Origin of the sequence: Micromonospora alfalfae, from assembly GCF_022230925.1 — a bacterium.
In the GTDB taxonomy this organism is placed as follows: domain Bacteria; phylum Actinomycetota; class Actinomycetes; order Mycobacteriales; family Micromonosporaceae; genus Micromonospora; species Micromonospora alfalfae.
The window spans coordinates 1-55,961 of record NZ_JAKKFH010000005.1; the positions used below are offsets into that span (position 1 = coordinate 1).

General features: G+C 71.9%; 56 protein-coding genes (1 of these 56 running past the window's edge). 17 read left to right on the top strand and 39 right to left on the bottom strand.

From position 1 onward, the window contains the following. Window positions 1–45: 45 nt before the first annotated feature. The 3 genes from MED01_RS03810 to MED01_RS03820 form a co-directional block, all read right to left on the bottom strand. Window positions 46–1,713 carry a fumarate hydratase gene (locus tag MED01_RS03810; RefSeq protein WP_238667174.1) on the bottom strand — a complete coding sequence of 556 codons (1,668 nt, stop codon included), beginning with the start codon at window positions 1,711–1,713 and terminating at the stop codon, window positions 46–48. Window positions 1,714–1,839: 126 nt separating this feature from the next. Next, a complete protein-coding gene (locus MED01_RS03815; protein ID WP_372493570.1) occupies window positions 1,840–3,285 on the bottom strand; it encodes an outer membrane protein assembly factor BamB family protein in 1,446 nt (481 codons plus the stop codon). A 72-nt stretch (window positions 3,286–3,357) separates the two neighbouring features. Beyond that, entirely contained in the window at window positions 3,358–3,861 is a 504-nt protein-coding gene (locus MED01_RS03820; protein WP_238667176.1) for an Lrp/AsnC family transcriptional regulator, read from the bottom strand. A 139-nt stretch (window positions 3,862–4,000) separates the two neighbouring features. Between MED01_RS03820 and hppD the strand changes: the two genes are divergently transcribed. The 3 genes from hppD (at window position 4,001) to hisC (ending at window position 7,494) form a co-directional block, all read left to right on the top strand. Continuing rightward, on the top strand, window positions 4,001–5,206 hold the full coding sequence (gene hppD, locus MED01_RS03825) for a 4-hydroxyphenylpyruvate dioxygenase (protein ID WP_238667177.1): 1,206 nt from the start codon (window positions 4,001–4,003) through the stop codon (window positions 5,204–5,206). 195 nt (window positions 5,207–5,401) lie between these two features. Next, the gene (locus MED01_RS03830; RefSeq protein WP_238667178.1) at window positions 5,402–6,394 is read left to right on the top strand and encodes an RDD family protein; all 993 of its coding nucleotides are present in this window, start codon (window positions 5,402–5,404) and stop codon (window positions 6,392–6,394) included. Beyond that, window positions 6,391–7,494, top strand: a complete 1,104-nt coding sequence (hisC, locus tag MED01_RS03835; protein ID WP_238667179.1) for a histidinol-phosphate transaminase — start codon at window positions 6,391–6,393, stop codon at window positions 7,492–7,494. The genes MED01_RS03830 and hisC overlap by 4 nt, the downstream gene beginning before the upstream one ends. 98 nt (window positions 7,495–7,592) lie before the next feature. Here the strand turns inward: hisC and MED01_RS03840 are convergent, their stop codons facing one another. Continuing rightward, window positions 7,593–8,048 (bottom strand): hypothetical protein, encoded by a 456-nt coding sequence (locus MED01_RS03840; RefSeq protein WP_238667180.1) that lies wholly within the window; start codon window positions 8,046–8,048, stop codon window positions 7,593–7,595. Window positions 8,049–8,355: 307 nt separating this feature from the next. On the opposite strand from MED01_RS03840, the gene MED01_RS03845 reads away from it, so the two are divergent. Together MED01_RS03845 and MED01_RS03850 are read left to right on the top strand one after the other, a co-directional pair. Then, window positions 8,356–8,910 carry a hypothetical protein gene (locus MED01_RS03845; RefSeq protein ID WP_238667181.1) on the top strand — a complete coding sequence of 185 codons (555 nt, stop codon included), beginning with the start codon at window positions 8,356–8,358 and terminating at the stop codon, window positions 8,908–8,910. Window positions 8,911–9,172: 262 nt separating this feature from the next. Next, window positions 9,173–9,967, top strand: coding sequence for a hypothetical protein (locus MED01_RS03850; protein ID WP_238667182.1), 795 nt, complete (start codon window positions 9,173–9,175; stop codon window positions 9,965–9,967). Between the two features lie 67 nt (window positions 9,968–10,034). Here the strand turns inward: MED01_RS03850 and MED01_RS03855 are convergent, their stop codons facing one another. The 6 genes from MED01_RS03855 to MED01_RS03880 all read right to left on the bottom strand — a co-directional run bounded on the left by MED01_RS03855 (window position 10,035) and on the right by MED01_RS03880 (window position 14,985). Continuing rightward, window positions 10,035–10,397, bottom strand: coding sequence for an LPXTG cell wall anchor domain-containing protein (locus MED01_RS03855; protein ID WP_238667183.1), 363 nt, complete (start codon window positions 10,395–10,397; stop codon window positions 10,035–10,037). Between the two features lie 101 nt (window positions 10,398–10,498). Beyond that, on the bottom strand, window positions 10,499–11,758 hold the full coding sequence (locus MED01_RS03860; RefSeq protein ID WP_238667184.1) for an outer membrane protein assembly factor BamB family protein: 1,260 nt from the start codon (window positions 11,756–11,758) through the stop codon (window positions 10,499–10,501). A gap of 81 nt (window positions 11,759–11,839) precedes the next feature. Then, window positions 11,840–12,322, bottom strand: a complete 483-nt coding sequence (locus MED01_RS03865) for an SRPBCC family protein (RefSeq protein WP_091403139.1) — start codon at window positions 12,320–12,322, stop codon at window positions 11,840–11,842. 144 nt (window positions 12,323–12,466) lie between these two features. Further along, window positions 12,467–12,676: a DUF397 domain-containing protein gene (locus MED01_RS03870; protein ID WP_030327888.1), complete on the bottom strand. Its 210-nt coding sequence runs from the start codon at window positions 12,674–12,676 to the stop codon at window positions 12,467–12,469. Between the two features lie 246 nt (window positions 12,677–12,922). Beyond that, window positions 12,923–14,119: a fumarylacetoacetase gene (gene fahA, locus MED01_RS03875; protein WP_238667185.1), complete on the bottom strand. Its 1,197-nt coding sequence runs from the start codon at window positions 14,117–14,119 to the stop codon at window positions 12,923–12,925. Then, the gene (locus MED01_RS03880; protein WP_238667186.1) at window positions 14,116–14,985 is read right to left on the bottom strand and encodes a hypothetical protein; all 870 of its coding nucleotides are present in this window, start codon (window positions 14,983–14,985) and stop codon (window positions 14,116–14,118) included. Before MED01_RS03880 ends, fahA begins: the two co-directional genes overlap by 4 nt. 94 nt (window positions 14,986–15,079) lie before the next feature. Here MED01_RS03880 and MED01_RS03885 point away from each other — a divergent pair, with 94 nt between their 5' ends. Further along, window positions 15,080–16,240 carry a homogentisate 1,2-dioxygenase gene (locus MED01_RS03885; RefSeq protein WP_238667187.1) on the top strand — a complete coding sequence of 387 codons (1,161 nt, stop codon included), beginning with the start codon at window positions 15,080–15,082 and terminating at the stop codon, window positions 16,238–16,240. On the opposite strand, the gene MED01_RS03890 is transcribed toward MED01_RS03885, so the two are convergent. Genes MED01_RS03890 through MED01_RS03905 form a run of 4 tightly spaced genes read right to left on the bottom strand, consistent with a single transcriptional unit; the run spans window position 16,237 to window position 19,012 of the window. Continuing rightward, window positions 16,237–17,265, bottom strand: coding sequence for a tetratricopeptide repeat protein (locus MED01_RS03890; RefSeq protein ID WP_238667188.1), 1,029 nt, complete (start codon window positions 17,263–17,265; stop codon window positions 16,237–16,239). The genes MED01_RS03885 and MED01_RS03890 overlap by 4 nt on opposite strands. Window positions 17,266–17,275: 10 nt before the next feature. After that, window positions 17,276–17,758, bottom strand: coding sequence for a 2-C-methyl-D-erythritol 2,4-cyclodiphosphate synthase (ispF, locus tag MED01_RS03895; protein WP_238667189.1), 483 nt, complete (start codon window positions 17,756–17,758; stop codon window positions 17,276–17,278). Between the two features lie 16 nt (window positions 17,759–17,774). Next, window positions 17,775–18,470, bottom strand: coding sequence for a 2-C-methyl-D-erythritol 4-phosphate cytidylyltransferase (ispD, locus tag MED01_RS03900; protein WP_238667190.1), 696 nt, complete (start codon window positions 18,468–18,470; stop codon window positions 17,775–17,777). 56 nt (window positions 18,471–18,526) lie between these two features. Continuing rightward, window positions 18,527–19,012 (bottom strand): CarD family transcriptional regulator, encoded by a 486-nt coding sequence (locus MED01_RS03905; RefSeq protein ID WP_088950500.1) that lies wholly within the window; start codon window positions 19,010–19,012, stop codon window positions 18,527–18,529. A 328-nt stretch (window positions 19,013–19,340) separates the two neighbouring features. On the opposite strand from MED01_RS03905, the gene MED01_RS03910 reads away from it, so the two are divergent. Then, complete coding sequence (locus MED01_RS03910; RefSeq protein WP_238667191.1) at window positions 19,341–20,033, top strand: hypothetical protein; 693 nt, start codon at window positions 19,341–19,343, stop codon at window positions 20,031–20,033. A gap of 8 nt (window positions 20,034–20,041) precedes the next feature. Here MED01_RS03910 and MED01_RS03915 read toward each other — a convergent pair whose 3' ends face one another. The 4 genes from MED01_RS03915 to MED01_RS03930 all read right to left on the bottom strand — a co-directional run bounded on the left by MED01_RS03915 (window position 20,042) and on the right by MED01_RS03930 (window position 23,842). Continuing rightward, entirely contained in the window at window positions 20,042–20,689 is a 648-nt protein-coding gene (locus MED01_RS03915; protein ID WP_238667192.1) for a hypothetical protein, read from the bottom strand. 31 nt (window positions 20,690–20,720) lie between these two features. Continuing rightward, window positions 20,721–21,779: a type III polyketide synthase gene (locus MED01_RS03920; RefSeq protein WP_372493572.1), complete on the bottom strand. Its 1,059-nt coding sequence runs from the start codon at window positions 21,777–21,779 to the stop codon at window positions 20,721–20,723. Between the two features lie 82 nt (window positions 21,780–21,861). Continuing rightward, a complete protein-coding gene (locus MED01_RS03925; RefSeq protein ID WP_238667194.1) occupies window positions 21,862–23,028 on the bottom strand; it encodes an acyl-CoA dehydrogenase family protein in 1,167 nt (388 codons plus the stop codon). Window positions 23,029–23,068: 40 nt separating this feature from the next. Continuing rightward, window positions 23,069–23,842 carry a class I SAM-dependent methyltransferase gene (locus MED01_RS03930; RefSeq protein ID WP_238667195.1) on the bottom strand — a complete coding sequence of 258 codons (774 nt, stop codon included), beginning with the start codon at window positions 23,840–23,842 and terminating at the stop codon, window positions 23,069–23,071. Between the two features lie 46 nt (window positions 23,843–23,888). Here MED01_RS03930 and MED01_RS03935 point away from each other — a divergent pair, with 46 nt between their 5' ends. The 4 genes from MED01_RS03935 (at window position 23,889) to disA (ending at window position 28,507) form a co-directional block, all read left to right on the top strand. Further along, the gene (locus tag MED01_RS03935) at window positions 23,889–24,728 is read left to right on the top strand and encodes a UbiA family prenyltransferase (protein ID WP_372471359.1); all 840 of its coding nucleotides are present in this window, start codon (window positions 23,889–23,891) and stop codon (window positions 24,726–24,728) included. Between the two features lie 140 nt (window positions 24,729–24,868). Continuing rightward, entirely contained in the window at window positions 24,869–25,648 is a 780-nt protein-coding gene (locus tag MED01_RS03940) for a hypothetical protein (protein ID WP_238667197.1), read from the top strand. Window positions 25,649–25,733: 85 nt separating this feature from the next. Next, window positions 25,734–27,191 (top strand): DNA repair protein RadA, encoded by a 1,458-nt coding sequence (gene radA / locus MED01_RS03945; protein WP_091403173.1) that lies wholly within the window; start codon window positions 25,734–25,736, stop codon window positions 27,189–27,191. A 131-nt stretch (window positions 27,192–27,322) separates the two neighbouring features. Further along, window positions 27,323–28,507: a DNA integrity scanning diadenylate cyclase DisA gene (gene disA / locus MED01_RS03950; protein ID WP_030327921.1), complete on the top strand. Its 1,185-nt coding sequence runs from the start codon at window positions 27,323–27,325 to the stop codon at window positions 28,505–28,507. A gap of 6 nt (window positions 28,508–28,513) precedes the next feature. On the opposite strand, the gene MED01_RS03955 is transcribed toward disA, so the two are convergent. The 3 genes from MED01_RS03955 to MED01_RS03965 all read right to left on the bottom strand — a co-directional run bounded on the left by MED01_RS03955 (window position 28,514) and on the right by MED01_RS03965 (window position 30,418). Next, window positions 28,514–29,230 (bottom strand): hypothetical protein, encoded by a 717-nt coding sequence (locus tag MED01_RS03955; protein ID WP_238667198.1) that lies wholly within the window; start codon window positions 29,228–29,230, stop codon window positions 28,514–28,516. A gap of 106 nt (window positions 29,231–29,336) precedes the next feature. Continuing rightward, window positions 29,337–29,909, bottom strand: coding sequence for a peptide deformylase (locus tag MED01_RS03960; protein ID WP_238667199.1), 573 nt, complete (start codon window positions 29,907–29,909; stop codon window positions 29,337–29,339). Beyond that, entirely contained in the window at window positions 29,906–30,418 is a 513-nt protein-coding gene (locus MED01_RS03965) for a glycine cleavage system transcriptional repressor (RefSeq protein ID WP_238667200.1), read from the bottom strand. Before MED01_RS03965 ends, MED01_RS03960 begins: the two co-directional genes overlap by 4 nt. Window positions 30,419–30,514: 96 nt before the next feature. Here MED01_RS03965 and MED01_RS03970 point away from each other — a divergent pair, with 96 nt between their 5' ends. Further along, complete coding sequence (locus MED01_RS03970) at window positions 30,515–31,426, top strand: iron-sulfur binding domain-containing protein (RefSeq protein ID WP_238667201.1); 912 nt, start codon at window positions 30,515–30,517, stop codon at window positions 31,424–31,426. A gap of 410 nt (window positions 31,427–31,836) precedes the next feature. On the opposite strand, the gene MED01_RS03975 is transcribed toward MED01_RS03970, so the two are convergent. The 3 genes from MED01_RS03975 to lysS all read right to left on the bottom strand — a co-directional run bounded on the left by MED01_RS03975 (window position 31,837) and on the right by lysS (window position 36,859). Further along, entirely contained in the window at window positions 31,837–34,380 is a 2,544-nt protein-coding gene (locus MED01_RS03975) for an ATP-dependent Clp protease ATP-binding subunit (RefSeq protein ID WP_238667202.1), read from the bottom strand. 513 nt (window positions 34,381–34,893) lie between these two features. Continuing rightward, window positions 34,894–35,238 carry a histone-like nucleoid-structuring protein Lsr2 gene (locus MED01_RS03980; RefSeq protein WP_036392792.1) on the bottom strand — a complete coding sequence of 115 codons (345 nt, stop codon included), beginning with the start codon at window positions 35,236–35,238 and terminating at the stop codon, window positions 34,894–34,896. A gap of 112 nt (window positions 35,239–35,350) precedes the next feature. Next, a complete protein-coding gene (gene lysS / locus MED01_RS03985) occupies window positions 35,351–36,859 on the bottom strand; it encodes a lysine--tRNA ligase (RefSeq protein WP_238667203.1) in 1,509 nt (502 codons plus the stop codon). Between the two features lie 88 nt (window positions 36,860–36,947). Here lysS and MED01_RS03990 point away from each other — a divergent pair, with 88 nt between their 5' ends. After that, window positions 36,948–37,688, top strand: coding sequence for a class I SAM-dependent methyltransferase (locus MED01_RS03990; protein WP_238667204.1), 741 nt, complete (start codon window positions 36,948–36,950; stop codon window positions 37,686–37,688). Window positions 37,689–37,724: 36 nt separating this feature from the next. On the opposite strand, the gene MED01_RS03995 is transcribed toward MED01_RS03990, so the two are convergent. From MED01_RS03995 to MED01_RS04030, 8 genes are all read right to left on the bottom strand, one after another. Continuing rightward, window positions 37,725–38,483, bottom strand: coding sequence for a type III pantothenate kinase (locus MED01_RS03995; RefSeq protein ID WP_238667205.1), 759 nt, complete (start codon window positions 38,481–38,483; stop codon window positions 37,725–37,727). Between the two features lie 17 nt (window positions 38,484–38,500). Further along, on the bottom strand, window positions 38,501–39,397 hold the full coding sequence (gene nadC, locus MED01_RS04000; protein WP_238667206.1) for a carboxylating nicotinate-nucleotide diphosphorylase: 897 nt from the start codon (window positions 39,395–39,397) through the stop codon (window positions 38,501–38,503). Further along, on the bottom strand, window positions 39,394–41,088 hold the full coding sequence (locus tag MED01_RS04005) for an L-aspartate oxidase (protein WP_238667207.1): 1,695 nt from the start codon (window positions 41,086–41,088) through the stop codon (window positions 39,394–39,396). Before MED01_RS04005 ends, nadC begins: the two co-directional genes overlap by 4 nt. 108 nt (window positions 41,089–41,196) lie before the next feature. Then, the gene (locus MED01_RS04010) at window positions 41,197–42,093 is read right to left on the bottom strand and encodes a septum formation family protein (protein ID WP_238667208.1); all 897 of its coding nucleotides are present in this window, start codon (window positions 42,091–42,093) and stop codon (window positions 41,197–41,199) included. A 96-nt stretch (window positions 42,094–42,189) separates the two neighbouring features. Continuing rightward, window positions 42,190–42,618, bottom strand: a complete 429-nt coding sequence (gene panD / locus MED01_RS04015) for an aspartate 1-decarboxylase (RefSeq protein ID WP_196920095.1) — start codon at window positions 42,616–42,618, stop codon at window positions 42,190–42,192. Between the two features lie 45 nt (window positions 42,619–42,663). Then, complete coding sequence (gene panC / locus MED01_RS04020) at window positions 42,664–43,512, bottom strand: pantoate--beta-alanine ligase (protein ID WP_238667209.1); 849 nt, start codon at window positions 43,510–43,512, stop codon at window positions 42,664–42,666. A 55-nt stretch (window positions 43,513–43,567) separates the two neighbouring features. Next, entirely contained in the window at window positions 43,568–44,542 is a 975-nt protein-coding gene (locus MED01_RS04025) for a Rossmann-like and DUF2520 domain-containing protein (RefSeq protein ID WP_238667210.1), read from the bottom strand. 111 nt (window positions 44,543–44,653) lie between these two features. Next, a complete protein-coding gene (locus tag MED01_RS04030; protein ID WP_238667211.1) occupies window positions 44,654–45,229 on the bottom strand; it encodes a TetR family transcriptional regulator in 576 nt (191 codons plus the stop codon). Window positions 45,230–45,347: 118 nt separating this feature from the next. Here MED01_RS04030 and MED01_RS04035 point away from each other — a divergent pair, with 118 nt between their 5' ends. The 3 genes from MED01_RS04035 (at window position 45,348) to MED01_RS04045 (ending at window position 48,788) form a co-directional block, all read left to right on the top strand. Continuing rightward, window positions 45,348–46,259, top strand: coding sequence for an SDR family oxidoreductase (locus MED01_RS04035; protein ID WP_238667212.1), 912 nt, complete (start codon window positions 45,348–45,350; stop codon window positions 46,257–46,259). A 67-nt stretch (window positions 46,260–46,326) separates the two neighbouring features. Continuing rightward, window positions 46,327–47,604 carry an SAM-dependent methyltransferase gene (locus MED01_RS04040; protein ID WP_238667213.1) on the top strand — a complete coding sequence of 426 codons (1,278 nt, stop codon included), beginning with the start codon at window positions 46,327–46,329 and terminating at the stop codon, window positions 47,602–47,604. Then, window positions 47,601–48,788, top strand: coding sequence for an NADH-quinone oxidoreductase subunit D (locus tag MED01_RS04045; protein ID WP_181539454.1), 1,188 nt, complete (start codon window positions 47,601–47,603; stop codon window positions 48,786–48,788). Before MED01_RS04040 ends, MED01_RS04045 begins: the two co-directional genes overlap by 4 nt. A gap of 19 nt (window positions 48,789–48,807) precedes the next feature. On the opposite strand, the gene MED01_RS04050 is transcribed toward MED01_RS04045, so the two are convergent. The 4 genes from MED01_RS04050 to MED01_RS04065 all read right to left on the bottom strand — a co-directional run bounded on the left by MED01_RS04050 (window position 48,808) and on the right by MED01_RS04065 (window position 53,229). After that, window positions 48,808–50,490 carry a hypothetical protein gene (locus tag MED01_RS04050; RefSeq protein ID WP_238667214.1) on the bottom strand — a complete coding sequence of 561 codons (1,683 nt, stop codon included), beginning with the start codon at window positions 50,488–50,490 and terminating at the stop codon, window positions 48,808–48,810. A gap of 110 nt (window positions 50,491–50,600) precedes the next feature. Further along, window positions 50,601–51,605 (bottom strand): glycine betaine ABC transporter substrate-binding protein, encoded by a 1,005-nt coding sequence (locus MED01_RS04055; RefSeq protein ID WP_238667215.1) that lies wholly within the window; start codon window positions 51,603–51,605, stop codon window positions 50,601–50,603. Window positions 51,606–51,805: 200 nt separating this feature from the next. Next, a complete protein-coding gene (locus MED01_RS04060) occupies window positions 51,806–52,546 on the bottom strand; it encodes an ABC transporter permease (protein ID WP_210780819.1) in 741 nt (246 codons plus the stop codon). Beyond that, window positions 52,543–53,229: an ABC transporter permease gene (locus MED01_RS04065; RefSeq protein ID WP_091403225.1), complete on the bottom strand. Its 687-nt coding sequence runs from the start codon at window positions 53,227–53,229 to the stop codon at window positions 52,543–52,545. The genes MED01_RS04060 and MED01_RS04065 overlap by 4 nt, the downstream gene beginning before the upstream one ends. Window positions 53,230–53,231: 2 nt before the next feature. On the opposite strand from MED01_RS04065, the gene MED01_RS04070 reads away from it, so the two are divergent. Beyond that, on the top strand, window positions 53,232–54,236 hold the full coding sequence (locus MED01_RS04070) for an ABC transporter ATP-binding protein (RefSeq protein ID WP_372493574.1): 1,005 nt from the start codon (window positions 53,232–53,234) through the stop codon (window positions 54,234–54,236). A gap of 51 nt (window positions 54,237–54,287) precedes the next feature. Here the strand turns inward: MED01_RS04070 and MED01_RS04075 are convergent, their stop codons facing one another. The 3 genes from MED01_RS04075 to MED01_RS04085 form a co-directional block, all read right to left on the bottom strand. Then, window positions 54,288–54,719 carry a hypothetical protein gene (locus MED01_RS04075; protein WP_372493575.1) on the bottom strand — a complete coding sequence of 144 codons (432 nt, stop codon included), beginning with the start codon at window positions 54,717–54,719 and terminating at the stop codon, window positions 54,288–54,290. Window positions 54,720–54,844: 125 nt separating this feature from the next. Further along, entirely contained in the window at window positions 54,845–55,153 is a 309-nt protein-coding gene (locus tag MED01_RS04080) for a hypothetical protein (protein WP_091403607.1), read from the bottom strand. Window positions 55,154–55,206: 53 nt separating this feature from the next. After that, a protein-coding gene (locus MED01_RS04085; RefSeq protein ID WP_238667217.1) for an ABC transporter permease crosses the window boundary here: on the bottom strand, window positions 55,207–55,961 show its 3' portion. It continues 460 nt past the right edge of the window; the window shows 755 of its 1,215 coding nt (coding positions 461–1,215); its start codon lies beyond the right edge, outside the window; it ends in the stop codon at window positions 55,207–55,209.

The window sequence follows — 55,961 nt, forward strand, 5'->3', positions numbered from 1 at the left end:
GGCGCCGGGCGAATTCGCCCGGCGCCCGATCGCGTACCTGTCGAGTCAGCGGCGACCGACGGTGAGCACCGGCTTGGTGACCTCGGCGAAGAAGTCGTTGCCCTTGTCGTCGACCACGATGAAGGCGGGGAAGTCCTCCACCTCGATCTTCCAGACCGCCTCCATGCCCAGCTCCGCGTATTCGAGCACCTCGACGTGCTTGATGCAGTCCTGGGCGAGGCGGGCGGCGGGGCCGCCGATCGAGCCGAGGTAGAAGCCGCCGTGCTGCTGGCAGGAGCGGGTCACCTGACCCGACCGGTTGCCCTTGGCCAGCATCACCTGGGAGCCGCCGGCCGCCTGGAACTTCTCCACGTAGGCGTCCATCCGGCCGGCGGTGGTCGGGCCGAACGAGCCGGACGCGTACCCCTCGGGGGTCTTCGCCGGGCCTGCGTAGTAGACGGCGTGGTCACGCAGGTACTGCGGCATCGGCTCACCGGCGTCCAAACGCTCGGCGATCTTGGCGTGGGCGATGTCCCGGGCGACCACGAGCGGCCCGGAGAGCGAGAGGCGCGTCTTCACCGGGTACTTCGACAGCTCCGCGCGGATCTCGTCCATCGGCCGGTTGAGGTCGACCCGGACCACCAGCTCCGCGTCGAGCGAATCGTCGGTGACGTCGGGCAGGAACCGCGCCGGGTCGGTTTCGAGCCGCTCCAGCCACACGCCCGACGGGGTGATCTTCGCGACGGCCTGGCGGTCCGCCGAGCAGGAGACGGCGATCGCCACCGGGCAGGACGCACCATGCCGGGGCAGCCGGACCACCCGTACGTCGTGGCAGAAGTACCGCCCACCGAACTGCGCGCCGATGCCGAAGTTGCGGGTCAGCTCCAGCACCTCCGCCTCCAGCTCCAGGTCGCGGAAGCCGTGCGCGCTCATCGAACCAGAGGTCGGCAGCGCGTCGAGATACTTGGCGCTGGCGTACTTGGCGGTCTTCAGGGCGTACTCGGCGGAGGTGCCGCCGATGACGATGGCCAGGTGGTACGGCGGGCAGGCCGCGGTGCCGATCAGCCGCAGCTTCTCCTCCAGGAACTGCATCATCCGCGTTGGGTTGAGCAGCGCCTTCGTCTCCTGGTAGAGGTACGACTTGTTGGCCGAGCCACCGCCCTTGGCCATGAACAGGAACTTGTACGCGTCGGGGTGCCCGTCCGGGTCCTCGGCGTACAGGTCCACCTGGGCGGGCAGGTTGCTGCCGGTGTTCCGTTCGTCCCACATGGTCAGCGGGGCGAGCTGGGAGTAGCGCAGATTGAGCTTGGTGTACGCCTGGTAGACGCCTCGGGAGATGGCTTCCGCGTCGGCACCGTCGGTCAGCACGTGCCGACCGCGTTTGCCCATCACGATGGCGGTGCCGGTGTCCTGGCACATGGGCAGGACACCGCCGGCGGCGATGTTGGCGTTGCGCAGCAGGTCCAGCGCGACGAACCGGTCGTTCGGCGAGGCGGCCGGATCGTCGATGATCGCCCGGAGCTGCGCCAGGTGCGCGGGGCGCAGGAAGTGCGCGATGTCGTGCATCGCCTCGGCGGTCAGCGCGGTGAGCGCGGCCGGCTCCACGGTGAGGAACCGACGACCTCCGGGGCCGTGTACGACGTCCACGCCCTCGTCGGTGACCAGGCGATAGTCCGTCTGGTCCGGGCCGGTCGGCAGCAGAGGGGCGTACGAGAATGCGGCGGCACTGCTCATGAGCGGCAAGCCTAGGGCAGACCGGTCGATCACTCCCACCCGCCGGGCGGGTCCTGGGACGCCGCTCTCATCCACCGGGCGTGCCGGGCCCGTCCGCGATCCGGATCATCGGGCGAACCGCCCCGCTCAACCGTCCTTGCCACCGCCCGGGTCGGGGCAGAGTTCCCTCTTCGGCCCGCAGTCGCCGTTGTTCGGCCCGTCGGGGCCAGGGCCGCCCGGCCCGGGATTCCCACCATCGCCGGGCGGTCGGGCGGGCGAGCTTCCGGACGCGCCGCCGAAGCGGACGTACCCGATCTCCCGCCCCTCGCCGATGATCATCCCCTGGGACCCGACGGCGAGGGCGTTCGCCGAGGTGCGCAGGGCGGCCAGCTCCCGGCCGGTGCGCGGGTCAAGTGCCGCCAGCCGGGACGGCTTCTCGTCGGCCACCACCGCCGCGTACGGGGTGAGGGCGGCTGTGGCCTTGCCGCTGGCCTGTCGCGTCCAGAGCACCTTCTCGGTGCCCAGCTCACGGGCGATGACCGAGCGCTTGTCGGCGGCTCGGAACACCGCCGAACGATCGTCCACCGCGATCAACTTGGTGCCCGCCGCACCGACCCAGAGCAGCCTTCCGTCGTACCCGTCGATGACCGCCTCGCGGCCGTCCGGGGCGACGCCGATCAGCACGTTCCGCGCACCCTGCGGGTCCTCGCGTTGCACGCAGCCGGCGGAGTCGGCGGTGCGCAGGTTGATGCCGGCCCGCTGCCAGGCCTCCTGCCCTGTCGCCGAGTCCCGGGCGGAGATGGCGAAGTAACAGGTGCCGTCCTGGGAGCGGGCGGCGATCCGCAGCAGCCGGCCGCCCACCACGGAGAGCCGCTCCTCCCGGTCGGGCTCGACGTTCTGCAGCACCCGGCCGGTGGCGGTGTCGACCACGTGGACCCGACCGTCGACCGGGAAGCCCAGCAGCGGTGGCGCGGCCTCCGCCCCGGCCACGCCGTCGTCGATGCGGGTGGCGGTGAGCCGGCGGGTGCCCCGCAGGCCGGGGTTGTCGGCGAGCAGGCCGCTGTGCACCCCGGGCAGGAAGGCCGTCCAGAGCGGCGCCGTGCCACGCGGGTCCCAGGCGCTCAGGGTGCAGTCGGTGGCGTCCGTGCACCTGGCGTCGAGGAGCAGGTTGCGGTACGTCCAGACGGCCACCGCGTCATCGTCACGCCGCCGGGTCGCCCCGGTCGTCGGGTCGAGCAGCTCGTACCCCTTGACCAGGAGCTTGCCCACGGCCACTACCGGGTCCCGGTCGCCACCGGCGACCGCCGCCCAGTCCGCCTTGCGCTCCCAGAGCTGGGCGCCGGTGGCCAGGCTGCGAGCCTCCACCCGGGTGCGTTGCTCGACCACTACGGCGTCGCCGGCGATGGTCACGCTGCGCGGGGTGCCGCCGACCCGTTGCTGCCAGACCACGTCGGGCTCGGAGATGGGTTCGCTGCGGTCCACCCAGTCCCACAGGCCGGGGAACGGATTCCACACGCCGGTGGCGGCGAGCGCGACGACCACGGCGAGGCCGAGCAGCAGCCCACCGCGCACGCTCCCCTTCGCCACCCGCACACCGTAGCCACGATCACGGATCTTCCGTACGCCCGCGCCGCCGTGTCGCCGCGCTTTCTGCGCTCGGAGGTGTTACAGCGCCCTTCCCTCCGCCCGAACAGCGCTACGCACCAGCGGCAGCGTGCGGTAGGGGATCTGCTCGGCCAGCGCGATGATCGTCGAGGCGCGGGTGATGCCGGCGGACGAGACGATCTGGTCGATGACCCGTTGCAGGTCGGTGTTGGAACGGGCCACGATCCGGCAGAGCAGATCGCTGGAGCCGGTGATGGTGTGCGCCTCCAGCACCTCGGGGATGGCGGCGAGGTGAGCGGTGACCGGGTCGTGACCGTGCCGCTGACTGATCTCCAGGGTGACGAAGCTGGTCACCCCGAACCCGATCGCGGCCGGCGCGATCTCGGGGCCGAAGCCCTCGATGACCCGCCGCTCGACGAGCTTGTCCAGCCTCGCCTGCACTGTGCCCCGGGCCACCCCGAGCCGCCGGGAGCACTCCAGCACCCCGATCCGCGGCTCCTCGGCGAGCAGTTCGATCAAGCGCACATCGAGCACGTCGAGCTGTACATTCTGCTCACCATTCATGAGTGACGACCATACCGAATGCGCAACCTGACCAGCATTTCTGCCAACAGTTGCCCACTCGATGCCGGGGCAGCGATCCTCGCCACAAGAACCGACCACGGCGGCCCACAAGGCCGGCCGGTACGCGAGGGAGCCCACCATGACCCAGGCGATCGACCGACCCCAGTCGACCGAGGACGTCGACGTCGACCGGCTCGTCGGCGCTGTCGACCACGACATCAGCCACGACCCGTTCCCGGTGCGGGGCCTCGACCACGTGCACTTCCTGGTCGGCAACGCCAAGCAGGCCGCGCACTACTACTCCACCGCCTTCGGCATGACCTGCGTGGCGTACCGCGGCCCCGAGCAGGGCTACCGGGACCACGCCCAGTACGTGCTGACCAGCGGCTCGGCCCGGTTCGTGCTGACCGGTGCGGTGCGCCCGGACGCCGAGGGCGCCGAGCACGTGGCCCGACACAGCGACGGGATCAGCGACATCGCGCTGGAGGTCCCGAACGTGGACGCCGCGTACGCGCACGCCATCGCGCAGGGCGCCGCCAGCGTCGTCGAGCCGCACGAGGTGACCGACGAGCACGGCACCGTCCGGATGGCAGCCATCGCCGCGTACGGCGACACCCGGCACACGCTTGTCGACCGGTCCCGCTACACCGGCCCGTTCCTGCCCGGCTTCGTGGCCCGGGGCCCGATCGTGGACCGGCAGCCGATGATCGACGCCGGCATTCAGCCGAAGCGCTTCTTCCAGGCCGTCGACCACGTGGTCGGCAACGTGGAGCTGGGCCGGATGGACGAGTGGGTCGAGTTCTACAAGCGGGTGATGGGCTTCTCCAACATGGCGGAGTTCGTCGGCGACGACATCGCCACCGACTACTCGGCGCTGATGAGCAAGGTCGTGGCGAACGGCACCCGCAAGGTGAAGTTCCCGCTCAACGAGCCGGCGATCGCCCGCAAGAAGTCCCAGATCGACGAGTACCTGGAGTTCTACCAGGGCCCGGGCGCGCAGCACATCGCCGTCGCCACCAACGACATCCTCGCCAGCGTCGACGCGATGCGCGCTGCTGGTCTGGAGTTCCTGGACACCCCGGACTCGTACTACGACGACCCGGAGCTGCGCGAGCGGATCGGCAACGTGCGGGTGCCGATCGAGGAGCTGAAGGCCCGCAAGATCCTGGTCGACCGGGACGAGGACGGCTACCTGCTCCAGATCTTCACCAAGCCGGTCCAGGACCGTCCCACTGTCTTCTTCGAGCTGATCGAGCGGCACGGCTCGCTGGGCTTCGGCAAGGGCAACTTCAAGGCGCTCTTCCAGGCGATCGAGCGGGAGCAGGAAGCCCGCGGCAACCTGTAACACTTGCAAGCGTGACGCAACCTCCGTCGTACCCGACGCCGCCGGCCGGTGGGCCCCGACCCACCGCCGGCGGCTTCGCGCCGCAGCCCGGACCAAACCTCCAGGGGTACGCCCCGCAGTACCGCCATGCCGAGTTCACGCGAGCAGTCGTCGTTAAGGTGTCCCCGTGAGCGAGCAAAGCGGACTGGTGGCGGCGTGAGCGTTCAACCTGGTTGGTACGTCGACCCCTCCGACACCGAGACCCGGCGTTACTGGGACGGCGAGGGCTGGCTCGGTGCGCCCATTCCCGTCGACGCCACCCCACCGGATGGTCCGCCGCCGCCCGAGCCGCCGCCCGCGCCGGTCACCCCGGCCGCGCCCGCGGCGGCGACTACCCCCGAGTCGGCGACCGGCGCGCCGGGTTGGTCACCCCAGCAGGGCCCACCCCCTGGGTACGGCCAGCAGCCGGGGCACGGCCCGGGCTGGGGACCGCAGGCCGGCCCTCCCGGCTGGGGCCCGCAGGGCGGTCCGCCGGGCTGGACCCCGCCGGGTGCCCCTCCCGGCTGGGCGCCTCCGGCCGGTCACCCCGGCTGGCCCGGACGACCGCCGGAGCCCCTACCGCACGGTTTCAGGTTGGCCGGCTACGGCCGTAGGTTGGTCGCCCGGCTGATCGACTTCGGCCTCGTCTTCGCACTGAACGTGGTTGTCAACGGCTGGTTCGTCTGGCGCTGGGCTCAGGAGTGGGCGCCGTACTGGCAGGAGGTCTTCCGGCGCGCGTCGCGCGGCGACACCTCCGCCGACGGCCTGCCGCTCCCCAGTGAGCAGGCGAATTCTCTGCTGGTGGCGATTCTGCTGATCGCCACGGCGCTCTGGCTGGCGTACGAGGTGCCGACGATGGCTTCCGGCGGGCAGACCGTCGGCAAGCGGGTGATGCGGATCCGGGCGGTGCCGATGGCCGCCGACCAGCCGCTGGGCGTCCGCCGCGCGCTGAGCCGGTGGAGCACGCTGGGCCTGCCGACTCTGCTCTGGTACTGCGCCGGGCTGGGCCTGGTGCTGCAACTGGTCGATTCTCTCTCTCCCCTCTTCGACCACCCCCTGCGCCAGGCGCTGCATGACAAGCGCGCGCAGACGGTGGTCGTCGAGGTCCCCCAGCACATCGATACCGCCCCCTCGAACGACCGTAACCAGCCCCCGGGAGACACCCCATGACCGACTCCGGACGTCACCAGCCGGCGCTGCGGCTGACCCGCGTCGACCTGGACGCGCTGCCCAGCTACGTGCCGGGGCGCAGCCCCGCCGACCTGGCCCGGGAGTTGGGCCTGCCGGAGGCCATCAAGCTGGCCAGCAACGAGGTGCCGTACGGGCCGCTGCCCGGCGTGGTGGAGGCGGTCACCGAGGCGATCACCACCTCGCACCGCTACCCGGACATGGGTGTGGTCGCGCTGCGGGACGCGCTGGCCCAGCGGTACGGGGTGGACGCCGATCGGATCGCCACCGGCTGCGGTTCGGTGGCGCTGGCCGAGCACCTGGTGCGGGCCACCTGCCTGCCCGGTGACGAGGTGCTCTACTCGTGGCGGTCCTTCGAGGCGTACCCGATCATCGTGGCGACCAGCGGCGCGACAAGCGTGCGGGTGCCCAACGACGCCGGGCACGGGCACGACCTGGCGGCGATGGCTGCGGCGGTGACCGACCGGACCCGGGTGATTTTCGTCTGCAACCCGAACAACCCCACCGGTACGGCGGTGCGCCGGGCCGAGTTGGACCGGTTCCTCGACGCGGTGCCGGACGACGTTCTGGTGGTCATCGACGAGGCGTACCGGGAGTTCGTCACCGACGCGGAGGTGCCGGACGGTCTCGACTACCTGGACCGGCCGAACGTGGCGGTGCTGCGCACGCTGTCGAAGGCGTGGGGGCTCGCGGGGCTGCGCATGGGTTGGCTGGTTGCCCAGCCGGTGGTGGCCGCAGCCATCCGTAAGGTGGCGACCCCGTTCTCCAGCAGCACGGCAGCCCAGGCCGGGGCGCTCGCCGCGCTGACCCAGGTGGCGGAGATGGAGCGCCGCTGCGCCCTTGTCGTCGCCGAGCGGGACCGGGTCACCGAGGCGCTGCGCAAGTTCGTGCCCGAGGTGCCGGCGAGCCAGGCCAACTTCGTCTGGCTGCCGCTGGGCGAGCGGGCCGTGGCGTTCGGCAAGGCGTGCGAGGCGCGCGGTGTGATCGTGCGGCCGTTCGCCGGGGACGGGGTCCGGGTCACCATCGGCACCCCGGCCGAGAACGACGCGTTCCTGGCTGCGGCCGAGGCCGCGCTGGCCTGAGGGACAGCTCGCCGTCGTGGGCGGTACCGCCCACGGGCAGGGGACGAACGACGGGGCGGGCGGGACAGCACTCAGCTGCTCCGCCCGCCAGTAGCCGACTAGGGCGCTCCGTCGACCACCGCCAGTCGCCACTGCGCGTCACCCTCGACCCCGACGGCAAGATCGGTCGAGACGCCCTTGTCGACGAAGACCTGGGACAGGTTGGGCACTCCGTCGCAGGGATATCGCAGCGGAGCGGCGGTCTTCACGTCCAGTGCGATCCGACCTCCTCCGGTGCAGACGAAATACACAGTGAAGCTGGCCTCACTGGGAACGACATCGGCGATTGTTGCTTCCTTCTGCTCTGCCAGCGGGCCGGCCAGCAGCACCCGACCGGCCGGAAACCACCCCGTCGGCGCTTCCGGAGTGGGGGAAGGCCGGCTCGGCACGGCGGGTGAGGGGGGTTCGGACGGCGGCGCCGATCGTCTCGCCGTGTCACCGGTGCAGCCGCTGACCATCAGCAGGGGGACGACCATGCCGATGGCCAGGCATACGGCGTAACGACCAGCACGCATTTCGCGTCTCCAATCCAGGCCGGACGAGCCTGATGAACCTCACCTCGTTCGTCAAGCCGCCGGGCGGCCACGGCCAGCAGTACAGCCTCCAGGCTTCGCGGTAGGGCGCGTACGCGCTGCCCGAGTTCTCGGAGGCCGTGCTGCAGTTGCTGGAGACGTTGTTCTCCGGCCCGGCCAGGCGGCCATCACCTTCGTCGTGAACTAGGGGACGTTTGTCCGGGTTGATGTATTTTATGCCCTATATTCCGAATCAGCCGGTTGCCGATGAACCGCGCCGGCTCACTTCGAGAAAACGGGGTACCGAACAGTGCGCACTGCCAAGATCTTTCTGGCCGGAGCGGCCGCAGCGGCGATGGTGGGATTCCTCGCCGCGCCGGCTGCCGCCGCGCCCACCGACACCACCGACACCACGTTCGAGGTGCTCGCCGGCACCCTCGACATCACCGCGCCGGCCGCCGCCGACCTCGGTGACGGCGCTCCCGGTGGCACCATCACCGGCCAGCTCGGCGTCGTGACGGTCGACGACTCCCGAGGTGCCGCCGACGCCTCCTGGGTCGCCTCGGTGACCGCGACGGTCTTCCAGACCGGCGGCGGCTCGCCACCCGAGACGGTGCTGCCGTCCGAGATCGACTACTGGTCCGGCCCGGCGACGGCGACCACCGGTGACGGCACCTTCACGCCGGGGCAGGCCACCGCCGGCGACGCCGCAGCGCTGGACAGCGTCACCCCGCTCACCGCCTTCACCCACAGTGGCGGCACCGGCGGCAACACCGCTGCCTGGAACCCCACCCTGGTGGTCAACGTTCCGCTGGACAGCATCGCGGGCGTCTACACCGGCACGGTGACACATTCCGTGGCGTAGCCGTCGGGGGCGGTCGATCATCGCGGTCGCGCTCGCCCTGTTCTGCCTTGCCGGTCCGGGTCTGTCGACCCGGGCCGGCGCGGTCGAACCGGATGCGGGCCCGGACGACGGCACCATCGGGATCCGGCTGCTGGAAGCCCCGACCGAGCGCCGCACCGACCCCCGGGCGCTGCGCTACATCGTCGACCACCTACCGCCGGGCACCACCATCAAGCGGCAACTGCTGATCGTCAACCGCACCGACCAGACCCGTCGGGTCGACGTGTACCCGGCGGCGGCGACCCTGGAGGACGCGGGGTTCCGCTTCGGCGAGGGTCGCGCCGAGAACGAGCTGACCACCTGGGTCACCCTCGACGAGCGCTCGGTCGAGCTGGGACCGTGGGCAGAGACCCGGGTCCGAGCGACCATCACCGTGCCGCCGGCCGCTTCCCGGGGCGAGCGGTACGGGGTGGTCTGGGCGTCCACCGCCTCGACGCCTCGGGCCGGCGGCGAGATCACCCAGGTCCACCGGGTCGGAGTCCGGATGTACCTCGACGTCGGGCCCGGCGGCGAACCCGCCTCCGACTTCTCGATCGGCGAGATGCGCCCGGCTCGCAGCCCCGAGGGCGAACCGTCGCTGACCGTCCAGGTCACCAACACCGGAGGCCGTGCCATCGACCTGACCGGCGCGGTCATCCTGAGCGACGGCCCGGCCGGCAGTCGGGCCGGCCCGTTTCCGGTCGGGCAGGGCGTCACGCTGGCGCCGGGCGCCTCCGGGCAGGTCATCGCCCGACTCCCGACCACGTTGCCGAACGGCCCCTGGAAGGCGGAGGTGAACCTGGAGAGCGGCCTGGTGAAGCGGAGCGTCACCGCGCAGGTCACGTTCCCCGAGGCTGGTCAGGTCGGGAAACGGGGCAGTGTCGTCTCCCGGATCCTCTCCGGGTGGACAGTGGCCGCGGCGGTCGTGGGCCTGCTGCTGGTCGTCGGCCTCGCCATGCTGGCCCGCCGGTCCCGCCGATCCGGGCAGCCTCGGCCTCCCACCATCCGCCCGAGGGAGCGCACCCCGGCCGGCCGATGATCGCGCGGGCAGCCCGAGCGCCTGCTCCGGCCGGCCCGTCAGCTCGGCCTGCTCCGGCCGGGGCCCGTCAGCTCGGCCTGCTCCGGCGGGCGGCGATCCACCCGGCGGCGAGCAGGGCTGCGCCCAGCACGGCGAGGAGCAGCACCGACCCGCCCGACCCGGTGACCGGCAACTCACCGCCGTGACTCGGTGTGGGCTGGGGTGGTGCCGTCGGCGTGGACGTGGGCGGCGGCTGAGTCGGAGGCGGTGTCGGCGACGCCGGCAGGATCTCGAAGGTGACTCCCGTGCCCGCCGACGGCTCGGCCCGTACGACGCCGAAGCCCCGCGCCGAGGCGGGGTCGGCGGCCAGCACCGGCGACGCCGCCAACGCCAGGCCCGCGGTGGCGGCGAGCGCGCCGCCCACGAGGTAGTTGGCTGCTGTCCTGGCCATGCGCCGACCCCTTCCACCGGAAACCTGAACCGTGAAAAACGTACCCTTTCACGACAAAAGGAATGGAATGGTTCGGTGTTCCGAGGCCGAAGACGCCACGATCAGGTGGCGGCCAGAATCACCGTCTCGCCGGTGTAGTAGTAGCGCCGGTCGTCGCCGGTGGGGTCGACCGGCCTTCGGAGCCGCTCGATCGCGACGAACCCGTCCTCGGCCGTCACCGCCCCGGGTGCCCAGCCGGTCCCGTCCGAGCCGACATTGAGCGCGAAGCGGGACAACTGCCTACCGGTCACCGGATCCAGCGTCACCAGATCGTTCGCCTCGGTCAGCAGGTGCACCCGGCCAGGCTGCCCGGCCAGTACCCGAGCCGCACCCAGGCCCGCGGACCGCCACAGCTCGCCGCCCGTACGCGCCGATCGACCCACCACCACGCCGTCGAGCACGGCGACTGACTGCTCACCGACCAGCGCGGCACCGGCCGGATCCAACGCGGGGGCGGCGACCGGCGACCCGGCAGTCAACAGCCAACCCTGACCGCCCTCGTCACCCGGCCCGGCGGTCCGCAACCCCAGACAATCCGATCCACCGGTACGACAGCCGAGTGGCGTCACCACAAACCCGTCCGGGCCGCCCGGCGGACGCCAACGCTCACGTACCTCGCCCGTCGCCGCGTCCCGGAACTCGACAGTGGCCGCTCCGGCGCAGGTGTCCAGACCGATGAGCAGCCCGGTGGCGCTGGTGCCGACATCACTACGGCACCTGCCGCCGGGCAGCTCGACCCGCCACAGCTCCCGGCCGCCGCTCAGCTCGACTCCACGCGCCTGGGCATCCCCGGTCACCACCAGCACGACCCGCCCGTCGGGAAGGTCGGTGAGCTGGAGGCCTGGCGCATCCCAGACGGTCGCCGCCCAGGTACGCCGCACCGGCGCCGTGCTCTCCACGGGCTCCGGTCCATCGGCTCGCCAGAGCACCCCGCCGGTCCGGGCGTCGAGTGCGACGAGCTGCCCGTCGGACCAGCGGCTGACCACAGTGCTGCCGCTCGCCACCACACCGGTCAGCTCGGCCGGCCACCGCCGGTACGACCAGTACGGGCTGGTCCGGTACCGGCCGTCAACCGGCCGGTCGGCGTAGACCTGGCGGTGTGCGGCGTACACCCGCAGTCTCCCGTCGACGATCAACGGGGCGACCGGCAACCGACCGATCACTCCGGCGGCAGGCCGGGCCGGGGCCGGGTAGTCGGCCCGTGCCACGGTGCTCACCTCAGCCGGTGCGAGGACCCGGTGGACGATGACCGCGACGGCTGCCGTCGCGAGCAGCGCCGCGACCACGATCGCGAGCCGTCGCCGGCCTCTCGGGAACCTCATGCCGCACCTCCGCCCGGCACCCTACCCAGCGGAGAGGGCCGGACCCCGTTCAGGTCACGGCGACGGCTGACGGCCTGGCACTCAGGCGGCTTCGACGGAGCCGGTGGCACCGGCCGCCACGGCAAGGTCGGCGAGATCACGCCAGAGCGCCGCCTCGACCGCCCGCGCGGCAAGCCCGCCGAGCAACAGTGCCACCACCCGACCGTACGGTGCGGTCGGCACCGCCTCGTGGGTGACGGTGATCGCGGTGCAGCCCCGACGGCGGCGGCGGACCGGCCGCAGGCTCCAGGTGATGCGGTAGTCGGCGCCGGTGCCAGAGGAGCAGAGCACCAGTCGCTGCGGTGCGAGCGCCTCGACCACCAGGAACTCCTCGGTCAGCGTGCCGCCGCCCGGCTGGACCCGTTCCTCGCGCCAGGAGGTGCCGGGCCCGAACGAACCCGGGGTGAGCACTTCGATCGGGCCGGCTGCGGTCAACCGGGCGGCGCGGCCGGGCAGGTCGGTCAGCAGACGCCAGACGTCGACAGCGTGCGCCTCGATGATTCCGGTAATCGCCACCGTCGACATGCCACCCTCCCGTGTCCCCGACGGTACGCGGAGTGAGGGCCGGACGGGGCCCCCGGAGCGGAATTTCCACCACCCGGGGGCCACGCTGTCCGATTGGGCGGTCGCTCCGGCACCGGTCGTCGTCGACCGGCGCCGAAGCGCCGGTCAGCGCTCGAAGCGACCGGCCCGAATGGCGCCGATGAACGCCGTCCACCCCGGCGGGCTGACCGCGAGTGTGGGACCGGCCTGGTCCTTGGAGTCGCGGACTCCGACCAGACCATGGACGTCGACCAGGTTGTCCGCCACTTCCACGCAGAGCCCCTGGTCGTTTGAGCGGCTGCTGGTACGCCAGACCGCGCCCGCAAGATCGTGCATCGTCGTTACCTCCGTGTGCGTCGGGATTGCCCCACCGCTGTGGCCGGGCGTGGGCCCGGCTCGTGTGGGACGACTTGATCCGCGTGACCAACGGCGCAACGAGGGCTCTTGATCGCACCCGCTGTGCGATCAAGAGTCCCGTGAACGAGACGACTCGAAGACCAGATGGTCAGAGCGCTCCGGAGGGGGCGCAGTAATCCGACTCGGCAGTGGAAGCCGTTGACGTGCTGGGCCGCAGCCCCGGCTTCAACGGGCCGGACGAACAGTGCCGGACACCTCACCGAGGGCGATGGTGGTGCCGTCCGGGCCGGGCGCGGTGGCGGTGATGGTCACCGTGTCGCCGTCGTTGAGGAAGGTACGGCTCTCGCCGCCCACGGTGACCGGCTCGGCCCCACCCCAGGTCAGTTCCAGGAAGGACCCGACCTGTCCCCGGTCCGGGCCGGAGACGGTCCCGGAGGCGTACAGGTCGCCGGTGCGCAGCGAAGCTCCGTTGACGGTGAGGTGCGCCAACTGCTGCGCCGGGGTCCAGTACATCGTGGCGAACGGGGGCTCACTGACCTGGTCGCCGTTCCACTCGACCGCCAGGCGCAGGTCCAGGCCCAGGTGCGGCACGTCCCGCAGGTAGTCGACCACCGGCGGGTCCTGGTCGGGGGCCGGCACAAAGGCGTCGGCGAGGGCGTCCAGTGGCGTCACCCAGGCCGAGACCGAGGTGGCGAACGACTTGCCGAGGAACGGGCCGAGCGGCTGATACTCCCAGGCCTGGATGTCGCGGGCCGACCAGTCGTTGACCAGCACCACCCCGAAGACGTGCTCGGCGAAGTCGTCAACGGAAACCCGGTCGCCCAACGCGCTGGGTACGCCCACCACGAAGCCGACCTCGGCCTCGATGTCGAGGCGTACCGATGGGCCGGTGACCGGGCCCTCGGCGGAGGCCCGCTGCCCGGTCGGCCGGGTCACCGGCGTGCCGGAGACGACCACGGTGCCGGCCCGGCCGTGGTAGCCGATCGGCAGGTGCTTCCAGTTGGGCAGCAGCGGCGGCTGACCGGGGCGGAAGATCTGCCCGACGTTCGACGCGTGGTGAACGGATGAGTAGAAGTCGACGTAGTCGGCCACCTCGATGGGGAGCAGCAACTCCACGTCGTCGAGGGGCACCAGCAGCGGCTCCACCGCCTCCCGGTGCGCCGGGTCGGTCAGCAGCTCGGCGATCCGCTGCCGTGCCGCCGTCCACTGCGGACGCCCCAGGGCCATGAAGTCGTTGAGCACGGGCCGGCACAGCGTGCCGGCGGCCAGCACCAGCTCGGCGGCCTCGGCCGCCGCGAGGTCGAAGACCCACGACCCGATCCGTACGCCGATCCGCGACGGGCCCCCGTTCTGCCGGAACACCCCGTACGGCAGGTTCGTCACCCCGTACGGCGAACCGTCGGCGCCGGTCACCCAGGTCATGCGTCGTAGCCCCCGTTCACCAGCCCAAGCCGGATCAGATCGGTCAGTGGTTCCAGGATGCTGCACGAGCCGAAGCCCACCCACAGGGGGCGAGGCCCGTCCAGTCGTGCCGTCGTGCGCTCCACCAGTGGGCGCGGGTCGACCACTGTGAGCAGTTCGGCGACCGAGCGCACACCGTCACCGTCGGCGGCGGCCAGTGTCGCGGCCAGTACGTTGGCGTAGCCGTGGTGGGTGAACCCGGTCTCCGGGTCCAGGTGTCGGATCGCCTGGTGCAGTCCGGCGGTGAGCTTGAACGGCAGGCCCCGGTCCCGGCAGGCGCAGATCACAGTGGCCAACTCGGTCGGGGTGGGGAAGAGCTCGGCGGCCAGGCCGCCGGTGCGGAACTTGGCAGCGATCGGCACCCCGTCGGCCCGTGCGGCGACGAGCGCATCCAGTGCGCCCATCAGCCCGAAGGTCAGCGGCAGTTCGGCGTAGACGGTTTCCACGCCCGGTAGCGCGTCGGTCAGGCGCAGCAACTCGGCGATGCCGGGCAGCGGGTCCTCGCCGCGCTTGGCGACCGCCACCTCGACCTGACGCGCGGTGACGCCGTCGGGGGCGAGAAACGACAGCGCGAACGGCAGGTTCCCGATCCCGGTGTCACCGATCACCCCGACCACCAGGCCCTCGCCCGGGTCGACGAGACCGCTCAGCGCACCGGCGGCCACGTCCGACGCGGGGATCAGCAGTGGGCCGACCAGGTCGGCGTACCAGGCGGCGCGGTGCTGGCGGTGGGCGACCAGTGCGTCGTGCAGCGCGGCGCTGCCCGGTGGGAAGACGGCGGCGTCGTCCACCAGGCCGTGGAGGAGTGCTGGCACCTGCGTTGACACGGAACAAGAATGTACGGGACGCTACGAGGAACGGACAACAGCGTCCGATTATCGGACGCCCTCGGCCGGTGAACGGGAAATATCGGGAGGCGAGATGCCGTACTACCGCAGCGTCGGCGAGGTGCCGCGCAAGCGCCACACCCAGTTCCGGCAGCCCGACGGCAGCCTCTACGCCGAGGAGCTGATGGGCCAGGAGGGCTTCTCCTCCGACTCGTCCCTGCTCTACCACCGGCACGCGCCCACCGCGATCCTGGCCGCCGACGAGTTCACCCCACCCGCCTTCACCCGGGTGCCGAACCTGCCGCTCAAGCCCCGCCACCTGCGCACCCACAAACTGGACACCGGCGGTTCCGACCCCATTCTCGGCCGGCAGTACCTGCTCGCCAACGACGACGTACGGATCGGTTACGTGGTCGCCGACCGACCCTCACCGCTGTTCCGCGACGCCACCGGGGACCACTGCCTCTACGTCGAGTCGGGCACCCTTCGGGTCGAGTCTCCGTTCGGCGTGCTGGACGCGGTCGCCGGCGACTACGTCGTCATCCCCACCTCGACCATCCACCGGCTGGTGCCCACCGGCGACCAGCCCGTCCGGCTGCTCGCCGTCGAGGCGTCCGGGCACATCGGCCCGCCCAAGCGCTACCTCTCCGTGCGCGGCCAGTTCCTGGAGCACTCGCCGTACTGCGAGCGGGACGTACGCGGCCCCGACGCCCCGCTGCTCGTCGACGGCGATGAGGTCGAGGTGCTGGTCCGGCACCGACGCGGGTGGACCCGCTACGTCTACGCCCACCACCCGTTCGACGTGGTCGGCTGGGACGGGCACCTCTACCCGTGGGCGTTCTCCATCCACGACTTCGAGCCGATCACCGGCCGCATCCACCAGCCCCCGCCGGTGCACCAGACCTTCCAGGGGCCCAACTTCGTCATCTGCTCGTTCGTGCCGCGCAAGGTCGACTATCACCCGCAGTCGATCCCGGTGCCGTACAACCACCATAACGTCGACTCCGACGAGATGCTCTTCTACACCGGCGGCAACTACGAGGCTCGGCGCGGCTCCGGCATCGAGCAGGGCTCGATCTCCCTGCACCCGTCCGGTTTCACCCACGGCCCCCAGCCGGGTGCCGCCGAGCGTTCCATCGGCGCGGACTACTTCGACGAGCTGGCCGTCATGGTCGACACTTTCCGCCCGCTGGATCTCTGCGACGCCGCCAGCTCCTGCGAGGACGAGGGTTACGCCTGGACCTGGGCGCGCTAGCGGATGGCGGTACGCGTGAACACGGCGAACTCGGCCACCGCCGTGGTGGCGATGGCCAGCACCAGGGGCCACGGGGAGCCGACCACGGCGTACACCAGCAGCAGCAGCGGCGCGGCGGCCACGGCGTAGATGGCCAGGGCCATCGCCCGGTCCGAGTGCAGCAGGGCGGGCAGGACGGTCCGGGTCAGCCCGGGCAGCCGAGCCGCGAGCTGCCAGACGATGATCCCGCCGGTGAGGGCGGCGAGCACCGCCAGGACGCGGGAGAACCCGTCGCTCGCCGACGCCGCGAACGCGACCAGCACCGCCGCGACCAGCGACCACCCCGCGCCGTAGAGCACCAGGCGGTGCAGCCCGTACGCGAGGGTCCGTGGCGAGTCGATCCGGCTCGGGCTGACCGTCACCGCCTCGGCGACGTGCTCCAACGCCTCCGACCAGCGGCGCTGCTCCAGCCGCATGACGCCAACGTCGTGGCCGGCCTCGCCGATCCGTGGGTCGAGCCGCAGCGCCTCCCGGTAGGCCCGCTCGGCCAGGTCGAACAGGTTCAGGCGGGCGGCGACCAGGCTGAGCACCAGGTGCGCCTGCGGCTCCTGCGGGGCCAGCTCGACACCGCGCCAGGCCGCGTTCAGCGCCGGCTGGCCGTTGCGGGCGCCGGCCAGGATCGCCGCCGCGCTCCGCTGGGCGTACGCGTCGGCCGGGCCGAGGGTGAGGATCCGATCGGCGGTGGCAGCCGACTCGCTGTAGCGCTCCAGGTCGGCCAGGGCCATCCCCCTGGCGGCCAGCGGCGGCAGGGCCTCCGGTGCGGCGGCCACTGCCGTGTCGGCGGCGGTGAGCGCCTCGGCCGGGCGGTCGGCGGCCAGGTGCACCCGGGCCAGCATGGTGAGCGCGTCGACGTCATCCGGCTGGAGGGCCAACCCGTAGGCCAGCTCCCCGGCCGCCTCGTCGTAGCGGCCGAGTTCGGCGAGGAGTTGGGCCCGCTGGACGTAGCCGTCGGCGGCGGACTGGTCGGGGGTGGGGTCGCTGGACATCGCGGCGAGCTTAGGCGGCCGACGCGTCGTACACCAGGGCCACCGCGACCCCGGCCAACCCTTCCTCGCGGCCGGCGAAGCCGAGCCCGTCGGTGGTCGCCGCCGAGACGGTGACCGGGGCGCCGACGGCGGCGGAGAGAACCTCCTGCGCCTCCGCCCGACGCCGGCCGATCTTGGGGCGGTTGCCGATGACCTGCACGGACACGTTGCCGATCTCCAGGCCGGCGGCGCGCACCCGACGGGCCGTCTCGGTCAGCAGAGCCACCCCGGACGCGCCGGCCCACTCCGGCTGGCCCACCCCGAAGGCGGAACCGAGATCACCGAGACCGGCGGCGGAGAGCAACGCGTTGCAGGCGGCGTGCGCGGCCACGTCGGCGTCCGAGTGCCCGGCGAGGCCGTCCTGGTCGGGCCAGAGCAGCCCAGCCACCCAGCACGGCCGGCCCGGCTCGAACGCGTGCACGTCGGTGCCGATGGCCACCCGGGGAACGATCATGAGCAGAGGGTACGCGTCAATCGGCTGCGGCAAGCAGATGCTCGGCCAGAGCCAGGTCGAACGGTCGAGTGATTTTCAGTGCGTACTCCGAGCCGGGCACGCAGCTCACCGCGACGCCCTGCTTCTCGACCAGCCCGGCGTCGTCGGTGAGGGAGTCACCGGCGGCGGCGTGGGCGGCGCTGAGCACTGCCCGACGGAAACCCTGCGGGGTCTGCACCGCGCGCAGGGCGGAACGGTCGACGGTGCCGAGCACCACCTCGTCGGCACCGACTTCCTTGATCGTGTCGACGACCGGCAGGACCGGAATCACCGCATCACGCCCGCCACGCACCGCCGCCGCGACGGATTCGACCAGCTCAGGTGGGGTGAGCGCCCGGGCGGCATCGTGCACCAGGACGATCGTCGGGCCGGCGGGCACCGCAGCCAGCGCCGCGGCCACCGACGCCTGCCGTTCGGCACCACCGGGCACCACGATCACCGGGGCGACCGGGGCCAACAGCTCGCGGACGGCCTGCACCTCGGCGGCCGGCGCGGCCACCACGATGGTGTGCACCGACGGCGCGGCGGCCAGTCGACGCACGGCGTGCACCAACAGCGGCTCACCGGCGAGCAGGCGCAGCGCCTTGGGTCGGCCGGGGCCGAGCCGTACGCCGGCACCCGCCGCAGGCACGAGGACCGCGACGTCACCGCGCGGATTGAGCTGCGCGGTCACGTCGCGGTCCTCGGTGGTTTGTTCACTACGAAGTGGGTACGACGATGCTGTGCCGACTAGGCCTCGGTGAGGACCTTGTCGAGCAGCGTCTCCGCCTCGTCCTTGGTGCTCTTCTCGGCCAGCGCGACCTCGCCGACGAGAATGTCACGGGCCTTGGCGAGCATCCGCTTCTCGCCCGCAGAGAGGCCCCGCTCCCGCTCCCGGCGCCACAGGTCACGCACGACCTCGGCGACCTTCAGCGGGTTGCCGGAAGCCAGCTTTTCCAGGTTGGCCTTGTAACGCCGCGACCAGTTGGTCGGCTCCTCGGTGTGCGGAGCCCGGAGAACGTCGAAGACCTTCCCGAGGCCCTCTTCGCCGACCACCTCGCGGACGCCCACGATCTCGGCATTTTCGGCCGGCACCCGGACCGTCAGGTCACCCTGCGCGACCCTCAGGACGAGATATTTCTTAGGCTCGCCCTTGATGATCCGAGTCTCGATTGCCTCGATGAGTGCGGCCCCGTGGTGGGGGTAAACAACGGTCTCGCCGACACTGAAAACCATAGGTTCGAAACCCCTTTCGCTGTGTCTAGGGTAACACGCTCAGGCACCGATGTCTCACCGATGTCCTGACCGTTGGCGCAGCTCAGGGGCCCTGTGAGAGGTCTTGCTTCAGCTTGACAGGCGGTCAAACCGATGGTTCGAACACGCTCCGTAACGCGCAAATGACTGCCCGGTACGGGTGAACAGAACGTCGAGATCAAGGGCTATGCGCTCCTCCCATGGTAGCCCGGCCAGCAGGACCGCGCCCAGATGTAGCGGGAGGAGCCCCTGGTGCGCGACCCTGGAGACCGAGCCGCACTCAGCTCTCGAGACGCTTCCAGGAGGTCCGATGGGCAAGCCGGACGCAGAGGGGCACGGGCCAGCCGACGGCCTGCCCGGCCTCCCGCCCGAATGGGGCCGCGTGGTGGTTCCCGACGACGCCTCCGCGCTGGCCGCCGAGGCCACTCAGATCCGCCGTGAGCTGCGCCGGGCCGGCAGCCTCCCGGGCGGTCACCAGGCCCTGGGCCTGCCGCTGGTGGTCCTGCTGGTGGCGGTCCTCACCACGCTGGCCGGCCTGCTGGCGGTCACCTGGCCCCGCGCCAACCGCGGCGCCGACCGGCCGACCCCGGCCCCCTGGTCGCCACCCGCGACCCTCGTCGGTCGGGCGCTGCCCGCACTGGACCTGGTCGACGCGGACGACGCACCCGTGCCACTGCGCGGCCTGCTACCCGCCATGATCATTCTGTTGGACGGCTGTCCCTGCCCGGACCGGGTCGGCGACGCCCTGGCAGCCGCGCCCGGCGGCGTCTCCGTGGTCACCGTCACCGGAGGGCGGACGCCGCCGGCCAGGCCCACCATCGAGAGGCAGGCTCGCGCCCTGGCCGACCCCGCCGGAGGCCTGCGTTCGTTCCTCGGCCAGCCGGCCCGCCCCGGCGCCGCGACCGCCCTCCTCGTCGACCGGGCCGGCCTCGTCACGCGGGTGCTGCCCGAGCTGGGCACCAGCGACACCTACCGGAACGATCTGAGCGTCCTGGCCGGCTGACGCCGCGCCTAGAGCGGCAGCGCGACGAGCTGCGCCTGAATGTCGATGGGCCGGTCGACGGCCGAGAACGACACCCGGAACGGCCCGCCGCCGGGCAGCACCTCGGCATTGGCGATCGTGCCGTCACAGTCGATGCGCGACTGACCGACGATCTCGGCCCCGGTGCTGGTAACCGCCATCGTGCCCGGGCGGGTGCACCGGTACTGGAGCAGGTAACGCCCACCGTCGTTGCCGGCCTGCCGGGTCAGTGCCTGGCCCGGAGCGAGGCCCCGCTGCTCTCGCCAGATCGTCTCGCGGAACGTGGGCAGGTCACCCGCGGGGAAGAGCACCTCGGGATCACCCTCGATGTCGCTGATCGAGCCCGTCGCCGGGTCGATCACCACCCGCGAACCGCTCTCCACCCGGACGACCTCGCCGGTGCTCGGGTTCATCCGCACCGTCACCCGCTCGTCAGGCTCCGCAGCCGCGAGGAGACGTTCCATCCGGGTGCTGACGCTCGGCCCGACCGATGGCACCGCCACCGCCGAAGGGACAGTCGCCCCCGCCGTCGACGCTGGCGCGGCGGCACGCCACCACCAGCCGCCGACGACCAGAACGGCCACCGCAGCACCGAACAGCACCACCGAGCGCAGCCGGTCGTCCGCTGTCGCATCCACCCCCTGAGCGTACCGGCCGGGCCGACGAGGTTCAGTCCTGTCGATCGAGCAGAGCGGCGTACAGGGTGAGGCCGGGGCCGAAGGCCAGCATGACGATGCGCCGAGCCGCCGGTGTCGCCCGACCCAACCGGTCCAGGATCAGCAACACTGTCGGCGACGAGCAGTTGCCGTGCTCGTCCAGTGTCGCCCTGGACGCCGCCAGCCCCAGCGGGGGCAGCGCCAACTCCCGCTCCACCACGTTGAGGATCCGCGGCCCGCCCGGGTGCACCGCCCAACCGTCCACCTCGGAGCTGGTGACGCCGTGCCGGGCCAACAGATCGTCTACCAGCCCCCGTACGTGCCTCGACAGCACCTGCGGGACCTTCGGCGACAAGCCCATCCGGAACCCCGCGTCGGTGACGTCCCAGGTCATGTGGTCGGCGGTCGAGGTGTCGGTGACGGCGGTGACCTCGCGCACCGCGTACCCCGAGCCACCAGGCACGACCACCGCGGCGACCGCGGCGTCCGAGAAGAGCGCGTGGGAGACGATCTGCTGGGTGTCCACCCGGGCGCTGGACGGTTGAATGTGCAGGCTGGTCAGCTCCGCACAGAGCAGCAGCGCCGGTCGCCCCCGGGCGGAGACGAAGTCACTCGCCGCGCCGAGCCCCGGCAACGCCGCGTAACAGCCCATGTGGCCGATGAACATCCGTTGGGTGTCGGCGGCCATGCCCAGGTCCCGGGCGAGCAGGATGTCCAGCCCCGGGGTGGCGTACCCGGTGCAGGAGCAGACGATGAACAGCCCGATGTCGCCGGCGCTCAGCCCGGCCGCCGTCAACGCCCGACCCACCGCCTCCTTGCCCAGCGGCAGCGCCTCCACCTGGTAGCGGCGCATCCGGCGCTCGGTCGGCCAGTCCGAGACGTCCTCCAGCAGCGGATTGACAGCGGCCTGCCGCCGGGTCACCCCCGAGTTGGCGAAGATCCGCTGGGCCAACGACCGGGTGGTGCCGGAGAAGTGCCGGGAGAAGAAGCCCTCCCACAACTCGTCCTGCGAAGCGGACGGCGGCTGCGCTGTCCCGAGCCCCGCGATCACTGGTACGAACACGATCCCCACCTCTCGTCAGATGCTGTCCTCCCCCTGGCCGTCCCACCAGCCACCTCGGCTGGTCGTTCCTCCGCGCGAGCCCGTGGCGGGCTCACCAACGCGGTGCCGATCCGTCACGATCCGGGTCGCCGCCGAGCGCGGCGATGCCGAGCCAGTCGGCGCAGACGTCCGACGTGGCCGGGTGCAGCGAGCCGCAGCGGGCGTCGCGGTAGAGCCGCTCCAGCGGATGTCCACGGCGGGTCGCCGAGGTGCCCGCCGCCTCCAGGACCGACGCCGCCACCTCGGCGGCCGTGGTGCCGGCGAGCAGCTTCGCCCGCCACACCCAACGGTTGGTCTCCTCGTCACCGGGCGCCTCGTCCACCCGGCGGGCCGCCTCGGCCACCACCAAATGAGCGGCGGCCGTCGCCGCGTCCGCCCGACCCAGCCGGGCCCGCACCGCCGGCAGGCCGGCCAGGTTGCGGGCGTTGAGGTGCTCGGCCGCCGCGTCGATCGCCGCACGGGCGACCCCCACGTAGACGGCCGCGTAGCTGGCCACCAACCAGTGCGGCATCAGCTGGGCGACCACCAGCGCAAGCCCCTCCACCCCACCGAGCAGCCGGTCGGCGGGCACTGTGACGTCCAGGTGCAGGTCGTGGGAGGAGGTGGCGCGCATGCCGAGTGAGTCCCAGGTCCGCTCCACGGTCAGCCCGTCACCGGCCGGCACCAGGAACTGTGAGACCACCGACTGGTCGGCCGTGCTGCGTGCCGCCACCAGGTAGCCGTCCGCGTGCCCGGCGCCGGAGCAGAAGGTCTTGCTGCCCTTGAGATGCCAGCCCCCGTCGGTCGGCTCGTACGCAGTGGTCAGCTGGGACAGCCGCGCGCCCGCGCCCCGCTCGCTCATCGCCACCGCGTACCAGGAGCCCTGCGCCGCCGCGCTGAGCAGCCGGTCGCGGGCGGCCAGCGCCTCGTCGGGTACGCCCAGCGCCTCGGCCAACTCCTCGGTGACCGCGCCCAGCGCGCCGGTCACCGAGGCGTGCATGTTGAACACCAGGGCGGTCGCACCGTTGCCCCGGGCAAGCTCAGTGGCCACCGCGGCGTACTCGGCGAAGGTGGCGCCCAGACCGCCGAGCGCCCGGGGCACCATCAGCCCGAACAGGCCGGCCTCGCGCAGGTCGGCGAAGTCGTCCACTGGGAAGGAACCGTCCCGGTCGTGCTCGGCCGCCCGCGCGGCGAACCGCGGCGCCAACCGGCGTGCTGCCTCGAGCGCGTGCACCGTCATCTCGTTCCTCCTCGGCGTTCCATACCCCGCCACGGCCGGACTATCCTTTGCGGACCCCCCGGCCCTGGTAGAGCACGGCGGTGGAGCGGGTCGGCACGATGCGCGGCGCGCGGCCGGCGGGCACCGCACCGGCCGTTCGGCTCGCGCGAGCTCGGCGCAGCAGCCAGGCGAGCATGCCGCTGACCTGCGGGCGGATGCCCCGCAGCCGCAGGTCGACGCCGTGTCGGGCGCACTCGGCCACCAGCGCCCGGGCGTCCACGAACAACCGTGGATCGTGGATGCCACGGGGCACCGTCGGCAGCCGCTCGGCGAGCCGGACCGCGACCAGCCGGGCCAGCGCCGTGTCGTTGAGGGTGTCCAGCACCAGCACGCCACCGGGGCGCAGCAGACGGCAGGCTTCGGCCACCGCGCGCGGCCAGGCCGGCACGTGCTCCAGCAACTCACCCGCCGAGACCACGTCGGCGCAGCCGTCAGGCAGCGGGACCGCTGTTGCGTCGCCCTGAACCACCCGCACCCCGTGCTCGGCCGCCTGGACAAGCGCCGAGCGGGTCAGATCCACCCCGACGTGGCGGTAACCCTTGCCGGCCAGGTGTGGCGCGAGCAGGCCGGCGCCGCAACCCAGATCGACGAGCAACGCGTCCGGACGGGTGGCCGGCGGCACCAGCGCGGCACGGGCCTCAGCCAGCCAGTGCAGCATCGCGAACGCGCCGTCCGGCCGCCACCACTCACCGGCCAGATCGTCGTACTGACGCGGATCGTTTCGCGGCAGCACCCTCGGACCGCTGGAAGCCCCGGCCGCAGCCACGTCTCGCATGGAACCGAGCGTGGCACGACTGCTCGGTAACGACCAGACTTCCCTTATGTCGTCGAGGGTGTTAGGGCTGGTCAGAGCGAGCCATCCGGAACCGGCCGCGGCGGTGACCACGGTGGCCGGTCTGCTGGCCTGGGGAGTGGGCCACCGGCCGGCCGGAATCGTCTCGGTGGTGCTCGCCGTGCTGGCCAGTCAGCTCGCCGTCGGCTGGACCAACGACGCGCTGGACGCCGAACGGGACGCCACTGTGGGGCGTACCGACAAACCGGTGGCCAGTGGCGCGGTCGGTCGGCGCGTCACCGCCTGGGCCGCCGCGGCGGCCGCGGTGGCCTGCCCGCTGCTGGCGCTGACCACCAACCCGGTGGCGGCGTTCTGGCTGACGCTCGCCCTGGTCTCCGCGCTGCTCTACGACTGGCCGCTCAAGGCCACCGCGTTCTCGGTGCTGCCCTACGCCGTGTCGTTCGGCGCGCTGCCCGCCTTCGTGGTGCTGGCGCTGCCCGGTCAGCCGGCCCCGCCGGTCTGGCTGGTGACGGCGGCAGCCTGCCTGGGCGCCGGTGCGCACTTCGCCAACGTGCTGCCCGACCTGGCCGACGACGCCCGCACCGGCGTGCGCGGCCTGCCCCACCGGCTGGGCGCCGCCGGCAGCCGGGTGGCCGCTGCGGGTCTCCTCCTCGCGGCGACCGCGACCCTGGTCCTCGGACCACCCGGGCCGCCGTCGGCGATCGGCTGGGCGGCGGTCGGCACTGCCGCCGTGGTGCCGCCGCTGAGCTGGTACGCCGGGCGTTCGGCGATCCGGGCCGGCCGGCGGCCGGTGGCGGCCTTCCGGGCCGTGATGCTGGTGGCCCTCATCGACGTGGTTCTGCTGGTGGCGAGCGGTCGGGTGGTGTGAACGCCACCCGGGCAGGTGGCATTGCCGGGTCCGCGTGCGGGCCTCGATCAGTCCCAACTACCCTGGAGCGCGGTCTGCGCGGGTATGGCCACCGTGCCCGGCGTACGGCCCGGGTGGGGATTGTGACGAGGAGGACCGACGTGACGCGCTCGATCAGGGGATCCCGGCGGGCGGCCCTGTTGCTGTCCGGGATTGCGGCGGCCAGTCTGCTGACGTCCGGCTGCGGCACCGGTCAGATCGCCGAGACCGCGTTGAAGGAGCCGTCGGTCCAGGGCGTCAGCCTCACCACCAACAACGGATCCTTCTCCGTGCGTGGCCTGCTCGTGGACTACCCGGGCACCGAGGGCTACAAGGCCGGGCAGGACGCGGGGCTCGAAGCCGTGATCTACAACGACTCGAAGGAGACGGTGACTGTCACCGTCACCACGGAGAGCGCCCGCGAGGTCGTGATCAGCGGCGGCTCGGCGAGCCCGTCGCCGTCCGCCTCGGAGTCCGCCTCCATGAGCCCGTCGCCGTCCGGTTCGGCCAGCCCGTCGAACTCGACGTCCGGCTCGCCGAGCCCGTCGGTGACGCCCTCCGAGACCGGATCGTCCTCGGCCACCCCGTCCGCCCCGGAGTCAGCGCGGGCGTCCGGTTCGGCCAGCCCCTCCGCCCCCGGCCAGCCGGCCCGGATCGAGCTGGCGCCGTTGAGCTACATCCAGTTCAACTCCAAGGCCACCGCGCAGCTCCGGCTGATCGGCCTGACCGAGGCGCTGCGCTCCGGCCAGAACGTCGTCGTGACCTTCGACTTCGGCAACGGCAACACGGTCACCGGGCAGGCTCCGGTCGCCGTGCCGCTCACCCCGGCGGCCCCTCCGTCGCCGATCATCGAGCGCGAGGGCGGCTACGAGGGCAACGAGGGCGGCACGACCCACGAGTGACCCGACCCGCACATCGACAAACACCCCGGCGTGGTGACCACCACGCCGGGGTGTTTTCGTCGTACGCGAGGGCTAGCGTCCTGATGTGACCACCTCCCGATCGACCCCTCCGCGTGGCGGCACGGCCGGTGCCGCCCGTGGTCGGTCCGCCGCCCGCGATCCGCGTCCGGCCTACCAGTGCGACGCCTGCGGGCACCAGCCGCCCAAGTGGGTGGGGCGCTGCCCGGAGTGCGGCGAGTGGGGGGCGGTGGTCGAGCACACGGTGACCGGCCCGACCGTCTCCGGTCGGGTGGTCAGCTCCCGGATGCCGTCCGAGCCGGCCCGACCGATCGCCACCATCAGCGCCGCTCCGGCCCGCGCCGTGCCCACCGGGGTGAGCGAGCTCGACCGGGTGCTCGGCGGCGGCCTGGTCCCCGGTGCCGTGGTGTTGCTCGCCGGCGAGCCCGGCGTGGGCAAGTCGACCCTCCTGCTGGATGTGGCGCAGCATTGGGCGATCGGCGCCGGCAGCCCGTCGCTGGTGGTCAGCGGCGAAGAATCGGTCAGTCAGGTGCGCCTGCGCGCCGAGCGGATGGGCACGCTGCACGAGCAGCTCTACCTCGCCGCGGAGAGCGACCTCGCCTCGGTTCTCGGTCACCTCGACGCGGTCAAGCCGGGCCTGTTGGTGCTCGACTCGGTGCAGACCATCTCGACCACCGGCACCGAGGGGGTGCCCGGTGGGGTGACCCAGGTCCGCGCGGTCACCGCCGCGCTGGTCTCGGTCGCCAAGGAGCGGGGCATCGCCACAGTGCTGGTCGGGCACGTCACCAAGGACGGGCAGGTGGCCGGGCCTCGGGTGCTGGAGCACCTGGTCGATGTGGTGCTGCACTTCGAGGGCGACAAGCACTCGTCGCTGCGCCTGGTGCGCGGCGTGAAGAACAGGTTCGGCGCGGCCGACGAGGTCGGCTGCTTCGAGATGCACGAGGGCGGCATCAGCAGCCTGGCCGACCCGTCCGGGCTGTTCCTGACCCGCTACGCGGAACCAGTCCCGGGCACCTGCGTGACGGTGGCCATGGAGGGGCGTCGTGCCCTGGTCACCGAGGTGCAGGCGCTGATCGGCGCGACAGTGGCGGGTTCTCCCCGACGCACCGTCTCCGGCCTCGACTCGGCGCGACTGGCGATGGTGCTCGCGGTGCTGCAACGGCGTACCGAGCGGCTGACCCTGCACGACCGGGAGGTCTTCGCCGCCACAGTGGGCGGGATCCGGGTGGTGGAGCCGGCCGCCGACCTGGCGGTGGCTCTGGCGGTCGCCTCCGGCGGGCTCAACCTGGCGATCGCGCCGCACCTGGTGGCGATCGGTGAGGTGGGACTGACCGGCGAGGTGCGTCGGGTCGGGGCGGTGCCGCGCCGGCTGGCCGAGGCCGCCCGGCTGGGGTTCAAGGTGGCCCTGGTGCCGCCCGGCTGCGGCCCGGCCAGCACCGGCGCGGGCCCCGAGCAGATGCGGGTGACCGAGGTCACCGACGTCCGTTCGGCGCTGCACCATGCGGCCCGCGCGTCCGCCGAGTGACCCACCGTGCCGACGAGGGCGGCGAAACCGGACAGCACGTGGCAAGCGGGAAACGTTGGAAAGGGCGGCATCGTGACACATCACAGTAACCACGACAGCACCCACCGCACGGCAGTCCGTAGACTGTGCCCGTGCCGATCGACCGCGATACCACCAAGCCAGCCGGCGCGCCGCCCCAGGCCCGCACCGGCGCCGTGGGCTCGCCCGCCCGCCCGATCAGCGTGAGCGTGACTGCGGGAGCCGCCGGGAGCGCCGGAGATCCGCTACGCGCCAATCTCGCCCTGATGGCCCCGGGCACCGCCTTGCGCGACGGTCTGGAGCGCATCCTGCGGGGTCGCACGGGCGCGCTCATCGTGCTCGGCTACGACAAGGTGGTCGAGGGCCTCTGCACCGGCGGCTTCCCGCTGGACGTGGAGTTCTCCGCGACCCGCGTACGCGAGCTGTGCAAGATGGACGGCGCTGTCGTGCTCTCCAGCGACGGCACCAGGATCGTCCGGGCGGCAGTGCACCTGATGCCCGACCCGTCCATCCCGACCGAAGAGTCCGGCACCCGGCACCGCACCGCCGAACGGGTGGCCCGCCAGACCGGCTATCCAGTCATCTCGGTCAGCCAGTCCATGCGGATCATCAGCCTCTACGTCAACGGTCAACGGCACGTGCTCGACGACTCGGCGGCCATCCTCTCCCGCGCCAACCAGGCGCTCGCCACCCTGGAGCGCTACAAGCTCCGGCTGGACGAGGTCTCCGGCACGCTCTCCGCCCTGGAGATCGAGGATCTGGTCACCGTACGGGACGCGGTGGCAGTGGTGCAGCGGCTGGAGATGGTTCGCCGGATCGCCGACGAGATCGCCGGTTACGTGGTGGAGCTGGGCACCGACGGCCGCCTGCTCGCCCTGCAACTCGACGAGCTGATGGCCGGCGTGGACGCCGACCGGACTCTGGTCATCCGGGACTACCTCCCCGTCGGCCGCAAGTCGCGCACGCTGGACGAGGCACTCGTCGAGCTGGACCTGCTCGGCGCCACCGAGCTGATCGACCTGGTGTCGGTGGCCAAGGCGATCGGCTACCCGGCCGCCTCCGACGCGCTCGACGCAGCGGTCAGCCCGCGCGGCTTCCGACTGCTGGCCAAGGTGCCCCGGCTGCCGGTGGCCGTGGTGGATCGCCTGGTGCTGCACTTCGGCAGCCTCCAGCGGCTGCTCGGGGCGACAGTGGAAGACCTACAGGCCGTCGAGGGGGTCGGTGACGCCCGGGCTCGTGGCGTCCGGGAGGGGCTGTCCCGCCTCGCCGAGGCATCCATCCTGGAACGTTACGTCTGACCCCGCTCAGCCGGTGATGGTGAGCTTCACGGGCTCGCTGTACTTCGTGCCGACCCGGGCGAACACCTGGTACGACCCGACCGGCGGGAACGGCCCGCCAGCCAACGCGCCGTCGCAGCGGCTGGTGTCCCGCCCGTTCCACGGCACCTGGTAGGAGCGCTCGAAGTTCGGCGTGAACGACTGCACTTCCGAGCCCTTGACCTTGCCGCAGGTGTCCGACGACCAGATCTTCTCGGCACCGGACTTGATGAAGATCTCCTGCAGGTCCGCGCCCACGTTGCGACTGCAGGTCCGGTCCGACGTGTTCTTGATCCTGAGTTGCAGCTCGGCCACCGCCCCCCGCTGCAGTGCGGTAGGGCTCGCCGCCGACACCACGCTGATCTCCTCGTCGGTGCAGGTGTCTCCGTCGTCCTCCGAACCGGCGGCCGCGCCCAGCGGAGGCGTGTTACTGGTCATCGCCGGGCTCGGACTCGTCGCACCCGAATCAGCGGACGCGGACGACGACGGACCGCCGGTCTGCGGAGTCAGCACCGGCCCAGCGGGGCCAGACGTCGCGGCGGACGTCGCCGTCGGTGTCGCACCCGCCTTCGGCTGCCCGCCGGAACGGCCCGAACCGGTGCAGGAGTAGAGCAGGACAATCAGGAAAAGGAGGCCCGCTCCGAATACGACGGCGCGACGCCGCCAGTACACGGCGGGTGGCAGGGGGCCGACCGTCAGACGCATGATGCCCTCCACCGTAGCCGCGCCGTACCCGGCAGTGCGGCGCGACGCGCCGGAGCCACTCCGAGGCGCCCGCACCACTCTCCATTGAGGACAGTCTGGCACTCGATCACAGGTAGACCTTGCGCTGATAGACCGCGTGCGCACCGGCCACCCGGTCCAGGAAGAGTAGCCCCGCGCAGTGGTCGATCTCGTGCTGCAACGCCCGAGCCTCGAAGCCGTCGGTCACCAGCCGGACCGGCACGCCGCTGCCCGGCAGGTCACCCTCCACCACCAGCCGGCTGGCCCGCTTCACGTCACCGGTCAGGTCCGGCACCGACATGCAGCCCTCCCGGCCCGGCTTCCACCGCGTCGCCTCGACCACGCGCGCGTTGCACAACACGAAGGTGCCGTGCACCGTCACCGCCTTCGGGTGGCCGGTCACGTCGACGGCGAAGACCCGAGCGCCCACCCCTACCTGCGGCGCGGCCAGCCCGACACAGCCCGGCGAGACCTTCATGGTGGCTATCAGGTCGGCCGCGAGTTGGACCGTCTCCTTCGCCGTTGGGTCGACCTCGTCCGCGGCCCGACTCAGCACCGGATGCGGGGCGGACACCACCGCCCGCACCTCCCCCGGCACGTCCAGCGACTCCGGCGTCCACTCCCCCAGGCCGACGTCCGGCCCGCGCTCCTCGCCGGTCACAACAGATCCGGATCCGCCGGCCGGAGGGTGACCTCCACGCCCAGCTCGGCTGCCGTCCGGTGCAGGCGGTCGAGCACAGTGTCCGCCACACCGGCCGGCAACTCGACCTCCGCCAGGACCACGTAGAGCGCACCGGTCAACCGGGTACTCAGGTCGGTGACATTCCCCCCGGCATCCACCAGCACCCGCGTCATCGCCGCGACGATCCCCATCCGGTCCGAACCGTGCACAGCCATCACGTACGGCTCACCCGCCGGAGGAACATCACCGTCCGGGGTGACCGCGCGTACCGTCGCCAGCAGCTGACCCTCGGCGGCCAGCGACGCCAGTGCAGCCTCGACCTCGGCGGCGGCCGGACCGGTGCAGATGAGGGTCATCGCGAAATGCCCCCGCAGCCGCGTCATCGTGCTGTCGGTGAGGTTCGCACCCAGTCGGGCCAGCACCTCCGCGACGTCGGCCACGATGCCCGGCCGGTCCCGACCGATGACGGTGATCGCGAGCTCGTTCATCCGCGCATTCTCCCCCGTCCGCCGAACGAGGACGCGGCACCCCGCCCGAGCCGCCCACCCAACGGGAACACCGGGCGTGACATCATCGACCACGCCATGACTCAACCCGACTTCGCCTCCCTGGTCAGCCGGTGGTTCCAGCAGCACGCCCGTGACCTGCCGTGGCGCGAGCCCGATGTCACCCCGTGGGCCATCCTGGTCAGCGAGGTCATGCTCCAGCAGACACCAGTGGTCCGGGTGGTGCCGGCCTGGCAGGCGTGGCTGGCCCGCTGGCCGGAGCCGGCCGCGTTGGCGGCGGACACGCCAGCCGAGGCGATCAGGATGTGGGGACGCCTCGGCTACCCCCGTCGGGCGGTCCGGCTGCGCGAATGCGCGGTAGCGATCGTCGACCGGCATGGCGGCCAGGTGCCGGACCGGCTGGAGCAACTGCTCGCACTGCCCGGCGTCGGCACGTACACCGCGCGGGCGGTGGCCGCCTTCGCGTACGGGCAGCGGCACCCGGTGGTCGACACCAACGTACGCAGGGTCGTGTGCCGGGCGGTGGCCGGCGAACCGGACGCCGGGCCCGTCACCCGACCAGCGGACCTCGTCGCCACCGAAGAGCTACTCCCGGCGGAACCGGCCGCAGCGGCACTGGCCAGCGCCGCGTTCATGGAACTGGGCGCGGTGATCTGCACGGCCCGGTCACCGCGCTGCACCGCCTGCCCCGTCGAGTCGGTCTGCGCCTGGCGGGCGTCCGGCCAGGAGGCGCCGGCCGGGCCGACCCGCCGACCCCAGCGGTACGCGGGCACCGACCGGCAGGTCCGCGGTCTGTTGCTCGGAGTGCTCCGGGACAGCACCGGCCCGGTCCCACGCCAGCGGTTGGACCAGGTCTGGACCGACGACGTGCAACGCGCCCGCGCCCTCGCCGGGCTGGTGCAGGACGGGCTTGTCGAACCCGCCGGCACTGAATCCTTCCGCCTGGTCGGTGACGGCCCGTCCCGGCCAACCGCGGACCTCACCACCTGACCCGCCCCACCCCGGGCATCCCGCCCAGCGACCCGCTGGCCGCCCACCCGCGCGCTCTGAGCCGCCGCCGGCCGCACACCGCGCGCTCCAACCCGCCGGCCGCACACCGCGCGCTCTGGCCGCCGCCGGCCGCACACCGCGCGCTCCAACCCGCCGCCGGCCGCACACCGCGTCCTCTGAGCCGCCGCACACCGCGCGACCTGCTGGCCGCACGCCGCGGCGGTGGCGCGGGCTCGGCGCAGCTCACCCCAAGATCGTGCTCGATCCCGGATGTAGTGGTGTCAGGCGCGACGGATGCCACTACATCCTGGATGTAGTGCGATCTTGCGGGCGGAGGCCTGTGCGGGTAGCGCACAAAGGCGGGGCCCCGGTGGCTTGCGCCACCGGGGCCCCGCCCCTTGCTGGTTGTCTTACTCGTCCACGCCCGCGGCGGCGGTGCCAGCGGCAGTGCCACCGAGATCGGCCGGGACGGCGTCCGGAACTTCGACCGGCTTGTCCGAGCCCCGGAACACGAGCTTGGACTTGTCGATGTCGTCCGGGTCGCCCTCGCAGTCCACCACGACGATCTGACCCGGGGTCAGCTCGTTGAACAGGATCCGCTCGGAGAGGTTGTCCTCGATGTCGCGCTGGATCGTGCGACGAAGCGGACGGGCACCGAGCACCGGGTCGAAGCCCTTCGCGGCCAGGTACTTCTTGGCGTTGTCGGTCAGCTCCAGACCCATGTCCTTGTTCCGCAGCTGGCCCTCGATCCGCTGGATCATGATGTCCACGATCGAGAGGATCTCGGTCTGGCGCAGCTGGTGGAAGACGATGGTGTCGTCGATCCGGTTGAGGAACTCAGGCCGGAAGTGCGTCTTGAGCTCGTCGTTGACCTTCTGCTTCATCCGGTCGTAGTTGGACTCGGAGTCCTCCGACTGCTGGAAGCCCAGCGACACCGCCTTGGCGACGTCACGGGTGCCCAGGTTGGTGGTCAGGATGATGACCGTGTTCTTGAAGTCCACGATCCGACCCTGACCGTCGGTGAGCCGACCGTCTTCGAGGATCTGCAGGAGCGTGTTGAACACGTCCGGGTGGGCCTTCTCGATCTCGTCGAAGAGGACCACCGAGAACGGCCGACGCCGCACCTTCTCGGTCAGCTGCCCGCCCTCGTCGTAGCCGACGTAGCCGGGAGGGGCACCAACGAGCCGGGAGACCGTGTAACGGTCGTGGAACTCGGACATGTCCAGCTGGATGAGGGAATCCTCGCTGCCGAAGAGGAACTCGGCGAGCGCCTTGGACAGCTCGGTCTTACCGACACCGGACGGGCCGGCGAAGATGAACGAGCCCGACGGGCGCTTCGGGTCCTTCAGGCCGGCCCGGGTACGCCGGATCGCCTTCGAGACCGCCTTGACCGCGTCCTCCTGGCCGATGACGCGCTTGTGCAGCTCGTCCTCCATGCGCAGCAGGCGCGAGGTCTCCTCCTCGGTCAGCTTGTAGACCGGGATGCCGGTCCAGTTGCCGAGCACCTCGGCGATCTGCTCGTCGTCAACCTCGCTGACGACGTCCAGGTCACCGGCCTTCCACTCCTTCTCCCGCTGAGCCTTCTGGCCGAGGAGCTGCTTCTCCTTGTCGCGCAGCTGGGCGGCGCGCTCGAAGTCCTGCGCGTCGATCGCGGACTCCTTGTCGCGACGCACCTGGGCGATGCGCTCGTCGAAGTCACGCAGGTCTGGCGGCGCGGTCATCCGACGGATCCGCATCCGGGCACCGGCCTCGTCGATCAGGTCGATCGCCTTGTCCGGGAGGAAGCGGTCGGAGATGTACCGGTCGGCCAGGGTCGCGGCAGCCACGAGAGCGGCATCCGTGATCGAGACGCGGTGGTGAGCCTCGTAGCGGTCCCGCAGGCCCTTGAGGATCTCGATGGTGTGGGCCAGCGACGGCTCACCCACCTGGATCGGCTGGAAGCGGCGCTCGAGAGCGGCGTCCTTCTCCAGGTGCTTGCGGTACTCGTCGAGCGTGGTGGCACCGATGGTCTGCAGCTCACCACGGGCCAGCATCGGCTTGAGGATGCTCGCGGCGTCGATCGCGCCCTCGGCGGCACCCGCACCCACCAGGGTGTGGATCTCGTCGATGAACAGGATGATGTCGCCGCGGGTGCGGATCTCCTTGAGCACCTTCTTGAGGCGCTCCTCGAAGTCACCGCGGTAGCGGGAACCGGCGACGAGCGCGCCCAGGTCGAGCGTGTAGAGCTGCTTGTCCTTGAGGGTCTCGGGCACCTCGCCCTTGATGATCTTCTGGGACAGGCCCTCCACCACGGCGGTCTTGCCGACGCCGGGCTCACCGATCAGGACCGGGTTGTTCTTGGTACGGCGGGAGAGCACCTGCATGACCCGCTCGATTTCCTTCTCGCGCCCGATGACCGGGTCGAGCTTGCCCTCGCGGGCGGCCTGAGTCAGGTTGCGGCCGAACTGGTCCAGCACCAGGCTGGTCGACGGCGCGGCCTCACCCGGCGCGGCGCCCGCCGCGGCAGGCTCCTTGCCCTGGTAGCCGGAGAGCAGCTGGATCACCTGCTGGCGGACCCGGTTGAGGTCGGCGCCGAGCTTCACCAGCACCTGGGCGGCGACGCCCTCGCCCTCACGGATCAGCCCGAGCAGGATGTGCTCAGTGCCGATGTAGTTGTGGCCGAGCTGCAGCGCCTCGCGCAGCGACAGCTCCAGCACCTTCTTGGCCCGCGGCGTGAACGGGATGTGCCCGCTCGGCGCCTGCTGGCCCTGGCCGATGATCTCCTCGACCTGCTGGCGGACGCCCTCCAGGGAGATGCCGAGGCTCTCCAGGGCCTTTGCCGCGACGCCTTCACCTTCGTGGATCAGGCCCAGCAGGATGTGTTCCGTACCGATGTAGTTGTGGTTGAGCATCCGGGCCTCTTCTTGGGCCAGGACGACAACCCGTCGCGCTCGGTCGGTGAACCGCTCGAACATGCCCTCGTGCTCCTCACGTGCCGTGCGCCTTGATGGTCAAGATCTTGGCGGGGCCGGTGCACGAACGTCCAGGACGGGCGTCCGTGCCTCCTTACTCTATCGTCGCTGACCGACTCCGCTGAGGTCGTGTGTCTCTGCTCTGGGTCGGTTCCACGTCGTTTTGAACAACCGTCCGCGCTCAGGAGGTGTTCCGGTAGCCCTGTCGCTACGCGCAGAGCGAAATCCGACTGGCTCGACGGAAGCCCGATCCGGGGTCCGGAAGGGCTCCGGGAGGCCCCGGAGGGCGGACCGGCGGTCGCGACGAGCGCTGCGCCGGCCCCTGGGGAAGGTTGTCCACAGGCTGTGGATAGCTGTTCCACTGGTTGTGGACAACGTAGGTGGGCCCGGAATGCTTCCCGACCCCGGACGGGCGCGACGACGCCGTCCGGATACGGCGACGCCGGCCCGGAGAACTCCTCCGGCCCGGCGTCGGTGTCGCCTGCGGTGGCGGCTGGCCACCGAGCTGCTGACGGATCAGCGCTTCGCGTGGAACTCGTCCACGATCTCCTGCGGGATACGACCCCGGTCCGAGATGTCCTTGCCGGCCTTCTTGGCCCACTCCCGGATCGCCTTGTTCTGTTCCCGATCGGCTGTCGCGCCGCCCCGACCGCGGGCAGCCCGCCCACCGATCACGACACCACCCCGACCGACCTTGGTGCCGGCGCCCACGTACGACGCAAATGCATCGCGCAATTTCGCGGCGTTGGCGCTCGACAGGTCGATCTCGTACTGAACGCCGTCGAGGGCGAACTTGACGGTCTCGTCCGCGTCCCCGCCGTCCAGGTCATCGACCAGCTTGTGAATGATCTGCTTGGCCACGTCCCACATTCCTTTCGAGCAGGGTGCTCCTGCTAACGAGAGCACAATAACCCGCGCGCCGCTCGTCGCGTCAATAGGACCCGGTTACGGCTCGGCGTAGGCTCGGACGGGACTACTCCTGGCGGACCAACGGGAAGAGGATCGTTTCCCGAATTCCGAGGCCGGTCAGGGCCATCAAGAGCCGGTCGATTCCCATTCCCATACCGCCGGCCGGCGGCATTCCATACTCCATCGCCCGAAGAAAGTCCTCGTCGAGACGCATCGCCTCGTCGTCGCCCCGGGCGGCCAGCTGCGCCTGGGCCACCAGCCGTTCCCGCTGCACGATCGGGTCGACCAGCTCGGAGTATCCGGTGCCCAGCTCGAAGCCGAGCACGTAGAGGTCCCACTTCTCGGCCAGCCCCGGCTCGCTGCGGTGGCCCCGGGTGAGCGGGCTCGTCTCCTCCGGGTAGTCCCGTACGAAGGTGGGTGCCTCCAGGCCGGGAACGACCAGTTCCTCGAACAACTCCTCGGCCAGCTTGCCCGGGCCCCACTTCGGGTCCACCGCCAATCCGACCTTGTCCGCGTACTCCACGAGGCGGGAGCGTTCGGTGCGGACGGTGACCTCCTCGCCCAGCGCTTCGGAAAGCACGCCGAACAACGTCACTGACCGCCACTCGCCACCGAGGTCGAACTCGCGCCCGTCGGCGTGGGTCACCACCGTCGAGCCGCTCACCGCGATCGCCGCCTGTTGCACGAGATTGCGGGTCAACTCGCCGATCGTGCCGTAGTCGCCGTACGCCTGGTACGTCTCCAGCATCGCGAACTCCGGCGAGTGCGAAGAGTCGACACCCTCATTACGGAAGTTGCGGTTGATCTCGAAGACGCGATCGACGCCGCCTACCACAGCGCGCTTGAGAAACAGTTCGGGAGCGATTCGCAGATACAGATCGGTGTTCAACGCATTGCTGTGGGTCACGAACGGTCGGGCCGCCGCGCCGCCATGAAGCAGTTGCAACATCGGCGTTTCCACCTCGATGAAGCCCTGCCCGTGCAGTGAATCGCGCAGACTGCGTACCGCGGCGGCCCGGGTACGAACCATCTCCCGTGCCTGCGGCCGGACAATCAGGTCGACGTAACGCTGCCGGACGCGCGCCTCCTCGGAGAGGGGCTTGTGGGCAACCGGCAACGGTCGCAGCGCCTTGGCTGTCATTTCCCATTGCTGGGCCAACACCGACAGCTCACCCCGACGGCTGGTGATCACCTCGCCGGTCACCCCGACGTGGTCGCCCAGGTCGACGAGGCGCTTCCACGCCTCCAGCCGCTCCGGCCCGACCCGGTCCAGGGAGAGCATCGCCTGCAACTCGGTGCCGTCGCCGTCCCGGAGGGTGGCGAAGCAGAGCTTGCCCGTGTTGCGCACGAAGATCACCCGGCCGGTGACCGCCACCTGGTCGCCGGTCGCGGTGTCGGTGGGGAGGTCGGCGTAGCGCGCCCGGACCTGCGCAAGGGTGGTGGTGCGGGGAAAGCCGACCGGGTAGGGCTCGACGCCCTCGGCGAGCATCCGGTCCCGCTTCTCCCGGCGGACCTTCATCTGCTCGGGAAGGTCATCGGCGGGGTCCACTGGCACGGGGTTCTGCTCGGTCACGGCACGCTTCCTCGTCACGGAGATACAGGGGGTCAGGCCCGAGCGTACTCAAGCGGTCCGGAGGCCGTTACGGGATAACCTGCCCGTCATGGTCGATCACACTCACGCCCTGTCGTTCGGTGCCGCAGCGAGTGATTACGACCGGTTTCGGCCACGCTATCCCAAGGCTGCGGTCCGTTGGGCACTCGACGGGCTGAGCGAAGCCCGGGTGGTCGACCTCGCCGCGGGCACCGGCATCCTGACCCGCGCTGTGCTGGCACTGGGTCACGAGGTCGTACCGGTCGAGCCCGATCCGGGGATGCGGGCGCAGCTCGCCGCCAGCACCCCGGGCACGGCGGCGCTGGCGGGCAGCGCCGAGGCCATGCCGCTGCCCGACTCGACGGTCGACGCGGTGCTGGTCGGGACGGCGTACCACTGGTTCGACAGGGAGCCCGCGCACGCCGAGATCGTCCGGGTGCTCCGCCCCGGCGGGACCTTCGCCCCCATCTGGAACATCCGGGACGCCAGCGTCGACTGGGTAGCCGAACTGGGGCGCATCGCCCACTTCGGGGACAAGTCGACGAGCCAGGTCTTCGGCGAGCGCCCCGACTTCGGTCCCGCGTTCGACGCCGTCGAAAAGCGCGAGTTCACGCACCGCACCACGCTCACGCCGGACGAGCTGCTCGGCATGGTCCGCACCCGCTCGTACTGGCTCACCGCCTCCACCGACGATCAGCGACGAGTCGAGCGGGAACTGAGCGAACTCCTGAACACCCACCCTGCCCTGGTTGGCCGGGACACCATCGAACTGCCGTACCGGACGCTGGTGCTGCGCACGCGGCGGCGCTGACACCGGCGCGGAGGCCGGCCCCGACGGCGGCCGGGCTCACAGGTTGCGGTCGTAGACCATCCGCAGACCGATCAGGGTGATCATCGGCTCGTGGTGGGTGATGCTGCGACACTCGTTGATCACCAGAGAGGCGAGGCCGCCGGTGGCGATCACCGCCCGCACCTCGCCCAACTCCTCGGTCATCCGCTCGACGATCCGGTCCACCTGCCCGGCGAAGCCGAAGTACAGGCCGGCCTGGAGGCACTCGACGGTGTTCTTGCCGATCACCGAGCGGGGCTTGGTGGCCTCGACCTTGCGCAGCTGCGCGGCCCGGGCGGCCAGCGCGTCGAAGGAGATCTCGATGCCCGGGGCGAACGCGCCGCCGAGGAACTCACCGCGCTCGCTGATCACGTCGAAGTTGGTGGTGGTGCCGAAGTCCACAACGATCGACGGGCCGCCGTAGAGGGTGTACGCGGCCAGGGTGTTCACCACCCGGTCGGCGCCGACCTCCTTCGGGTTGTCGATCGCCAACTGCACCCCGGTCCGCACGCCCGGCTCGACCACCACGCTCGGCAGGTCGGCGTAGTAACGACTGAGCATGGTGCGCAGCGACCGCAGCGCGGCCGGCACCGTGGAGCAGGCGGCCACACCGGTGATGTCGACGTTGTCCGCGGCGAGCAGACCCCGGAACATCAGGCCCAGCTCGTCCGCCGTCGAACGGGCATCGGTCTTGATCCGCCAGGAGTGCACCAGCTTGTCGCCGTCGAAGGTCGCCAGCACGGTGTTGGTGTTTCCGATGTCGATGCAGAGCAGCACGCACGCAGCCTAGACAACTAGTCGACGCGCAGGTCCAGCGCGATGTCCAGGATCGGCGACGAGTGCGTCAGCGCGCCCACCGAGAGGAAGTCCACGCCGGTGGCCGCGTACCGGCCGGCCACCTCCAGGGTCAGCCCGCCGGTCGCCTCCAACTCCGCCCGGTCACCCACCGCGGCCACCGCCTCGGCAAGCACCTCCGGCGTCATGTTGTCGCAGAGCAGGAAGTCCGCACCGGCCTCTACCGCCTCCACCGCCTCGTCGACTCCGGTCACCTCGACCTGCACCGGCACCTCCGGGAAAGCCTCCCGGACCCGCCGGTAGGCCGCGGTGATGCTGCCAGCCGCCAGCTTGTGGTTGTCCTTGATCATGGCCACGTCGTAGAGGCCCATCCGCTTGTTGGTGCCGCCGCCGGCCCGCACCGCGTACTTCTCCAGCTCCCGCAGGCCCGGCGTCGTCTTGCGGGTGTCCAGCACCATCGCCTTCGAGCCGGCCAGCGCGTCCGCCCAGGCGCGGGTGTGGGTGGCCACCCCGGACATCCGGCAGAGCAGGTTGAGCGCCGTCCGCTCGGCAGTCAGCAGCAGCCGGGTCGGGCCGGTCACCGTCGCCAGCACGTCGCCGCGGGCCACCCGCTCGCCGTCGCGGGCCAGCACCGACACATCGACGGTACGACCGAAGCCAGTCACCTCGCCCACCAGCTCGAACACGGCGGCGGCCACCGCCATCCCGGCCAACACCCCGTCCGCGCGGGCCACCAGGTCGGCGGTGTCGGTCTGTTCCGCCGGAATGGTGGCCACGCTTGTGACGTCAAGGAAATCCGGGCCCAGATCCTCGACCAGCGCGCCCTCGATCACCTGCCGTACGTGCGCCGGATCCAACCCAGCCGCCCGCAACGCCGTCTCCGTCGACTCGATCACGAGTTTCCCTCCCACTGTTGCGTCACCCGGCCCTGCGCCCCGACCGCCCCCACCAGATGGCCCAGCCACCGTTCGTCGGCCGTCGGGAAGTCCTCCCGCCAGTGGCAGCCCCGGGTCTCACCACGGGCGTACGCGGCGGCAACCAGCGTCGACGCCACGGTGAGCAGGTTGGTCGCCTCCCAGTCGGCGGTCCGCGGCCGGCCCCGGGCAACGCCCAGGTCGGTCAACGTACCGGCCGTTCCCGCCAGCGTCGCCGCGGACCGGAGCACCCCGGCCCCCCGCGTCATCGCCCGTTGCAGGATCGGCGTCACCTCCGCGGGCAGCACCCAGCCCGTCCCGCCCCGCCACGCGCCGGTCTCCGCCGGCTGGGCCTGCTCGGGCAGGCCGGCCGCGATGTCCTCGGCGATCCGCCGGGAGAAGACCAGACCCTCCAGCAGCGAGTTGCTGGCCAGCCGGTTCGCGCCGTGCACGCCCGTGCAGGCGACCTCGCCGCAGGCGTACAGACCGGGGATGGAGGTGCGGCCGCGCAGATCGGTCCGAACCCCGCCGGAGGCGTAGTGGGCGGCCGGCGCCACCGGGATCAGATCGGTCGCCGGGTCCACGCCGATCGCCAGACAGGACGCCACGATCGTGGGGAACCGACCGGCCAGGAAATCGCCGCCCAGGTGCCGTGCGTCGAGGAAGACGTGGTCCGCGCCGGTGGCCAGCAGCACCCGGTGGATGCCCTTGGCCACCACGTCCCGGGGTGCCAGCTCAGCCAACTCGTGCTGGCCCACCATGAACCTCTTGCCGTCCGCGTCCACCAGGTACGCGCCCTCGCCGCGCAACGCCTCCGAGACCAGCGGCTGCTGCGCGTGCCCCGCCCCGGGCACCCCCGCGCCGGACGGCGTGATCAGGGCGGTCGGGTGGAACTGGACGAACTCCACATCGGTCACCGCCGCGCCGGCCCGCAGCGCCAGCGCCACCCCGTCCCCGGTGGAGACCGCCGGGTTGGTGGTGGCCGAGAAGATCTGCCCCATGCCGCCGGTGGCGAGCACCACGGCACGGGCGAGCAGCGCGCCGACGCCGTCCTCGCTGCCCTCACCCAACACGTGCAGGGTGATGCCGCAGGCCGGGCCGAGCCCGTCCGGGCCGTCGCCGGGCGCGCGCAGCAGATCCAGCACGAGGGCGTGCTCGACCAGCCGGATCCACGGGTCGCGCTGCACCGCGGCGTGCAGGGCCCGCTGCACCTCCGCGCCGGTGGCGTCGCCGCCGGCGTGCACGATCCGGTCCGCCCGGTGCCCGCCCTCGCGGGTCAGCATCAACGAGCCGTCCGGGTGCCTATCGAACTCGGCGCCGATCCGGATCAGCTCACGGAGCCGGGTCGGGCCCTCCTCGACCAGCACCCGGACCGCCGCCGGGTCGCACAGTCCGACCCCGGCGACCTCGGTGTCCCGGGCATGCGCCGCCGGGGTGTCGGCCGGGTCGAGCACCGCGGCGATGCCGCCCTGCGCCCACCGGGTCGAGCCGTCGTCAATGTTGACCTTGGTGACCACCGTGACGTGCAGACCGGCCTCACGCAGGTGCAGCGCCGCGGTCAACCCGGCCACGCCGGAGCCCACCACGATCACGTCGGTCGTCTCCACCCAGCCGGGCGCGGGCGCGGCCAGCAGCGCGGGCAGGGCAGGCAGGTCGACGGTCGGGAGGTCCATCCCCCCAGTCAACCCGAACCATCCTCGCCCGGGGCGGCGGGGGCGGGACGAGTGTTTTGGGCGACCCCGTCCGGCGCGCTCCGCGCCGTGCCGACAGTCAGGCAGTGGTCACTTCGTCCGGACCGGCAGACCAGCCGGGCCCGCGCCCTTCAACGAGGCGGTCACCGTACGGTCGCTGAGCCACAGGTAGCAGCGGACGCCCCGATCACCGACCCTCCAGCGCCCCGCTCCCGGCGGACGGACCACCACACCGCTGCGGAAGCGCAGCGTGGCGTCGTCAGGTACGCCCGCGTACCGGGCCAGGACGCTACGACAACCCGTGTAGAGCGGCAGCCAGTCGGCGTCCCGGGTCGGGTACGCCTTATCCGGTGCGCGCCACACCCCGACGAACTCGGCGTCGTGCCGTTTGCCGCACTCCACCGGGGTCAGCGTCTGCACACCCCGGCCGGCGCCACCGCGGGTCTGCTGGCAGCCCAGGCGCAGCCCGGTGGGCCCCTTCAACGCGTCCCGCAGACTGCCCGACCGGACCACAACTGTCGCCGCCGCCTCGACGGTGGTCAGTTCGGTGAGGTCGCAGCGGAACCACCGGGAACCCGCCGCCCATCCCAGCCCGTTGGGCAGCGCCACTGACAGCCGCAGCCTGCCGGACCGCCAGTCGTCACCCACGTAGCCGGTCGCCCGGGTGTCGCACTCGGCGAACGCGCCCCGCAGCGCGGCCGAACCACCCGCCGGAGCGGCCGTCCGCTCGGCCGGGAAAACCCCGACGTGCACGGTCTCCAAACGGTGCGGCCCGGCGCAGTCCACCGGCTCATAGTTGGCCAGGCTGACCAGATCGGTGAAGTCGGCGGTGTGACACACACCGGCGGCCGGGGTGAACGCCGACGGCGCCGGCAACGCCGCCCAGTCGTCGGTCAGATCACCGTCCAGGCCGCCGGACCCGGCGCAGCCCACCAGCAGCACTGCCGTCACGGCAGCGGCGAAGACTGTCGTCATGGCACGGCTCATCGCGGCCTCCCCCAGCCACCGACCGGCTTCCGCCAGCGTGCCCAGGGTAACCGGAAATGACCTTCTGGTAACAGACCGGAATCGCGGTACGCGGGATCAGACTCCGGACACGGCCAACGGGCTCGGCACCGGGTTCCCGGCGGTGCCGGGCGCCGCCGCAGCCGGATCGGCACCCAACTCGATCACCCTGTTGTCGGTGTCGACGTGCACGACCCGTGGCCGGTACGACCGCGCCTCGGCGTCGTCCATCTGCCCGTACGAGATCAGGATGACCAGGTCACCCGGATGCACAAGGTGCGCGGCGGCGCCGTTGATGCCGATCACGCCGCTGCCCCGCTCGCCCGGGATCACGTACGTCTCCAGCCGGGCGCCGTTGGTGATGTCCACGATCGCCACCTGCTCGCCGGGGAGCAGGTCGGCGGCGTCGAGCAGATCCTCGTCCACTGTCACCGAACCGACGTAGTGCAGGTCGGCCTGGGTCACAGTGGCTCGGTGGATCTTCGACTTGAGCATGGTCCGCAACATCGCAGTGGCCTTTCGCGGGTATCGGTGGAGGGTGGTACGGCCGGGTCAGGGGCGCGGAGCGAGGTGGATCGCCGCGTTGTCGATCAACCGGGTGGCACCCACCCAGGCGGCGATCACCAGCCGCGCCGGCCCAGCCACCGGCCCCGGTTCCAACTCGGGATCGGTGAGCACCAGGTAATCGAGGCGGGCACCGGGCGTACCGGCGCCGAACGCGGCGTGCGCGGCGGTCAGCACCGCGCCCGCGTCCAGCCCGTCGTCGGCGGCTTGCGCGCCGGCCCGCAGCGCCGCGGACAGACTCAGCGCGGCGGCCCGCTCCGGCTCACCCAGGTAACGGTTGCGGCTGGAGAGGGCCAGCCCATCCGGCTCCCGGACGGTCGGTACGCCGACCACCTCGACCGGCACGTCCAGGTCGCGGGTCATCCGCCGGACCAGGGTGAGCTGCTGGTAGTCCTTCTCGCCGAAGAACGCCAGGTCCGGCCGGGTGAGCTGGAGCAGCTTCAGCACCACGGTGAGCACCCCGTGAAAGAAGCCGGGGCGGCTCGCCCCCTCCAGCTCGGCGCCGAGCGGGCCCGGATCGAGGCGTACGCGGGGCTGCCCCTCCGGGTACATGTCCGCCACCGACGGGGCGAAGACAAGATCTGCGCCCGCCCGCCGGCACACCTCCAGGTCGGCGTCGAGGGTGCGCGGGTACCTGTCGAAGTCCTCGTTCGGCCCGAACTGCAACGGGTTCACGAAGACCGTAACCACCACGTGGTCGGCCTGTTCCCGGGCCGCCCGCAGCAACGTCTCGTGCCCGGAGTGCAGCGCACCCATCGTCATCACCACCCCGACGGTGCCCTTCAGCCCGGCCCGGGCCTCGGCCAACTCGGCGCGCGTGTGCACCACCTGGGTCACGGCGACACCTCGGTTCGCGACTGCGGGGCTCGCAGGATCGGCTCACTCCTCATGCTCACGCGGCCACCTCCCGACCACTCTCGGCCAGTACGCCGAGCAGCGACTGCGCGTCCACCGGCCGCAGCCGGCCGGCGGCGATCGCCCGGTCGGCGGTACGACGGGCCAACGCCAGGTACGCGGGAACGGATTCCGGTGCGGTGGCCGCCAACCGGGCCAGGTGCCGCTGCACGGTGCCCGCGTCGCCGCGGGAGACCGGCCCGGTCAAGGCGTCGTCGCCGAGCCGCAGCGCGTTCTCCAGGGCGGCCCGCAGCAGCGGGGCGAGGACCTTCTCCGGCCGGGACACCCCGGCGTCCCGCAACCGGTCGGTCGCCTCGTTGACCAGGGTCACCAGGTGGTTCGCGCCGTGGGCCAGCGCGGCGTGGTAGAGCGGACGATCCGACTCGGCCACCCACTCGGGCACGCCACCGAGATCGGCTACCAGCCGGGCCGCCAGCGGGCGCAACTCGGCCGGGGCGGTCACCCCGTACGAGATGCCGTCCAGCCGGGCCAGGTCGTCCGGCGTACCGGTGAAGGTCATCGCGGGGTGCAGGGCGAGCGGCCGGGCGCCGGCCGCGACGGCCGGCCCCAACACGGAAAGGCCGTGCGCTCCCGAGGTGTGCGCGACGATCTGGCCCGGGTGCAGCGCGCCCTGCTCGGCGAGGCCGGTCACCACACCGGCCAGCCTGTCGTCCGGCACGGCGATCAGCAGCAGGTCGGCGGCGGCGTCGGCCACGGCGGCGACCGGGCGGCGAGGCACCTCGGGCAACAGCAGGGCGAGGCGGGCGCGGCTGGCTCCGGAGCTGCCGGAGACGGCAACCACCCGGTGCCCGGCGGCGGCGAGCGCGGCGCCCAGCACGGCGCCGACCCGACCGGCGCCAACGACACCGACGGTGAGCAGACGGGAGGTGGCGCGGGCGCCGGGAACGGCGCTATCCCACGAGGCGGCGGGCCCGGGTGGGCCGGCCGGACGCGGGCGCAACGGTGCGCTCATGACGATGATCCAGTCCTCGAGAAGGGGTACCGGTCGATCGCAAGTATGCGCCCGGCCCGCCGAACCGGGACAAGCATGTGTGAAAACCTTCACCACCGACGAGACGGCTCGTCAGGGCGTTTCGGTCGGGGCCGACGTGATGGCGCGTAGCTCGGCGGCCACCTCGGCGATCAGGTCGCTGAGCGGGGCGTCGCTGTCGGGCGCGACCCAGCGGGCGTACGCGACCCGGAAGACCGTGGCACCCGACTCGGTGGCCAGGGTGGCAGTGGTCTCGTCGAGGCCCCTGGCGCGCAGGGCGGCGGTGACGGCGGCCACCAGTGAGCCCGTCTTGCGCAGTTCACGCTCCTGTAGCTCCGGGCTGCTCTCGATGATGGTCTGCCGCGCTCGGACCAGCTCCAGGCGGTCGGCGAAGATCTCCTCCGCCACCAGGCGGAAGGCGGCGACAACCGCCTCGAAGGGGCCGGCGTCGGTCTCGGTCACCGAGCGGACCAGGAGTTCCTCCAGGTGCCCGTTGCCGCTGAAGAGCGCCTCGCGCTTGTCGCCGAAGAGTCGGTAGAAGGTGCGTTTGTCGAGGCCGGCACGGGCGGCGATGTCCGCGACAGTTGTCTGTTCGAAGCCGCGCTCGCGGAACAACTCGAAGGCGGCCGCCTCCAGGCGGCCGCGTGCGTCAGGTTGCCAGCGAGCCATGCGGCGATGGTATCCGATGTCACACCGCGACATTAATTCGTTCCACATGTCGCGGTGTGACATCACGCGAGCTACGGTTATGTCGCAAGGTGACATCGGCACTCACGAAGGAACCACAATGCGCGTATTCGTCACTGGCGCCTCCGGCCACCTCGGCTCCGCAGTCGTCCCGGAACTGCTCTCCGCCGGGCACCAGGTCGTCGGCCTCGCCCGCTCCGACACGTCCGCCGCCGCCATCGAGAAGCTCGGTGCTCAGGCACACCGCGGCGACCTGTCCGACCTCGACGTGCTCCGGGACGAGGCAGCCGCCGCCGACGGAGTCATCCACCTGGCGTTCCGCCACGACCTCATGATCAACGGCGACCTGGCCGGCGCCGCCAGAGCTGACCTGGACGCCCTCACGGCACTCGCCGACGGCCTGGCCGACTCCGGCAAGCCCCTGGTCGGCACCGGCGGAACGGCCATGCTCGTGATGGGTGGCATCGTCGGCCGCCCCGGCACCGAACGCGACACCTTCCCGTCCGGCGGCTACCGGATCGACGCGGAGAACTTCGTGGCCGGCCTCGCCTCCCGCGGCGTGCGCTCCTCCATCGTCCGGCTCGCGCCCACAGTGCACAGTTCACTCGACCACTACGGCTTCATCACCGCCATCATCGCCGCGGCCCGCCGCAAGGGGTACGCCGCCTACGTCGGCGACGGCAGCAACCGGTGGCCGGCCGTACACACGCTCGACGCGGCAGTGCTCTACCGACTCGCCCTCGAAAAAGCCCCAGCCGGTACGCGCCTGCACGGAGCCGCCGACGAGGGCGTCCCTTTCCAGCAGATCGCGGCAGCCATCGGCGACAACCTCGGCATCCCGGTCCGAAGCATCAGCCCCGCCGAGGCCAACGACCACTTCGGCTTTCTCGGGTCGTTCGCACAGATGGACAACCCCACGTCGTCCGCCCTCACCCGCGAACTGCTGGGCTGGACTCCGACCCAGCCCGGCCTGATCGCGGACCTGCACGAAGGGCACTACTTCCAAGCCTGAACCACGAAGCCGCCCGGCGGTGACCGTAGGGTCGGCACGGCTACCCATGCTGAACCTGAGGAGAACGATGTCGATCCGGTGGCGGGACGCGATGAGCCACGCCCTCTACGGGCCGGACGGCTTCTTCGTGGCCGGCAGCGGGCCGGCCGATCACTTCCGGACCAGCGTGCACGCCTCCCCGGCCTTCGCCACCGCGCTGCTGCGCCTCCTCACACAGGTCGACGCCGCTCTCGGCCATCCGCCACGGCTCGACGTGGTCGACGTCGGGGCTGGGCGGGGGGAGCTGCTGCGTTCTCTCGTCGGGGGCGCGGTGGGGGTTTCCGGGGAGCCCGCCCACTCCGGGCGGTCAGGCTTGATCCCTCCGTGGTCGGGCTCCCCGGAAACCCTGACTCCCACGGCCTCCGCCCGTCGGTCGCCCGACGATCCGTCGTTGGTCGCCGATCGTCCGTCGCTCGCAGAGCGGATGCGTTTCACAGCAGTCGAGTACGCCAGCCGCCCCGAGAACCTGCCTGACGAGATCAACTGGGTGTCTGAGATCCCCGATGGGATCACCGGACTGTTGATCGCTACCGAATGGCTGGACAACGTCCCACTCGACGTGGCGGTGCACACCGCCGATGGCTGGCGATATGTGCTGGTCGACCCCGACAGCGGCATGGAGACGGTTGGCGAGTTGGTCAGTCCCACCGATCTTGATTGGCTGACCACCTGGTGGCCTGGTCCCGCGAGCCCTCGCGATGCGGACCGCGACCTGACCGGTGGTTCAACCTCTACCGATGCGACCAGCGGAAGCGGGTCGGGTTTCCGGGCAGCCCGGCCGGCGCAGGGATCAAGCCTGACCGCCCGGAGCCGGCCGGGCTGCCCCGAAACCCCCCACAGCGACCACCGAGCAGAGATCGGCAGACCGAGGGACGAAGCCTGGGCGAACGCGGTCCGGAAGATCAGCCGAGGGCTGGCGGTGGCCGTCGACTACGGGCACCTGAAGACGGGCCGGCCCGTGGACGGGACGTTGACCGGGTATCGGGGTGGGCGGCAGGTGCCCCCGGTGCCGGACGGGTCGAGTGACGTCACAGCGCACGTGGCAATGGACTCGGTCGCCTCCGCCGGTGCGGCGGTCGCCCGGTGCGCGTACTCCCTGGTCCTGCAGCGGGAGGCGCTGCGGGCGCTCGGGGCCGACGGCGGGCGACCGCCGCTCAGCCTGGCCGGCACCGACCCGGTCGGCTACGTGCGGGCGCTGGCCGCCGCGTCGGCGGTGGCCGAGCTGACCGACCCGGCCGGGCTCGGCGGGCACTGGTGGTTGCGCCAGCCGGTCGGCATCCCGCTCGGGCCGGCCGTGGCACGATGACGGGCATGACCACCGACGCCGGGGACCTCCGTGAACTGACCGTCGGCACCGGGGCCGGGCTGATCGCCGGCACCGGTGATCAGCAGCTCGGCACCGACATGGTGCTGAACATCGGCCCGCAGCACCCCTCCACCCACGGTGTGCTGCGGTTGAAGCTGGTGCTCGACGGCGAGCGGGTGGTCGCCTGTGAACCGATCGTCGGTTACATGCACCGGGGCGCTGAGAAGCTCTTCGAGGTGCGTGACTACCGGCAGATCATCGTGCTGGCCAACCGGCATGACTGGCTCTCGGCGTTCTCCAACGAGCTGGGCGTGGTGCTCGCTGTGGAACGCCTGATGGGCATGGAGGTGCCGGAGCGGGCCACCTGGCTGCGGATGGCCCTCGCGGAGCTGAACCGGGTGCTCAACCACCTGATGTTCCTCGGCTCGTACCCGTTGGAGATCGGGGCGATCACACCGATCTTCTACGCCTTCCGGGAACGCGAGACCATCCAGGCGGTGATGGAGGAGGTCTCCGGTGGCCGGATCCACTACATGTTCAACCGGGTGGGCGGCCTCAAGGAAGAGGTGCCGTACGGATGGACCGGGCGGGCCCGCGCGGCGATCGGCGAGGTACGCCGCCGGTTGCCCGACCTGGACCACCTGATCCGGCGTAACGAGATCTTCCTGGCCCGCACCGTCGGGGTGGGCGTGCTGTCCGCAGCGGACGCCGCCGCGTTCGGCGCGTCCGGCCCGGTGGCCAGGGCCTCGGGGCTCGACCTGGACCTGCGCCGCGACGACCCCTACCTGGCCTACGACGAGCTGGACGTGCCGGTGGTCACCAAGACCGCCGGCGACTGCCACGCCCGTTTCGAGGTGCTGCTCGACCAGGTGTACGCGTCACTGGACCTCGCCGAGCAGTGCCTCGACCGGGTGGACCGGCTGACCGGGCCGATCAACACCCGGCTGCCGAAGGTGCTCAAGGCGCCGGAGGGGCACACGTACGCCTGGACGGAGAACCCGCTCGGCATCAACGGCTACTACCTGGTGTCGCGGGGTGAGAAGACGCCGTGGCGGTTGAAGCTGCGCACCGCCTCGTACGCGAACGTGCAGGCGTTGGCCACCCTGCTCCCCGGCTGCCTGGTCCCGGATCTGATCGCGATCCTCGGCTCGATGTTCTTCGTGGTCGGCGACATCGACAAGTGACCCCGGGCCGCCTGACCGGTCACCGCCAGCGGTCGGTGGGTGGCGCGCCGCCGGCACGCGGTACGTCGTCCTGCGGCGGGTAGCCGTAGCGCTCGTCGACCCGCCGCCGGCCGGTCCGTTCCGGGGCGGGTTCCGCCTGGTGGCCGCGTTGGCGCGGTGGACGCCACTCGTCCGGCACCGGCACCCCGCCCACCGGCAGCGCGGGCCTTCCCGGCTCGGCCCGCCGACCACCGTCGTGGCGGCGCGGTTCTTCATACCGGCCGGCGTCCTCGTAGCGGCCGGCGTCCTCGTGACGGCGCGGCTCCTCGGGACGGCGCGGCTCCTCGTAGCGGTGCGGCTCCTCGTAGCGGTGCGGCTCCTCGTAGCGGGCCGCGTCCTCGTGACGGCGCGGCTCCTCGTGGCGGACGGCGGCCCAGCGGTCGGCCACCCGGTACTCGGTGCCGGTGGCGTCGGCGTGCACCTCGGCCCGACGTTCGCCGACCCGCAACTCGCGACCGTTCTCGTCGTCGCGGACGGCGGCCCACCGGTCACCGGCCCGCAGCTGCGACCAGTACTCGCCGGTGTCGTCGGCCCGCAGCGGCGGCCCGGCCTGTGGTGCCTGGACGCCTGCCCGGTCGCGCTGCTCCGACCAGCCCCGATCGTCCGGGCTGTCCCAGGATTCCGCCGGCCTCTCCGGGGTGCGGTGTGACCGGGCTGCCGGGGCTGGCTCGTCGGGCTGGGCGTACGCGTCGCGCCGGTCGGTCCACTCCGCTTCGTCCCGGCGGCCCGTCCAACCCGGCTCGTCACCGTACCCGGCTCTGGGGTGCTGCTCCGGCTCGCTCCTCGCCCGGCCGGACGGGCGCGGGGGCTGATCGGCGTCGCCGCCCCGGGTCCACTCCTGTGCGGGTGGGGTCCACTGACCGGCGTACCCGCCGCCGTAGCGACCGGGCGGCTCGGCCGGGCCACCGTCCACCACTGTGTGCCGGGTGGTGACGTGCACGGTCTCGGTGTGTCGGACCACGCCGGCCGGCCGGTGCGCCGCCTCGGGGCGGTCGTGCTCCCGGGGGCGGGCTGAGCCGTACGCGGTGCCGGCCGCCCGTTCCCCGCCGTACATCCCGGCGGCGGCCGGCGGCTCGGGGGTTTCCCGGGCGTACGCCGGCTCGTCGTCCTGGTGCTCGGGGCGCCCCCACCGGGGCGCGTCGTCGGGGCCGGACACCCGGGCGCGGCCGGCCTGCGCGTCGCCCCGGTTACGGGCCACCGGTGTGTCGTCCACCGGCGGCTCGACGGCAGCCACCCGCGCACGTCCGGCACCAGCCTGCTCGACTGCGGGGGCGGCACCGGCGAGGGCGGCGCCACTGGCGTCGAGACGGCGGCGCACCGCGGCGATCCCCTCCTGGGCCCGTTGGGCCTGGTCGAGCGCCTGGTTACCGCGCTGGGCGGCGGCCACGATCTCGCCGCGCAACTCCCGACGCAGCTCCTCGATCTCGTCCAGCAACTCGTCGGTCCGCGCCGAGGCGCCTTCGCCGTCGGGACGCAACGCGATGGAGAGGCCGATCAGCACCACAGCGAGGATGGCGAGCACCGCGGCGAACCGCAACGGGCCGTTGCCGTCGGCCACCAGCAGAATCAGCGCCGCCACCGGCGCGAGAGCGACGCCGGCCCAGAAGAGCATGGTCAGCAGCGGTGGTTGACGCCGGGCGTCGGAGGTGGCCGGGGCTGGCATGGATGTGCAGCCTACCCACGATATCCACCGGAGGGAACGGGGTCCCCGGGACGCGCGAACGCCCCCGCCCGGTCGGGGGCGAGGGCGTCCACAGCACGTGCGGAAAGCGCTCAGCTGGTGGCGAAGGCGCCATCCGAGGAGAAGATCAGACCCACGCTGATCGAGCCGTCGCGCAGCCCGCTCTTGGTCAGCGGCCCGCCCTGGTCAAGGGAGGAGAACTTGCCGAACGACAGCCCGTAGGTCTTCTCCAGGCCCGGCTTGCAGAAGGGACGCTGCTCGCACTCCGGCGGGCCACCCAGCACAGTCGCGCTGCCGGAGCACTTCGCCGCCAGCTCGGAGAGGGTCCGCACGCCGTACTTGTCGGCGAAGGCCTGGGTCACCGCGAAGGCGTTCTGGTCCTGTGCGGCGGCCGGGGTGCCGAAGGTGAGGCCGGCCTTGTCGCCCTCGGCCTTCAGCGCGGTCACCGTCGTGTTGATGTCCGGCGAGGAGACCGGCTGGGCGTTCTGGCCGTTGGCCTTGGTGTTGAGGAACTCGGCCATTGTGGCCGCGTACTCCGGGACGACCTGGATCTCGCCCTTCTCCAGGGCCGGCGCATAGAGCTCCCGGTTTCCGATCTGCTGCACCTTGACCTGGTAGCCGGCGGCGGTGAGCGCGATCCGGTACAGCTCGCCCAGGATCTGACTCTCGGCGAAGTTGCCGGCGCCCACCGTGATGTCGCCGCCCGGGCCCTTGGCGATGCCCGCGGTGAGGTTGTTGGCGCTGGCGAACTCCTCGGCCGCCACCTTGGGGGTCTTGCGGTCCTCGTTGACGGCCTTGTTGAGCTGGATCAGCTTCGGAGTGTCGAGCGTGGCGGAGACCTTGTCCAGTGCGGCGATCAACTGCGGGTTGGCCGCCTTGCTGTTGACCGCGGGAATGACGTTGTCAGAGTTCTGGAGCTTCTTGTCGTCCTGCAGAGCGATGAGCTGCTGGCCGGCGACCGGGGCGCACCCGGCGCCGGAGGCGCTCGTCTGGGGTGCGTCGGTGCCGGACGAGCCGGCGTCACCGCAGCCGGTGAGGAGTGCTGCCCCGGCGACGGCGCTGACCGCCCCGATCGCCAGACGTGTACGTGCGCGCATGTGCCCGCCTTCCGTGTCCCGGCGCGGCCCGTCCCGGGCCGGCCGCGTGTCCGACGGGCGATCCTGACTGTCGGCCGCCCGCGAATGTCCACCCAACATGCTCCGGAACCGACCGACAACTTGGGATGGACTTCGTCACCCCATCGTCACCGATTTGACGGGCGTGGGTCGCCAGCTCGACGCGGGCTCACCCGGACGGGTCAGGCGCTGCCGGTGGCGTCGGCGGCCCGGGGCCGCCCGAGGCGCTGCCGCCCGCGCCGCAGCGGTTTGGGGGTGACAAGCCGTTCGACGCCGCCGAGGACCACCTCGGCCAGCAACGCGAGCCCGGCCACCAGCACACCACCGGCGACGATCTGTCCGCCGCCGGCCGCGATACCGATGCCGAAGCCGGTCCGGATGATCTGGCCCAGGCCGCCGCCGTTGACGAAGGAGGCCAGCGCCGCTGTCGCGATCACCTGGACCGCAGCGGTACGGAACCCGGCGGCCAGGTAGGGCACCGCGAGCGGCAACTCCACGCGGCGCAGCAGTTGCCCGCCGGACAGGCCCATCCCCCGGGCCGCGTCGCGGGCCTCCGGGTCCACCTGGCGCACCCCGGTGTACGCGTTGGCCAGCAGCGGCGGCACGGCGAAGACAGCCAGTGCCACCACCACCGGTGTCTTCCCGAAGCCGCTGGCGAAGACGACCGGGAGGATGGTCAGCAGCGCCAGGGTGGGGATGGCCAGGGTGGCGTTGGAGATCAGCACCACGAGGCCGCCACCTCGACCGAGGTGCCCCAACCAGAGCCCGAGCGGCCAGGCCACGAGGCAGCCGAGCGCCACCGCCAGGGCCGAGATCGTCAGGTGCTCGCCGAGCCGGTCCAGCATGCCGCCGGGGTTGGTCCAGTTCAGTGGGTCGTTGATCCAGGTGATGGCCTGCCCGATCGGGTTTTCCGCCACGGTCACCGTGCCCTCCGGGTGGACCAGGGAGTCACCAGTCGGGCGACCAGGATGAGCAGCAGGTCGAGCACGACGGCGAGCGCCACGCAGAGCAGTGCAGCGGTCATGATCTCGGCCTTGTAGAGGTTGTTCTGAAAGCCGGCGAAGATCAACTGACCGAGCCCGCCGTGCCCGACCAGCACCCCGACAGTGACCAACGCCACCGTCGAGACCGTCGCCAGCCGTACGCCGGTCACGATGCCCGGCAGCGCCAGCGGCAGGTCGATCCGGAACAGCCGCCTCCAGCGACCGTAACCCATGCCCTCGGCGGCCTCCCGAACCTCCGGAGGCACCTGGTTGAGACCGGCCACCACGTTGCGCACGATCAGCAGCAACGCGTAGAGGACCAGCCCGACCAGCACAGTGGTCGCACCGGTGCCCAGGTAGGGGGCGATGAACGCGAAGAGCGCCAACGACGGGATCGTGTAGACCACCCCGCTGACGGCGAGGATCGGACCGGCAAGCGGACGGACCCAGTACGCCAGCACGGACAACGGCAGGGCGATCAGCACCGCGATCAGCACCGCTCGCCCGGTGAGGGAGGCGTGTTCGCGCACCGCGGCGAGGATCGTGTCAGAGTTGTCCCGCACGTACTGCCAGGAGAACCAGGGGTTACCCGGGTCGGCCCGGTAGCTCAGGCGGAAGGACATACGTGGACGTTACCCCGGAGGCTGCCGGCGTGGCCCAATCCCCTCGCGCGGCGTCGATCTCCCTGGAGGGCATCCAGAAGCGCTACCCGAACGGCACTGAAGCTGTCCGGGACCTCAGCCTGGAGGTCCGGGCCGGCGAGCTGGTGGTGCTGATCGGCCCGTCCGGCTGCGGCAAGTCGACGGTGCTGCGGATGATCAATCGCCTGATCGAACCGACCGCCGGTCGCATCACGCTCGGCGACGAGGACGTCACGAACGTCGACCCGGTGCGACTGCGCCGTCGAATCGGGTACGTGATCCAGAACGTCGGTCTCTTTCCACACCAGACCGTGCGGGCCAACGTGGCCACCGTGCCGGGCCTGCTCCGCTGGCCCAAGAGCCAGACCCGGGCCCGGGTCGACGAGCTGCTCGACCTGGTCGGACTGGACCCGGCGGAGTTCGGCGGTCGCTACCCGCACGAGCTGTCGGGTGGCCAGCGGCAGCGGGTCGGGGTGGCCCGGGCGCTCGCCGCCGACCCGGTGGTGCTGTTGATGGACGAGCCGTTCTCGGCCGTCGACCCGATCGTCCGGGCCCGCCTCCAGGAGGAGTTCCTGCGCCTCCAGGCCGAGGTACGCAAGACGATCGTGCTGGTCACCCACGACCTCGACGAGGCCGTCCGACTCGGTGACCGGATCGCTGTCCTCTCCGAGGGCGGGCACCTGGAGCAGTACGACACCCCGGCCGCGCTGCTCGGCGCACCCGCCACCGCGTTCGTACGCGAGTTCGTCGGCGCCGACCGGGGCATCCGCCGGTTGGCGGTCACCCCGCTCGACCGGGAGGCGCTGGAGCCGGTGCCCGAGGACGCCGCACCGGACCTGCCCACCGTCGCTGTGGACGGCTCGGCGTACGACGCGTTGGCGGTCCTGCTCACCTCGGGCCGCGACCGGCTCCTGGTGACCGACGCCGGCCGGCCGGTGGGCGCGTTGAGCCGACAGCGCCTCCTCGACCTCGGCCGCCCGAGCAGCTGACCCCCGTTTGGGGCAGGCACGACCGTCGCGTCTGACCCCGCCTCGGCCAGGTCAAGCGCGACCGCCCAGGCTGGCGATGCCGATGATCCACCCGGTGAGGAAGCCGTAACCGGCACCGGTGCTGGCGTCCTGCAGTGCCCCCAGGAGCGACGGCGCAGGGCCGAGCAGCGCCGCGAGCACTGCGGCCAGCCCGCCAGCCAGCACGTATGCGGCCCAGCCGGAGAAGAACTGGCTGACCGGGCCGGGCACCCGGGCGACCTGGGCCGCGGGCAACAGGTAGAGCAGCGCCACAGCGAGGACCACCAGCAGCACGGCTCGCAGGTCGGCGGCGAACAACCCGCCGGCCTGCCCGTCCGCGTCGAGCCGCCAGGCCGGCCAGGCGAGCAGGCGCGCGTAGAAGGCCCCGGCCGACTCCGGGTCGGTGAGGGTGACGGCCCATCCGGTGTACGCCGGACTGCCGCAGATGCCGACCAGCAGCAACACGGCGAGCGCGCCGGTGCCGGCGGCCGTGCCGTAGCGGCTGACCGGGCCGGAACGGTTGACGAGCGACGCGATCCGCCCAGACCCCGAGCCGGTGGCTCGGGTGGACCTGGGCTGCCCCGAGCGGCTCAGTGCTTCATCAGGTAGTCGATGAAGGCGGCCCGCAGCAGCGGCGCCGACTCCTCGTAGCCGTGACCGGTCAGCTCCCGCCACAGCGCGTTGGCCTCGTCGATCGTCGGGCCGATCGAGTTCGGGGCGCCATCCAGCACCGTGGCCTCGTCCGCGTTCGGCAGGTGGCGCAGCACCGACCAGAAGAAGCCCACGTCCCGGTGCTCCCGGGCCCGGGCGAACGCCCGCTCCCGCAACTCCTCGGTGGACAGCGCGTCAAGCTCCTCGAACGAGGTTCCGCCCGGGGTGGCGGCAGGTGAGTCGGTCATGTCGCCGAGCCTAACTGTCGAGATCAGCTCCGGCTCGGCGGACGCGACGCGGCTCACCGCTCATCGGTGTCCCACCGTCGCGGGCCGTCCTCCCACCGGGGATCCCGCCACGGGTCGACCGGTTGCGGCGCGGCCTGGGTCGGCAGCGTGGGAGGCCAGTTGTCGACGGACTGCGGCTGCGGTGTGGTCCAGCCCGAGCTGATCGTGCCGTCGCTGACCGGCTCGGGCCGCTCAGGGCCGCCCGGTCGAGGCCGCCCGAGCGTCTCGACCAGCCGGGTGGCCAGCAGCCCGACGCCGAGCGCCGCCCCGCCGACCACCCAGTTGCTCAGCGTCCAGCCACGCTCCGGCGCGTACACCTGGAAGACAGTGACCAGGCCGACCGCCAGCAGCGTGCCGAACACCCCGCCCCGGCGGCCGTACGCGCTGGTGCCGGCGAGCAGGGCCACCCCGATGGCCAGCACTGTCCAGTCCAGCCCCGAGGTGGGCGCCACCGGCCCGGGGCCGTTGGCGGCGAGCAGCACGCCGGCCAGAGCGGCAAGCACCGTGGAGACGACAAGCGCGACGGCGGTCACCACTGCGGCCACCGCGCCCCGCCGACGGGCCGGGTCGGCGATCGGTCGGTACCTGCCGACGAGCCTGCGGATCGCCCGGATCGCGCCGAACAGCCCGCCCAGGACGGCCACCGCGGCGAAGCCGGCGAAGAGGTAACCGGCGCTGCTGGTGGGGTCGTAGTCGCCCTGCACCAGCACTGGCGCCGAGCGGCGTTCGATGTACACCACCACGGCGGCGGCGCCGGCCAGGCTGGCGG

Excerpts from the sequence above, each read along its gene's own strand:
- MED01_RS03840 (WP_238667180.1), bottom strand. The coding sequence starts at position 8,048 with ATGCGTGCTGGTCGTTACGCCGTATGCCTGGCCATCGGCATGGTCGTC.
- MED01_RS04045 (WP_181539454.1), top strand. The coding sequence starts at position 47,601 with ATGACGGGCATGACCACCGACGCCGGGGACCTCCGTGAACTGACCGTC.
- MED01_RS03930 (WP_238667195.1), bottom strand. The coding sequence starts at position 23,842 with ATGCGAGACGTGGCTGCGGCCGGGGCTTCCAGCGGTCCGAGGGTGCTG.
- MED01_RS03990 (WP_238667204.1), top strand. The coding sequence starts at position 36,948 with ATGGTCGATCACACTCACGCCCTGTCGTTCGGTGCCGCAGCGAGTGAT.
- MED01_RS04055 (WP_238667215.1), bottom strand. The coding sequence starts at position 51,605 with ATGCGCGCACGTACACGTCTGGCGATCGGGGCGGTCAGCGCCGTCGCC.
- MED01_RS03860 (WP_238667184.1), bottom strand. The coding sequence starts at position 11,758 with ATGAGGTTCCCGAGAGGCCGGCGACGGCTCGCGATCGTGGTCGCGGCG.
- hisC (WP_238667179.1), top strand. The coding sequence starts at position 6,391 with ATGACCGACTCCGGACGTCACCAGCCGGCGCTGCGGCTGACCCGCGTC.
- MED01_RS04010 (WP_238667208.1), bottom strand. The coding sequence starts at position 42,093 with ATGAGCCGTGCCATGACGACAGTCTTCGCCGCTGCCGTGACGGCAGTG.
- MED01_RS03870 (WP_030327888.1), bottom strand. The coding sequence starts at position 12,676 with ATGCACGATCTTGCGGGCGCGGTCTGGCGTACCAGCAGCCGCTCAAAC.
- MED01_RS03965 (WP_238667200.1), bottom strand. The coding sequence starts at position 30,418 with ATGAACGAGCTCGCGATCACCGTCATCGGTCGGGACCGGCCGGGCATC.
- MED01_RS04030 (WP_238667211.1), bottom strand. The coding sequence starts at position 45,229 with ATGGCTCGCTGGCAACCTGACGCACGCGGCCGCCTGGAGGCGGCCGCC.
- fahA (WP_238667185.1), bottom strand. The coding sequence starts at position 14,119 with ATGACCTGGGTGACCGGCGCCGACGGTTCGCCGTACGGGGTGACGAAC.
- MED01_RS03955 (WP_238667198.1), bottom strand. The coding sequence starts at position 29,230 with ATGCGTCTGACGGTCGGCCCCCTGCCACCCGCCGTGTACTGGCGGCGT.
- MED01_RS04065 (WP_091403225.1), bottom strand. The coding sequence starts at position 53,229 with ATGTCCTTCCGCCTGAGCTACCGGGCCGACCCGGGTAACCCCTGGTTC.
- MED01_RS04050 (WP_238667214.1), bottom strand. The coding sequence starts at position 50,490 with ATGCCAGCCCCGGCCACCTCCGACGCCCGGCGTCAACCACCGCTGCTG.
- panD (WP_196920095.1), bottom strand. The coding sequence starts at position 42,618 with ATGTTGCGGACCATGCTCAAGTCGAAGATCCACCGAGCCACTGTGACC.
- MED01_RS03905 (WP_088950500.1), bottom strand. The coding sequence starts at position 19,012 with ATGGTTTTCAGTGTCGGCGAGACCGTTGTTTACCCCCACCACGGGGCC.
- MED01_RS03970 (WP_238667201.1), top strand. The coding sequence starts at position 30,515 with ATGACTCAACCCGACTTCGCCTCCCTGGTCAGCCGGTGGTTCCAGCAG.
- MED01_RS04080 (WP_091403607.1), bottom strand. The coding sequence starts at position 55,153 with ATGACCGACTCACCTGCCGCCACCCCGGGCGGAACCTCGTTCGAGGAG.
- MED01_RS03865 (WP_091403139.1), bottom strand. The coding sequence starts at position 12,322 with ATGTCGACGGTGGCGATTACCGGAATCATCGAGGCGCACGCTGTCGAC.
- MED01_RS03820 (WP_238667176.1), bottom strand. The coding sequence starts at position 3,861 with ATGAATGGTGAGCAGAATGTACAGCTCGACGTGCTCGATGTGCGCTTG.
- hppD (WP_238667177.1), top strand. The coding sequence starts at position 4,001 with ATGACCCAGGCGATCGACCGACCCCAGTCGACCGAGGACGTCGACGTC.
- MED01_RS03935 (WP_372471359.1), top strand. The coding sequence starts at position 23,889 with ATGTCGTCGAGGGTGTTAGGGCTGGTCAGAGCGAGCCATCCGGAACCG.
- MED01_RS03925 (WP_238667194.1), bottom strand. The coding sequence starts at position 23,028 with ATGACGGTGCACGCGCTCGAGGCAGCACGCCGGTTGGCGCCGCGGTTC.
- MED01_RS03855 (WP_238667183.1), bottom strand. The coding sequence starts at position 10,397 with ATGGCCAGGACAGCAGCCAACTACCTCGTGGGCGGCGCGCTCGCCGCC.
- MED01_RS03910 (WP_238667191.1), top strand. The coding sequence starts at position 19,341 with ATGGGCAAGCCGGACGCAGAGGGGCACGGGCCAGCCGACGGCCTGCCC.
- MED01_RS04005 (WP_238667207.1), bottom strand. The coding sequence starts at position 41,088 with ATGGACCTCCCGACCGTCGACCTGCCTGCCCTGCCCGCGCTGCTGGCC.
- ispF (WP_238667189.1), bottom strand. The coding sequence starts at position 17,758 with ATGATCGTTCCCCGGGTGGCCATCGGCACCGACGTGCACGCGTTCGAG.
- MED01_RS03885 (WP_238667187.1), top strand. The coding sequence starts at position 15,080 with ATGCCGTACTACCGCAGCGTCGGCGAGGTGCCGCGCAAGCGCCACACC.
- MED01_RS04025 (WP_238667210.1), bottom strand. The coding sequence starts at position 44,542 with ATGAGCGCACCGTTGCGCCCGCGTCCGGCCGGCCCACCCGGGCCCGCC.
- MED01_RS04040 (WP_238667213.1), top strand. The coding sequence starts at position 46,327 with ATGTCGATCCGGTGGCGGGACGCGATGAGCCACGCCCTCTACGGGCCG.
- MED01_RS03975 (WP_238667202.1), bottom strand. The coding sequence starts at position 34,380 with ATGTTCGAGCGGTTCACCGACCGAGCGCGACGGGTTGTCGTCCTGGCC.
- MED01_RS03810 (WP_238667174.1), bottom strand. The coding sequence starts at position 1,713 with ATGAGCAGTGCCGCCGCATTCTCGTACGCCCCTCTGCTGCCGACCGGC.
- MED01_RS03890 (WP_238667188.1), bottom strand. The coding sequence starts at position 17,265 with ATGTCCAGCGACCCCACCCCCGACCAGTCCGCCGCCGACGGCTACGTC.
- MED01_RS04035 (WP_238667212.1), top strand. The coding sequence starts at position 45,348 with ATGCGCGTATTCGTCACTGGCGCCTCCGGCCACCTCGGCTCCGCAGTC.